The organism is uncultured Pedobacter sp. (assembly GCF_913776295.1).
Taxonomy (GTDB): Bacteria; Bacteroidota; Bacteroidia; order Sphingobacteriales; family Sphingobacteriaceae; genus Pedobacter.
Genome location: NZ_CAJYOJ010000061.1, coordinates 1 through 55,206, shown reverse-complemented (window position 1 = coordinate 55,206; position 55,206 = coordinate 1). Strand labels below are relative to the sequence as shown.

The following is a 55,206-nucleotide window of genomic DNA, read 5'->3' as shown; positions in this document are numbered from 1 at the left end:
AAATTTGTTAGGCCGGACTTAAGTAGAACGGGGGCACAGTGCGAAGGCCTTGTTAGACGGAAATGCATTGTGCACAAGTGTCTAACTATCAAATGATAACAAAATAACGTCAATGGTAGGTACGAAGCATCTTTTCTTTAGGCGGAAGATGCTGCGCCATTATGAGGCTAGCAAATTCCTGTAACGCTAAAATCTGCTTTAATAGATCTCTCTCCACTTGTACGGGCAGGCCTGTCCGCACAGGCGGGCATTTCGCTGCACTACAGTCGATGACGTATTTAGTGATTGGAAAAATTAATTTTTAATATGATTCACTTTCTTTGGAAAAACCAGCGAAGCCACAATACTGATCACCAGAATACTTAAAATCACAATTAGAGAATGCTCCGTAGTGAAACCCCATTTCTCCAGATAGGTATGCGCTAACATTTTTACACCGATAAAAGCCAGCAGGAAAGCCAAACCCGTTTTTAGATAATGGAATTTATGAATAATATTGACCAATAAGAAGAACATAGACCGCAAGCCCATGATGGCAAAAATATTAGAAAAAAATACGATATAGGGATCTTTGGTTACCGCAAAAATTGCCGGAATAGAATCAACCGCAAATAAAAGATCAGTAAATTCCACAATCAGCAACACCAAAAACAATGGTGTAACCATCCTTTTATGGTTGATTTTAACAAAGAAATTTTTACCCTCATATTTGGGATGAATGGAAAATATTTTTGAAGCCCATTTTACCACAGGGTGGTTTTCGGGATCAATTTTATCATCTTCTTCTTTGCTGAAAAACATTTTCACCCCGGTAAATACCAAAAAGGCCCCAAAAACATAAAGGATCCAAGCAAATTTCGTAATCAGCGCCGCCCCCACAAAAATGAAGATGAAACGCATAATAATGGCGCCTAATATGCCCCAGAACAATACCCTGTGATAATATTTCTCCTCAACCGCAAATGCCGAGAAGATGAGGACGATTACAAAGATATTATCTACCGAAAGTGCATATTCAATAACATAGCCCGTTAAAAATTCGAGCCCCAGGTTTTGCTTATAAATTGCCAGACTACCTTCGAAATCATTTGGGATTAATTTGATATGGTGCTGGTGCAGGGTTACAATTTCCTGCAGGTGGGCAAAATCTTTTATTCCATGTAGCTGATGTCCCTCAACCATTAGGATAAAATAAAATCCTATGGCCAGGGCTACCATAATCACGCTCATGATCCCGGCTTGTTTTAAGCTCACCACATGCTCTTTCCTGCTAAAAAGACCAAGGTCTAAAGCCAGGATAAGTACAATAAAAAGCAAAAAGCCTAAGCTGAAAAGTAATTCGTTACCCATTATTTTTTACGTTCAGTGGTATACAATACAAGTTGTTCTAAACCAGTTCTGGCTTCGCCCACATCAAAGCTATGCAGAATCGCAAAGGCTTCGTTTTGGTAATCCAGCATTTTCTGGTTTGCGTAGTAAACGCCTTCATGGGTATTTACAAAATCGATGATCTGTTGTATTTTAACCGGATCGTCCTGATGATTTTTCACCAGATTGATTATTTTTTTACGTTCTGCTTTTTCCGCTTTATTTAAGGCATAAATCAATGGCAGGGTTACTTTCTTTTCTTTAATATCAATGCCCAAAGGTTTGCCTACATCATCTGTCCCAAAATCGAAAGTGTCATCTTTAATCTGGAAAGCTATGCCAACTTTTTCACCAAACAGGCGCATTTTTTCAATCGTTTCATCATCAGCACCTGCCGATGCTGCACCCGCAGCACAACACGAAGCAATTAAAGAAGCTGTTTTCTGGCGAATCACATCAAAATATAAATCTTCCGAAATGTCCATTCTCCGTACTTTCTCCACCTGCAGCAACTCGCCCTCACTCATCTGTTTTACCGCTTCTGATACAATCTGTAACAAACGGTGTTCATTATTGTTTACCGAAAGTAATAATCCCTTGGCCAGCAGATAATCGCCAACCAAAACCGCAATCTTATTTTTCCATAAAGCGTTGATAGAGAAAAAGCCACGGCGTTCATAAGCATTATCTACCACATCATCGTGCACCAAAGTGGCCGTATGTAAAAGCTCAACCAAAGCCGCCCCGCGGTGGGTCGATTCGGTAATTCCGCCGCACAGTTTAGCTGCAAAAAACACGAACATCGGCCGCATCTGCTTGCCTTTTTGCTTTACAATATAATGGGTAATCCTATCCAGCAACGGTGCGTCGCTATGCATGGAGTCCTTAAAGGTTTTTTCAAACGCTTTAATATCAGCAGCTATAGGTGTTTTTATCTGTTCGATTCCCGGCATTAAGTCGAAAAATTTTGATTGCAAACTTAAGCTAATTTCCCATAAAAAGGTAATCTGCACGCTTATTATTAAGGATTTGGGAACAAGGGCCGGTAATCTTTAACATCTTCAGTCCTGCTATTGCCCATAGTTCCCACCCCGATGCTTCAGGCGCTGCGCTATTTGGCGCTATCAGGTTTACGCCGAAAGGGCTGTGCCATCCAGGTTCCCCTCATTGCGCACAATAAATCTCAGAAATATTGGCATTATTTAATTTCAAACTTTACATTTAAGCTTTTCTAAGGCTGGCATCAATGAAAAAACGCTACAAAATTATTCTTGGGCTATCTGTACTTGTGGTTGCTACTTATTTATTGGGCCCAAAGCCCAAAAAGCCATTATTTAGTAAAGTATTGACGAAAGTACCCGATCTTGCTGATCTGGACAGCTATGTAACCAGTATCGAATCCATGCACAACATAAAACCCGGTAACGAAGCTGAAATTGTTTGGGCCGATAGCCTTCACCAGCAAACCGAATATGCCGTGGTGTATTTACATGGATTTTCAGCTTCAAAAACAGAAGGTAACCCGGTACATTTAAATTTAGCTAAAGCGTTGCATGCCAACCTATACCTAGCCCGCCTGGCCGATCACGGTATCGATACCCTGGCACCCATGCAATATTTTACGGCCGACCGCCTTTGGGAAACCAGCAAACAGGCTTATGCCATCGGCAAAAAATTAGGCAAAAAAGTAATTCTGTTGGGGACGTCTACCGGTGCCACCGTGGCGTTAAAATTAGCAGCAACTTATCCTGAAATTAACAGTTTGATTTTAATGTCGCCAAACGTGGCCATCAATGATAAAAACGCGTGGCTTTTGAACAATCCCTGGGGCTTACAGATTGCCAGAAGGGTTGTTGGAGGTGATGAACGTAAGGTAGACGACCGCACCGATGAATACAAGAAATACTGGTACACCAATTACAGGCTGGAATCGTTGGTAGAACTGGAAGAATTTATTGAAAGCACTATGTTTAAAAAAACTTTCCAAAAGATAAAGCAACCGGTGTTAATGCTTTATTACTATAAAAATGAAGTCGAGCAGGATCCCGTTGTTCGTGTAGACGCGATGCTGAAAATGTTTAATGAACTGGGTACACCGGCTTACTTAAAAAGAAAAGTAGCGCTACCAAATGTTGGAAACCATGTGATGGGATCGTATATCACTTCGAAAGATTTGCCGGGTGTGGAAAAGGCGATTGTAAGTTTTGTTACGAGTACGCTAAAGGCCCCGCTCAATGAAAACGTCATCTCGACTGAAACGCAGTGAATTGGAGAGATCTACTAGAAAGATTTCTCGACTGCGTTGCACTCCGCTCGAAATGACAACCCATCGCTAGGCAACTTAATCTAAGCTTAAAGGAAATCCTCTATAACCCACAATATTCTTCACAATCATTTCGGCATGCACCCTGGAGTTTTCGATAAACAGTTTGTGGGTATCTAAACCTCCGCAAACTACCCCAGCAAGGTATAAGCCTTTCACGTTGGTTTCCATGGTTTCTTCGTTGTAAGCCGGGCAAAGAGTTTCTGGTAATTCAATGCCAAAATTCCTCAACATCGAAAAATCGGGCTGATAGCCTGTCATCGCAATTACAAAATCATTTGGGATGGTCTTAATCCCTTCCGGCGTTTTAATATCCACTTCACCTTCTCTTATTTCAACCAGTTCTGAATGGAAATGAGCAGTGATTTCTCCCTCTTTAATCCTGTTCTGTATATCGGGGCGAACCCAGTATTTAACATGCGGACCAAGTTCACCACTCCTCACCACCATAGTTACATTTGCACCTTTGCGGTAGGTTTCTAAGGCAGCATCAACCCCAGAGTTATTGGCCCCGACCACCACTACATTCTGGAAGGCATATAAATGCGGATCTTTATAATAATGTGTTACTTTTGGTAAATCCTCTCCAGGAACATTCATCAATAAAGGTACGTCGTAAAAACCTGTGGCAACAATTACATTCTTTGCAGTATAACCTGTTTTAGAAGTCTTGATTTCAAAAACATCAGATTCGTTTTTAATCACCTGTTGCACCCGTTCAAAAAGATTGATCTTTAAATCGAATTTTTCGGCTACACGGCGATAATACTCTACGGCTTCGTTACGATTTGGCTTGGGGCTGATGGTTACAAAAGGCACGCCCCCTATTTCTAACTTTTGCGAAGTAGAAAAGAACGTCATAAATACCGGGTAGTTGAACAAACTGTTCACCAAAGCACCTTTTTCTATAATTACATAGCTTAAATTCGCTTTTTGGGCTTCGATTGCACAAGCCATACCTATCGGGCCAGCACCTATAATTATTATATCGTAATGATTTTGATTTGCCAATTGACTATTTATTAAAATTTTAAGGTTTAAAACAATATAAATGCCGGGGTATTTTAACCTTTTATACCGGCCATATAAGAAATGTAAGGGGCATATGAGCTTATATCTTCTTAAATCACTTCAATGGTTAAAACTTAAAAAGCTTTTTTATATCAATTATACTTTCATTACTTTGCTCGGACAGGCAAAATCCGTTCTTTTTAAGCCTGTATTCTTTATTGCGCCATAACCACCCGCTACGTCAATCACATGTTCTACCCCACGCGATTTCAAAATAGAAGCGGCAATCATCGAGCGGTAACCACCTGCACAGTGAATGTAATAAGTAGCTTTCGGATTGATCTCTCCAGTCCAGTCGTTAATAAAATCCAATGGACGGCTAAGCGTAAATTCCAGATGTTCCGCCTCATATTCACCCGGCTTACGCACATCAAGCGCCGTAATTTCTCCGTTAGAGGCAGCCTCTTCAAAAGCTTCTGCAGAAATCGTTTCAATGGTATCAATTTCTTTTCCGGCATCTGTCCATCTTTCAAACCCACCATCCAAATAACCGATGGTGTTATCATAACCCACGCGGGTTAAACGGGTGATGGTTTCTTCTTCTTTCCCCTGGTCGGTAATCAATAAAATCGGTTGTTGTAAATCGCTAATCAAAGCACCAACCCAAGGCGCAAACTGTCCGTTTAAACCGATATTGATCGCGTTAGGGATAAAACCCTTTGCAAAAACCTGCGGATCGCGGGTATCGAGCATGATGGCACCCGTTTGGTTGGCCAAATCCTCAAATTGTTGCGGCGTTAAGGCATTTAGTCCTTTTTCGTAAACGTCATCAATACTTTCTACTCCGCCTTTATTAATGGCCGCATTTTTAGCAAAATATTGTGGAGGAGGCATAATACCATCCGTAACTTCGGCAATAAATTGTTCTTTGGTTTCAGCCTTTAAAGCATAATTAACCTGTTTTTGATGCCCTAAGGTATCAAAAGTTTCTTTACTCATGCTTTTACCACAGGCCGAACCAGCGCCATGAGCCGGATAAACAATTACATCATCAGCTAAAGGTTTTATTTTTTCATTTAACGAATCGTAAAGCATTCCGGCTAAATCATCTATGGTTAAATTACCTTTTTGTGCCAAATCAGGCCGGCCAACATCACCGATGAACAAAGTATCGCCACTAAAAATGCAATGATCTTTTCCATTTTCGTCGGTCAACAAGTAAGTAGTCGATTCTAAGGTATGCCCTGGTGTGTGTAGCGCGGTTATAGTTAGCTTACCGATTTTAAATTGCTCGCCGTCTTTAGCAACATGCGATTTAAATTCAGTTTTGGCAGTTGGTCCGTAAATAATCTCAGCACCCGATTTTTCGGCTAAATCAACGTGACCAGAAACAAAATCGGCATGAAAATGCGTTTCGAAAATATATTTAATGGTGGCGCCGGCCTTTTCTGCCTTCTTTAAATAGGTTGCAACTTCTCTTAAAGGGTCTATAATGGCAGCTTCGCCATCACTCTCAATGTAATAAGCGGCTTCAGCCAGGCAACCTGTATATATCTGTTCTATTTTCATTCTTTAGATTTGAGTATTGAGATGTTAGAAGTGAGTATCAAGGCATAAGCACAAACAAACCTTACGCCTTAAACCTTTCGCCTTATACCTTTCTCGTAACAAAAATAGGGCTAAATACCGATAACCGAAATGATGCTGCTCATAATTGCAGAAGTTTTACTTACTACAATGCTAACTGCTAACTGAAAATTGTTATTTACTATCGATTTGGGCGTTCCACCAAGCTGCGCAAGGAGCGGGCTTTTCAGGGCTGCGCTGCGCTCCGGTACCGATGAAGGATCGGCACTGAACCCTTACAATCCCTAACGCAAAATCCACCCAGCACTTTACATGTCAAAGAATTAAATCAATAGACGGGATTACAAATCCCAACCAACGTTTATACTTTATCCAGATCCTTAGACAGGCTACCATTGACAGAATGTTCTAGTCCGGTGTCATCTCGACCGGAGCAACGCGCAGTGGAGAGATCTTTGGACTAAGCTATTGAAATCAGATTTAAAAGATTTCTCCCAGTCTGTATGGGCAGGCACTGCAGTCGAAAATGACGATACTTTTAGACCATTCAGCTTCTTTACTATCTGTTGTTCCTATTGATTTTATACAATAACTTATCCCTCAAGATAACAACTCTAGCACATTTCCTTAAATGCTAATCTTTGGTCAATTCGCCTCTTAATGATTCGTCCATCAATTTACGGCTTTCTTCTACCGATAAACCCAAGCCCATCACAAACATCAGTTTGGTTACGGTGGCTTCAAAAGTTAAATCATAACCGCTTACAATCCCCATTTTTAATAATTCCCTGCTGGTTTCGTAGCGGCCTAACTGCACAGAGCCTTTTTTGCATTGAGAAATATCGATAATGATTTTCCCGTTTAAAATGGCCTGCCTCAAACTATCTAAAAACCATCGCGCAGTGGAAGTATTGCCTGAACCAAAAGTTTCTAAAATAACGGCATCAACTTTAGAATCGGTAATAGCCTGAACCGCTTGCGGCGTAATTCCAGGATATAATTTGAGTACACCAATGTTCGAATTAAAATTGGTATGCAATTTTAACTTGCCACCGGTAGCTTTCAAAATATAATTTCTGTGAAACTGTAAATGTACACCAGCTTCTGCAAGTACGGGGTAATTTGGCGATCGGAAAGCCTCAAACTTTTCACTGTTATATTTTATAGAGCGGTTGCCTCTGAATAGTTGTGCATCAAAATAAATACAAACCTCAGGAAAAAGTGCCTTACCGTCTTCTTTTGTTGCTGCAATCTCTAAAGCAGTAATCAGATTTTCTTTCGCATCAGTCCTGATTTCGCCTATTGGAAGTTGCGACCCGGTTAAAACGACTGGTTTATCTAAATTTTCGAGCATAAAACTCAGTGCCGAAGCGGTGAAGGCCATGGTATCTGATCCGTGCAGGATCACAAAGCCATCATACTGATCATATTTGTGGTAAATGAGTTCTGCGAGTGTTTTCCATATTTCGGGATCCATGTTTGAAGAATCCAAAACCGGATTAAAAGAATGTACATCTAAATGATAATCTAAACGGCCCAGTTCCGGAACGTTTTCTTTAATCTGCTCGAAATCAAACGGAACCAACATTCCGTTTGTAGGGTCGTTAACCATACCGATAGTGCCACCAGTATAGATAATAAGTATTTTGGTCATTTGGTTTAGTGAAGGTTGCTCAGCGCAAAGAAACTAAAAATTTGTAAATGATCGGGCGATATTTTGAAATTGGCAACAAATAGTGGTATTATACAAATAAAACTATCAATTTGATAATTAAAAAAGCAAATATTTATATAATTAACAATTACCTATTCTGGAGTAAAGAGATAATCTTGAGGACAGATTTCTCCATTACGCTGCGCTTCAGTCGAAATGACGACCGACCTAAATCCTACACCCCAAAAATCTTTTTTGAATTTTCCGTGGTTACATCGGCGATCTCTTCGATGGAAACGCCATAAATATCAGCGAGTTTTTGCGCAATATAAATCAGGTAACTGCTTTCATTGGGTTTACCGCGGAAAGGAACCGGTGCCAGATAAGGCGAGTCGGTTTCAAGAACCAGATCAGCTAACGGGATACCGGCAAGTACGACATCCAAACCTGCTTTTTTATAAGTAACCACACCTCCAATACCCAGGTAAAAATTTAAGTCAATAGCCTGTTGTGCCTGTGCCAAATTCCCGGTGAAACAATGGAATATACCGCGTAATTTTTCATCTTTTTCACTTTCCAACACTTCAAAAACTTCATCAAAAGCTTCTCTGCAATGGATCACAATGGGCAATCCTAAATCTTTAGCCCAGCTAATCTGTTTACGAAAGGCATCCTGCTGAATAGCTAAAGTGGTTTTATCCCAGTATAGATCAATCCCGATCTCGCCAATGGCATAAATTTTCCTCCCGGCCATACTGTTGTGAATTTCCTCCAGCAGGGTCAGGTAATCTTCCTTTACATCACATGGATGCAAACCAGCCATTGCAAAGCAGTTAGATGGATATTTTGCCACCAGGTCATCAATCATCGAAATTGATTTAACATCAACATTTGGCAGAAACAAACGGCTTACATTGTTTTCAATACAACGCTCCATTAACTGAGCCTGTTTCTCAGCATCCTGCTCGTAATATAAATGGGTATGGGTATCAGTGAAAAGCATTTTTTATATAGTATCAAGTATTTAGAATTAAGTATCAGGATGGACTACCGCTCCTGATACTTTGATCAGGATTTCTATTTCTTTCCGCCCTTACTTTTTTTTGGTGCTTTGGCTGTAGACTCAGGACTTCCGACTTGGGACTGGGGATTATACTCCATCTCCTTTTTCAAAAATTTACCTGTCAAACTGATCGGATTTTGGATCAAACCTTCCGGTGTACCTTCGAATAAAATCCTTCCGCCACCAGCACCGCCTTCTTCACCCAGATCGATCACCCAATCGGCAACTTTAACCACATCTAAATTATGTTCGATCACCAAAATGGTATTTCCTTTATCAACCAGTTCCTGTAGCACACCTAAAAGCACATTAATATCTTCGAAATGGAGACCTGTAGTGGGTTCATCTAAAATGTAGAAAGTTTTTCCGGTATCTTTTTTTGAAAGTTCAGTGGCGAGTTTTACCCGTTGCGCCTCCCCTCCCGATAGCGTAACCGACGATTGCCCTAAAGTGATATACCCCAAACCAACATCTTTTAAGGTTTTGATCTTTCTATAGATAACGGGAATATTTTCAAAAAAAGTACAAGCGTCTTCGATACTCATATCCAATACATCACTGATCGATTTTCCACGGAAACGCACTTCTAAGGTTTCCCTGTTGTATCTTCTTCCGCCACACTCTTCGCAGGGCACCTGCACATCAGGGAGAAAGTTCATTTCGATTACCTTTAAACCCGCGCCCTGACAGGTTTCGCAACGGCCACCCTTTACGTTGAAAGAAAAACGGCCGGGTTTGTAACCACGGATTTTCGCTTCGGGCAATTGAACAAACAAATTCCTGATATCAGAGAAAACCCCGGTATAGGTAGATGGATTTGAGCGTGGCGTTCTGCCAATGGGCGCCTGATCGATCTCAATTACCTTATCGATTTCTTTTAAGCCATTGATCTTTTCGTAAGGCAAAGGTGTTTTCTTGGCTCTGAAGAAATGATGGTTTAAAATGGGATATAAAGTTTCGGTAATTAAACTCGATTTGCCACTGCCCGAAACGCCGGTTACGGCAATAAATTTACCCAAAGGGAAATCGACAGAAACCTTTTTTAAATTATGACCTGTGGCTTTAACTAGTGATAACTTATGCCCATTGCCTTTTCTGCGGACTTTTGGTGTTTCAATACTTCTTTTACCATTCAGGTAATCAGCGGTTAAAGTATCAGATTTCAGGATCTGTGCAGCGGTTCCTTCTGCAACAACGGTTCCACCATGAATACCTGCTCCAGGCCCCACATCAATTACCCAATCGGCCTCCAGAATCATATCCTTATCATGCTCCACCACCAGAACCGTATTTCCGAGATCACGCAGATTTTTCAGGGCATTAATTAACCGCTCATTATCACGCTGGTGCAGACCAATACTAGGCTCATCAAGGATATACATGACGTTCATCAATTGCGAGCCGATCTGTGTGGCCAAACGGATACGTTGCGCCTCACCACCAGATAGTGTACGCGCCGTACGGTCTAAGGTTAAATAGGTTAACCCTACATCAGTTAAAAAACCAATCCTGGCTTTAATTTCCTTTAAAATTTCTTTGGCAATAATGTTCTGACGGTCGGACAGGCGCTCCTCAACTTTTTCGAACCATTGATGAAGGTTATTAATATCCATCGACGAAAGCTCGAAAATGTTTTTGCCATCAACTTTAAAATGCAGGCTCTCTTTTTTCAAACGGGCCCCATGGCATTCCGGACAGGTTTTCAGCTTCCTGAATTCGTCCATATCATCAGCTGCAGATTCGCTTCTTTTTTCGTTCTGCTCTTCGAGCATTTTAATTATTCCATCAAAAGTGATGTTATAATTCTGAACGTTCCATTTATTATACTCTACCTCAACTTTGATCAGGTCAGGTGAACCATTTAAAATGATATTGATGACCTCATCGCTTAACTTTTCGATTGGAGTAGAAAGTGAGAAACTATATTTTTTAGCTAATGCCTTTAGTACCTGGAACATCCAAATGTCGCGGTATTCACCCAACGGGGCCAGGCCACCGTTCAAAATACTCAACTTTGGATTCGGCATAACCGATTCTTTATCCACCACGAAAATATAGCCCAAACCGTCACAACGCTCACAAGCCCCATAAGGCGAATTGAACGAAAAACTATTGGGTTGAGGTTCATCATAAGAGATACCCGTGGTTGGACACATCAAAAACTTACTAAAATGCGCTACATTATTATCTTTATCGCTGATTTTAATGACCCCTTTACCCATTTTCATTGCGGTTTGCAAAGAATCAAGCAGGCGCTTTTTATCTTTTCCATCTACAATTAAACGGTCGATTACCACCTCAATATCGTGGATTTTATACCGATCCACCTGCATTTTAGCCGTAATATCCTTGATCTCCCCATCTACACGCACTTTCACATAACCCTGTTTGCGGATTTGCTCAAAAAGCTCCCGGTAATGTCCTTTTCTACCCTTAACCACCGGCGCAAGGATATTTACCGCCAAACCATCAAATTTATTGAAGATATTCTGGAGGATCTGGTCTTCACTCATGCGTTCCATTTTCTCACCCGTATTGTACGAATACGCATCAGCCACACGTGCATAAAGCAAACGCATAAAATCGTAAATTTCGGTGATGGTACCTACAGTAGAGCGTGGGTTCTTGCTGGTGGTTTTTTGCTCAATGGCAATAACCGGACTTAAACCCGAAACCTTATCTACATCCGGACGCTCCATGCCTCCCATGAACTGGCGGCTATAGGCACTGAAAGTTTCCATGTACCGGCGCTGACCTTCAGCGTAAATGGTATCAAAGGCCAGGGAAGATTTACCGCTGCCACTTAAGCCTGTAATCACCACAAGTTCGTTTCGCGGAAAGCTAACGTCTATATTCTTTAAATTATGTACCCTCGCACCATATACTTCTACATCTTTTTGCTCGCCGAGGTCGACAGATTTATTGCTCATATTTTATTTAAAGTTGGGGCCAAAATCCATGCTTAAAATAGGCCGGATTTTAATCTGCAAAAATGCTAAAAATTTTATCAAAAAGAAAGTTTAAGCCAAGCTGTATTAAGGATTAATTGTCATAATATGTGAACTGTACTTTCACATAACACCATTACTCTTTTCTCAACAATAAACGCTTCTTAACCGGTGATGGTTTTGTGTTTCTTTGAGAAATCATCTGTAAAGATCTCTCGGCTATGCTCGAGACGATTCAACGATAAATGGCACCAAGACCAATATTTGCACCCACATATGGCCGATAAACAAATGAACGATTGAACCAATGACAAATGATCTATCTACCACTCAATCGTCGTGCCGTTCTCCGTAGGGTGGCCGGTACAAACCAAAACCCGGCCCCTTTCCAACTCATCATCGGTAAGCACTTCGTTATAATCCATCCTTACCCCGCCTTTGGTACAATTGGCCACACAGGTACTGCATACACCCCCACGACAGCTGTAAGGTAATTTAATCTTATTTTCAAGTGCAACATCCAGAATTCTTTTTGGCCATGGCACAGCAAGATTGTACGTTTTGCCTTCAAAATTTAAAATAACGGAGTAGGTATTTTTATCGACTATTTTTTCAGAGCTGTCATCTTCATCAACTTCATCCTCTGGCAATACGAAAGTTTCTCTTTTAATCTGTTTAATATCGAAGCCCATCCCCAATAAGGTAATCCGGCATAAATCCATATAGATAATAGGCCCGCAACTGTAAAACAGTGCTTGATCCCGTTCGAAATGTAAATGTTCTCTAACCAGTTTTTCGATATAAAATTTGTTTAGCCTGGCCGTCATTAAGTTTTTGCTGTTGCTAAAAACCCACACTATTTTCAATCTATCAGGATATTTCTCTTGCCATTCAATCAATTCGTCATAAAATAACGTGTCTTCTTTCGATCGATTACTATATATTAAAGTAATCAACGATTTTTTCTCACGCACCAGTGCTGTTTTCAAAATCGAGAATAGCGGTGTAATCCCAACGCCTGCAGCAAAAAGAAAAAGATCTCTTTCCAGATTTTCATCTGGAATGTAACTGAACAATCCCTGTGGTTCCTGTGCCAAAAGAATATCATCTACCGAAGTTTTATGATGCAAAAACCTGGAGATCTCCCCATTTTCTACCCGCTTTACCGTGATGGCCAAAGGCTCATCCACATCAGGCGAACTGTTAAATGAATAGGATCTTCTGATCTCCTGATGTTTACCCTGAAAAACCAACGAAACAAACTGACCAGCAAGATAGTCCGGGTATTTCTGATCCATCTCTTCTAACTGAAATGTAAGGTTATCTCCAGGTTGGCTGATTATTTTATTGATGCGCAGTTTGAACATAATACAAAGAAAGGAAATTATTAGTTTATTAGTCCATTGGTCTAGTTCATTGGTGAATGCAAATCCTAAACTGTTAATTGGTTCATTAGCCATTTGTTCATTGATAACTGCAAACCGCCAAATGGAAACTTTTAGGGTTTAGGGTTTAGGGTTTAGGGTTTAGGGTTTAGGGTTTAGGAAAAACACCGATCAGAGAAACCTGTGTTTTGTATAATAGAAATTTATAATAATGATCAAATATATTTAGATATACATACGCTAAATGACCTTACATTTCTTATATGGTAAAACCATTCCGTGTTAATCCGTGCTGCCGTGGCTAAAAAGCGCATTGGTTCATTTGTCACTTGTTCATTGGTCGGCATGATGCAAAACGAATCGGTGGAATCCAATAATCTGTGAAATCACCTTTAAATAAAAAGCGTCCCGATATTGAAACCGGGACGCCTTACCAAATGCTTGTCTTTATCTTAATGATATTATCCGCCATTATAAGCCAATAATACCCTCGGTTTTTTGTAACCGTAACGTTTCGGGTGTTCCATAATCTGCTTCATGGAAATTACCTTGTAAACGTAGCCACCGGTTTCGCGGTTTAACCTCATTTTGTAGTAATTGTCCTGATTCTGATTATTGATCTGCTTGCGCAAACGCCCATCGCCAACATTGTAGGCCGCAGCCACCAATGTCCAGCTTTCTAAACCCTTATACATTTCTTTAATGTATTTACAGGCTGCAATTGTAGATTTGCGCAGGTTATAACGCTCATCAACATTCCCGTTTACTTTTAATCCATAATTACGGGCAGTACCCGGCATAAACTGCCAGATTCCGGCTGCACCTTTAGGCGAAGTCCCTTCAGTCATTCCAGATTCGACCAAAGCCAAATACTTAAAATCGTTTGGGATACCGTAAGCGGCAAGTATGGGTTCAATAATCGGGAACCATTTTGCTGCTTTTTGATGCAAAAGATTGGTTTGTGTGTTCTTGTAACTGTGTGCGGCCAAAATTTTCTTCATTTTTCTTTCCACCCTTTTATCGCCCAAAGGCAGGGTTTCATCCGCGAAATTTAACTGGGCCATTAAAGAAAGAGGTTTCACAACGTCTTCAACTTTTATGCTATCAGTTTTTGTTATTGTAGAGCTTAATTTTTCTTCCTTAAAAAGACTTTTTTTTGTTAAGGGCATTTGGTAAGTGAACACTTTTGCCAGAATAAATAGTGTTGCCACTACTGAAAATGGTACGATGTGTTTCTTTAACATTCTCCTCCTTTTTTTGGTGAAACTTAATAAAAACGCTGGCAAAGCTAAAAAATAATAAGCACACTATCAAATAGTTACGTAATTAAGTGCAAAAAACAGCCTTTAAACCACTTTAAACGCGGATTTTAAATTTTGATTTTTAAACGATTTTTCCTATTTTAGAGGCTATTTTTTATCTACTTTTTCCGCTCGGATAATTGTTATATTCACCAACTTTTCATAAATTTGCAACCCGCATTTTTAATGCGTTAAAAGCGTATCATGATAAATAAAAACAACAGGAACAGTCGGGATGACAAGTCCAAAACAGGCGGTCGGAAAACAGAAGGCAGAAGCAATTCGGCCGGATCTGACAGAAGAAGGTCAGACGATAAAGACAGCAAATTCAAAAGATCATCCGATCCAAAAGACGGCTTTAAATCCAGAAGTACAGAAGGTAAAGATTTCAAATCAAAATCTTTCGGAAACCAAAAAGATTTCAAACCCAGATCAGGAGGACGTGATTTCAAATCGAAAGATTCGGAACCACAGAGTTTCAAGTTCGGCGATCGTGAGTTCAGGTCTAAAGATTCAAATGCTGAAGATCGCGGTTCCAAATCAAGAGATTACAAACCCAGAACGGGCGACCGTGATTTCAAATCGAGAGACTACAAACCAAGGACAGGAGAAAGAGATTTTAAAACAAGAGAAGGTGGTGCAAGAGATTATAAGCCAAGAACAGGAGAACGTGATTTCAGATCTAAGGATGGAGATTCGCGCGATTTTAAACCGAGAGAAGGCGGCTATAAAGATTACAAGTCAAGGGGCAAATCTGACTTCAAACCAAGTGCAGGAAGTTCAAGAGATGTAAAACCCAGAGAGCCAAGGGAAGGCGATACCCGCCCGTTTAGAAAACGCGAAGAGGCGCAGCCAAGGGATACGGAATTTAACCGCCCGCAACGCACCGTAATTGCCCCTAGCCGTAAAACAAATGAAGATAAAGGCTTAATTCGCCTGAACAGATATATTTCTAATGCAGGCATTTGCTCTCGTCGTAAAGCCGACGAACTGATCATTGCCGGTATTATTACCGTTAATGGCGAAGCTATTACCGAACTGGGACACAAAGTAGACCCGGCAAAAGATTTAGTTCGCTACAATGGAGAGTTATTAAAACGTGAGAAAAAAGTTTACGTGTTATTGAATAAACCAAAAGATTACATTACCACCACCGACGATCCTCAGGAACGCCGTACCGTAATGCAACTGGTTGACAAAGCGAGCCGTGAACGTATTTATCCGGTTGGCCGTTTAGACCGCAATACCACAGGCTTGTTGTTAATGACCAATGATGGCGATTTAGCCGATAAATTATCGCACCCTAAAAACGGTATTACTAAAATTTATAACGTTGAATTGGATAAATCTTTATCACAGGGCGATTTAAACAAAATAGCTTTTGGTTTAGAGCTTGAAGATGGCTTGATTAAGCCCGACAATATTTCTTATGTTGCAGGTGGAACCAAAAAAGAAATCGGTATTCAGATCCATAGTGGAAAAAACAGGATTGTTCGCCGTATTTTTGAACATTTAGGTTATAACGTAGAAAAATTAGATCGTGTGGTTTATGGTAATTTAACCAAGAAAGATTTACCTCGCGGCAGATGGCGTTATCTTGAAGAACATGAATTGATCCAGATTAAACATTTAATTAAATAGCAAAAGGCAGCCGGTTGGCTGCCTTTTTTAGTTTATTGTTTTTTTTAAACAAAGCATATCGGGAATCGCATCAACCTGTTTTGTAAAGAAGAAGGATAAACATTACATCTATACATATCCGATAGCGATAAAATCGCCATTCTCATGCATCCCGATTGCAAATCGGGACGATAAAACACGAAGCATCTTACGTGTTTTCTATGACTCCGTTACCAACTTTCTTTATATTTGTTAAAATCAACATCATCTTTTCATGAAAAAATTTAGTTCATTGCTTACACTCACTATACTATCTACCTTAACATTTGCCCAAAAAAGCAATTATAACCTAATTGTTGGTACTTACACCGCACCCGGAAAAAGTGAAGGGATTTACATCTATAATTTTAATGCTAAAACCGCTGCGACAGCTATCAAAAGTATTACAAAAGGCACTTTAAACCCAAGCTATTTAGCTGTTTCACCAGATCATCAATTTGTTTATGCCGTTAATGAAACCGGGGCAACCAGTACAATTAGCGCATTTAAATATGATGCAGCAAGCGGAAACCTGACTTTTCTGAACAAGGTTGATAGTCATGGTGCAGATCCATGTTACCTAACCGTTGACGACAAAAATGTAATTGTAGCTAATTATAGCGGCGGCAGTTTAGCGGTATTTTCAAGAAAAGCAGATGGTTCTTTAACCGAAGCTTTACAGATCATTAAACATACAGGTAAAAGCATTGATCCGAAGGGCAGGCAGGAAAGTGCCCATGTACACATGGTTAAATTTACACCAGATCATCGATACCTGATCGTGAATGATCTTGGTGAAGATCAGACTTACATTTACAGTTATACCCCAACTGCAAAAGAAAAACTGTTGACCGTAAAATCGGTTCTTAAAACCAATGCCGGCACAGGCCCGCGGCACATTACTTTTAGCCCAAATGGGAAATTTGCCTATCTGGCACATGAATTTAACGGCAGCATAACTGTTTTCGCTTACGCAAATGGAAATTTAACCAAAATCCAGGAAATTGGCACTACCCCAAAAGATTTTACCGGAAAAATTGATGGGGCGGACATCCACGTTTCTGCTGATGGAAAATTTCTTTATGAAACCAACCGGGGAGATGCCAATAGCATTTCTGCCTTTTCAATCCTGCCGGATGGTAAACTAAAATTTATTGAAACCGTAAGCACCTTAGGTAAAGGGCCAAGAAATTTCACCATCGATCCGACCGGAAAATTTCTTTTGATCGGACATCAGTACACCAATAACATTGTTATTTTTGACCGAAATAAAAACACCGGGAAATTAACCGATAGCGGCAAAAGAATCGACGTTGGCGCTCCGGTATGTTTAGCTTTTGATTAAAAAGTCAACTTTATTCATGGAAAATTTCGATTGGACAAAATTTACGCTCAGGATTGCCATAAAAGCTAAACTTGCGGACATCTACCATGCATGGACAAAAGCCGGCGAAATTGAAAAATGGTTTTTAAGTGATGCCTCATTTACCGATGAAAATGAGGTTTTGCTTGATAAAAATCAGCAGGCCCTTAAAGGTGATCGGTACAGATGGGTCTGGTATCTGTATGACGATATCGAAACTGGAAAAATAACAGAAGCGAATGGCAATGACTATTTTCAATTCACCTTTGCCGGAGCATGTTTAGTGGATCTTAAACTCCGTGAAGAGTTTGAATATACGATAGTTGAACTTACCCAAAAAAACATTCCGGCAGATGACCATTCAAAAAGAAATATCCGCCTGGGCTGCCATAACGGCTGGAGTTTTTACCTCATCAACTTAAAATCAGTTTACGAAGGCGGTCTGGATTTAAGGAATAAGGATAACCGCTTTAAACCGATGTTGAATAATTGAAGTGATGGATTTTGCGGTACAGAAACGAGAAATTCACGAAGCAGGATTTTCCGTAATAGATAATATATATACAGATCAGGAAGTTGAAAATATCTTAGAGGCCATTAGCAAGACAGATTCTGCCAAAGAAACCTTTAGAAAATCAGACGATCTTTTTGCGATACGCCAGTTTTTAAAAGAGGTACCTGGTACCATTGATCTTATATTCAATCAAAAACTAAAAGCCATTGTAGGAGTTCTTTTTGGAAAAGATTATTTTGTGGTTAAATCAATCTACTTTGACAAACCCGAAACGTCAAATTGGTTTGTTTCCTACCATCAGGATTTAACCATTTCAGTTGATCAAAAGACTGAAGTAGCAGGCTTTGGTCCTTATACAAAAAAACACAATCAATTTGCTGTACAACCGCCACTTAATATCCTTGAAGGCAATTTTACTATCCGCATCCATCTTGATGATACTACCGAACGGAATGGGGCATTAAAAGTAATCCCCGGTTCTCACAGCAAAGGTATTTACCGACCTCAAACAATTGACTGGAGTATAGAAAATGAAGTAAGCTGTAATGTGGCCAAGGGCAGCATCATGATTATGAAACCTTTGCTTCTTCATAGTTCGAGCAGAACAAGCAATCATAAAAGAAGAAGGGTAATTCATTTAGAGTTTAGCAATCAGATACTACCTAAAGAATTAAGCTGGTCAGAATATCTTGAGTTAGAATAATACTGTGATTAAATATTTCAGAATCTTATAACATGATAAATACTGAACTATAGCTGTAAACGAAACAAAAAAGGCCCCGATTTTCATTGGAGCCTTTAAAATAACATATGATCGCTTATTATGCCGGTTCTGCAACCCTGGCCACATTACGATATGGAAATTCATTAAAAATATGTCTGCGGGCAAAACGACCCGGCGAATCAGCATTAACCAATTTCACGTAGATTGCTTTCGGCACATCGAAATATTCGTAAACACTTCCATCAAAAAACTGGATATTTAAAACCTGTTGTTTGTATTCGAAATCCTGAATATTCGACAGGGTAGTCGTTTGTGTGTAGATTTCGATATGCTGTTCACGTGTTTCTGGCGCAATGCTCACCAGGAAATGATAAGCTTCTATAATCTCTTTACTTCTTGCTTCTGCATCCAACTTCTCTTCTTCCTGCTGAAATTTATCGGGGTGACAATCTTTCATCAATGTACGATACACAGATTTAAGCTCTTTTAATTCAGCATTTTTATCTACGTTCAAAAGCTTTCTGTAGTCAACTATTTTCTTCATTTGGGATAACCTCTTTTATTTTTGTCAAAATGATTCAGGATTTTTTTAATCACCAAACCGTTTCAAGATGCAAAGATACAATTTATAATCATTTGATTTTGAGAAAGTTTAATTTGTTAATATTGCCGACACGAATGATCAGCCAGAGGATTTCCTATGTGATAATTAAGTTTTAAAATACAAGCATGCAGATCAGTACGGATAAGATCTGTAGACATCTCTTTTGGCCATAATTAAAATACAGGGAAGATTCAGGTAATTAATATTTCACCTGCAAAGAGTTTTCAATTACTTCTTTATAATAGCTAACATAAACTGGCAGAATCTTTTTCAGATCAAAATCCTGCGCCCTTTTAAACGCATTTTCTTTAAAACGGTTAAGCGTTTCGTCATCTTTTAAAATTTCAATGGCATGGGCAGCCATCGCCTCAACATCACCGACATTGCTCATGTAACCGCAAAATCCATCCACATTAAGCTCTGGCAAACCACCGGCATTCGTGGTAATAGCAGGCACTTTACAAGCCATTGCTTCTAATGCAGCCAAACCAAAACTTTCAGATTCCGAAGGCATCAGAAAAAGATCCGAAACCGATAAGATTTCTTCTACCGCATCCTGCTTGCCTAAAAACCTTACATTTTCACAAATATTCAAAGATCGGCATAACTGCTCATCGTAAGCACGTTCAGGTCCATCCCCTACCATTAATAATTTCGATGGAATAACAGCCTGTACTTTTTCAAAAATCCTGATCACATCAGCTGTACGCTTCACTTTTCTGAAATTACTGGTATGGATTAAAATGCGTTCATTATTTGGCGCAATTGCTTTTTTAAAATGCCCTTTGGCCTGTAAACTGAACCGCGAAAAATCTATAAAATTCGGTATTACCTTAATTTCTTTTGTAATCTCGAAGTGGTTATAGGTATCTTCTTTTAAATCTTCCGACACGGTAGTTACCCCATCGCTTTGATTAATAGAAAAAGTAACCACAGGTTTGTAGGTTGGATCTTTACCCACTAAAGTAATATCGGTACCATGTAAAGTAGTAACCACGGGGATATGAAGGCCATAACTTGCCAAAATCTGCTTCGCCATAAAAGCAGCAGAGGCGTGTGGAATGGCATAATGAACATGTAGTACATCCAACTGCTCAAACCGTACAACATCTACCAGTTTGCTGGCCAAAGCCGATTCATATGGGGCGTAATCGAAAAGTGGATAATCCCGTACCGATACCTCATGATAGAACAGATTGGAAGAAAAGAAATCGAGCCTGGCAGGCTGGCTGTAAGTAATAAAGTGAACCTGGTGACCTTCATTAGCCAGCGCTTTACCTAGTTCTGTTGCAACTACTCCACTACCACCAAAAGTGGGGTAGCAAACAATTCCTATCTTCATTGTAAATGTATTGTTGTTACCGCAAATGTAGCCGATTTTAATCTATAATGCGTGTCGGTTTATTGCAATAAAAACGGGGGGCTTTATTGGCTTATGCTTTTCGGAAATGTTAATAGTGCCGTTAAAGAAATTATAGGATGATTATCTATCGTTTAAAATAGCTCATGTCTTTATTTTGGAGCGCAGGGCTTTTCGGGCTTATTAAAGCTAGTTCCTGCTTTACGCTATAGCCCTCGTACCTCGGGGCTGTCGCTGCAATCAGGGCTAAAACTTAAGGCGGTAGCAGAGAAAACAGACCTAGTAGCACAAACCCAACAAACCTAAACCCGACCAAACGAATGCTCGCCGTTCTTTCCAACGGCACCAGCAGCGATAGCGGGACAGGATTGCCCCGTAATCTATTGCAACTGCTTCCCAAAAGATTTGCAGCATCCGGATTGTCTTTACAACGAACGTTTTTTCGATCTTAAAATCAGCCTATCTTCAAAGCTATTTCAGATTTCTCATTTCTTCTTTTAGAACCAGGAAAAGTTCATTAGGCCTTTGGGTACCAATAAAATATTCCAGGCCATCGCGATCGGTTAACACCACCGCATCCTTACCGGATGAATAAAAGCGGATGGTACCTTTTGTGTGCAGGTTGTAAACCGGATTATTAAAAAAATAACGGCTATAGGTAGCCTTACGTACATCTACAATACTATTCAGGTCGATTTTAACGCGTTTAGTCGTCCAAAGGCCATCCAGGATGATACTCCCATTATCGACCACAATTTTGTACTGGATCAGGAAAAGCAAAAGCATAGAAACACCTATGATTCCGAAACCCACAACCAGGAACAGGTCTTGCGTATTGTCACGATCGCGCTCGTAAACATAAGCGGCGAAACAGAACGCAGCCATAATCAGTCTGATGAAAATACGAACATAATCACGGCCGATGTATTGTTTTTCGATATAGGCGTATTTGCTTTCCACTTATTTAATTTTGAGTTCGAATATAGCAACTTTTTTTGTTGCCGTAGTTAATTTGTATCGGTTATCCTGCCGCATACCAGCAATCCAGATCATTTCACCGTTCCCATTAACCAGAATCGGCGTAACGCTTTTCAAATGCAAGGGAACTTTCTCATCAATAAAATAATCACTTACCTTTTTAGGTTTACGCATACCCAATGGAATAAATTTATCGCCATTTTGCCAGTTCCGCAGTACTAATGGAAAAATTAATTTGTCTGCATCCACAAAAGCTTTGTTCAGATTCACTTCATATTTTACTTCACTGGTAAACATTAAGGAGATTTCTGCGTTGCCAAATACAATGTTTTCTGTTGTGGAATGGATAAATTGATTAGCTGTAAACAATGCATGCTTTTCTACGATAACCATATCGTTTCTATTAATAATGGCCTGGTGTGTGGTGCTAAAAAAATGTGTACCGCTCAAAGCATTTAAATTGTCTATAATCTCATACACTACATTCTCACCAAAATTAAACGGCTTAAGCAACTCATAAAGCAGTAACTTTTGTGGATTTAATCTGGAAATTTCAGCTAAAGAAATATAAATACCATCATTCCTTTTATCCAGAATCTCCTGAGCAAGTTTCTGCACCTGAATATTCAAAAAAGTTTCTAATTCAGAAAAGCGAGCAATATTTTGGGCGAATGTTTTTTCGAGGTTAGGGTTAATCTCCTGCAAATACGGTACCACCTGCAGCCTGATTTTGTTCCGGGTGTATTTTGTACTTGCATTTGAACTATCTTCAACGAAGTCTATATTATTAGCTTTTACGGTTTCATCAATCTGCTGTCGGTTTAAAAAAAGTAAAGGCCTGATCAGCAAATCACGTTTAGGAAAAATGCCATGCAATCCACTGATGCCTGTGCCACGGGTAAGGTTGATGAGTACCGTTTCTACCGCATCGTTCTGGTGTTGTGCCAGCGCAATGTAATCGTATCCTTCTCTACGCCTGATTTCTTCAAACCAGTTATAACGCAAATCGCGTGCTGCCATCTGGGTAGAAATTTTATTATCAGCCGCATATTTTTTAGTGTCAAAATGCGTTACATAAAAAGGTAACTCAAAATTTCTGGCCAACAAGGCAACAAAACTTTCATCTCGCTGTGCTTCATCGGTACGCAAATTAAAATTACAATGTGCCACACCAACATCAACACCTATTGCTTTAAACAGATGCAACATTAATACCGAATCTTTTCCCCCACTTACCGCCAAAAGAATGCGATTGCCCTGAACAAACAATTTTTGCTGTTCAATAAAATCCTGAAATTGACTAAGGGGTAACATCCATCAAAAATATTTAATTTTAACTGGTATTCCGAACGTTCGGAACAAAAAACTAACTTTGTAGTGTGCAAAAACTATTTGTCTTTTTATTCCTTTTAATCAGTCCGGTCTTTTTATTCGGCCAGCAAACTGCTTCGAAAATTAAAATTGTTTCTTATCAGCATATCTCTGGCGATATAAAAAAGAAAGCAACCTATCTCAATTTCGTAGTTTTTCAACAAGATAATGCGACACTTGCTTGCGATAGTGCTGTTTTTTATAGCGAGCGTAACTATTTCGAAGCTTTTAAAAACGTTCATATCAACCAGCTTACCACCGATATCTATTCCGATCAGCTAGAATATGATGGGAATAAGAAACATGCACATTTAACCGGTAACGTCAGAATGGTTGACCCTACTTCAGTGTTAACCACTAATATTCTGGATTATAACACACTCACCAAAATCGGAACTTATACCAGTGGTGGTAAAATTGTAAATAAGGATGTAACCCTAACCAGTAAAAATGGATATTATTTTAGTCAGAGAAATGTAGCCTATTTTAAATATGATGTGGTGGTGGTTACGCCTCAATCGACCATTAAATCCGATACCATGAGTTACAATACCCAGGATAAATGGACCTATTTTTACGGACCAACCAATATTAAGGGCAAAGATGATAACCTGTATACCGAAAATGGCCAATACAACACTTTAACAGAAGACGCTTTTTTTGGAAAGAAAAATCTTTACACACAAGGTACACGATCTTTAAAAGGTGATAGTTTATATTATTATGGCAAACAAGGTGTGGGTAAGGCGGTTAAAAACATCGTTTTCTCTGATACGAAAGATAAAATGAAAATGTTTGGCGATTTAGGCTACTATTATAAACTGGATCAACGGACTTTGGTTACCCGAAATGCTTATCTGGGAATAGGTACCGACGATTCGGTAATGGTAAAGAATAAAAAAAGGCCCGATAGTTTATGGATGGGTGCAGATACGCTGGAAACAAAAATGGTATTGCAAAAAACCTTAAAATTAGTACCAAAAATTTCGATTAAAGCTGACAACCAGGTTGGAGAAGATGATGAAGACGGAGGCAAGAAAGAAAAAGGAGAACCCAAATATAAACCAGAAGCGGATTTAGGCCAAAAAGAGGATAGGAATAAGCGTAATACCAAAACCGAAAATAAGAAAAAGAACAAAGGCGGTACCGACACTGACCTGCTTAATCTGAAAGATAAAAATATTGATAGCCTGAAGTCTAAAACAGACTCAGTTGGTAAAGGGCTGCCAAAATTTAATTTGGACAGTCTGCAAACAAACAACATTTTAAAAGGAAAAACCGATTCAACTGGTAAAAACCTGCTTAAGTTAAAAAGTGATAGTCTCAAAGAACTTGCTGGCAAAACTAACCCGGCCATAAAGAACTCATCGATAAGCAAAATCGATAGTTTACAAAAAAAGATGATTAAACCCGGCACTAAGGATAGTTTAACTAAGGTTCTTGGAAATTTAAAAGCGGGAGCATTAAAAACCGATACGACCAAATTTAATCCGGCTGATACCGTCCAGACGCGTATTATTAAGGCTTATCATGGTGTAAAGATCTTTAAAACAAATATCCAGGCCAAAACCGACAGCCTGTTTTACACCAGTGCCGATTCTACCCTACGTTGCTACAACAACCCAATCATCTGGTCGGAAGGTTCGCAACAGGTTGGCGACACTATATTTGTTCAGTTTAAGAATAAAAAACTGAATAATTTACAGGCTTTTAGGAACGCATTTCTGGTGAATACGCCAAAAGATTCGTTAAGATTTAACCAGATCAAAGGCAGGTTGATGACGGGGTTCTTTACCAATGGAAAATTCAAAACCTTATATGTGGATGGCAATGCCGAAAGTATTTATTATACCCAGGATGACAGTACAAAGGTATATAAAGAGATGAACCAAACGCTCAGTAGCAGGATAAAGTTCATCTTTAAGGATAAGGAAAATGCGATTGAGGAAATTGTGTACATTAAAGGGATAGAGGGAGCTTTGAATCCTGAAAATACCATCGCCAAAGACCATGTATTAAAAGGTTTTTCTTGGAAACCTACCGAACGTCCGAAGTCAAAGAAAGACGCTATTGGTTCAGCCGGGAAACCTAAAACGAAAGCAAAGGCTAAAACCACTGCGGGCAAAACGGTAAAAAGTGCAAAACCATTACCAACCGCCACAAGCAAACCCTCAATAACGGTACCTGCCGTTAATCCCAAAATTACCTCAGGGAAAGATAGTTTAAAAGTTGATCAGAAATTGCCTCAAACAAAACCAACAGATACGACCAATTTTGGCATTAAACCCATCTTACCGAAAAAAGACTCGATTCAGTCGAAAAAGTCAGTTGGTAAAATGTGATCGTCATTTCGACTGGAGCGCAGCGGAATGCCCGCCTGTTCGGACAGGCCTGCCCGAACAGACGGGGAGAAATCTCTGAATCATGTTACAAGATTTTTCCACTTCGGTCGAAATGACGACCTATCGAAATTTATTAATCTATTTAACGATAACTCAAATTTCCTTCAAAAAATCCAACATCTTTTTTAGCGCAATAGCCCTGTGACTAATTTTATTCTTATGTGCCAAATCCATTTCGGCAAAAGTAATCTCATAACCATCTGGCTGAAAAATCGGATCATACCCGAAACCCTTTGAACCCGACAAAGCTGTTCTGATTGTTCCATCTATTATCCCTTCAAAAATATGGTTTTTACCATCCTGCATCAAAGAAATCACCGTTTTAAACTTCGCTTTTCTATTTGGATTCCCCTCAAGCTTTGCCAAAACCATGTGAATATTATCCAGGCTATCCCTGCTACCGGAATATCGGGCAGAATAAACACCAGGTTCGTTATTTAAGGCTTCTACTTCCAAACCGCTATCATCAGCGAAACAGTCCAAGCTAAAATGTTCAAATACATAGCTGCTTTTTAAAGTTGCATTGCCCTCAAAAGTATCAGCAGTCTCAGGAATATCAACCAAACAACCAATGTCTGCCAGATTCAACACTTCATATTTACCTTCAAGAGCAGCACGTATTTCTTCAGTTTTATGTTGGTTATTGGTGGCAAAAACAATTTTTTTCATTGGTAAAGGTTGAAAGGTAAAAACTGGAATATGGAAAGGTTTAGGTTTATATATTGAGGTAAGTGTCACATCTTCATTCTCGATACTTTATACTAATTACTTAATACTAATTACTTAATACTAATTACTCGATACCGCATAAGCTATTTAATTTTCTGAAGGTGCCCCCACAATATTTTTTTTGCATTTAAATCGCTATCCAAATGATGGAGATGTGGCGCATAGATGATCCTGGTAGTTTCATGAACAATGATTTCATTCTGCCAGGTAAAATTCAATCTCAAATCAGCAAAAGCTACACCAAAAGATAACATAATGGCGGGTTTGAAAAAGCGGTGCAATTCCACAAAATCTGTTCCTTTGTAATTTGAGTAATTTAGGAGCGCAAAATCGGGCGTCCCCAAATCTACAGCTTTTACAATTTTCCGCAACAGCTCCCTACCCTGCTCGGTACTTACTTCATGCTCACTATCATTAACTAAAATGAGTACAGATTTTTTATTCCCGCCTAAAAATTTAAATGTTTTTTCAGGGACAGATTCTGCCACATGGTGCGGAATTTCAGGAGTTTGGGGATAAACTTTATGGGAATTTGTAGGATTAATCTCCGGAATCTGTGCTATTTCTGACTTTAAACCAGGCACTTCCGCGGGGTTAACGGAAGCATTTTCGATAGCAGAAACCGGCTCAGCATTACGTAAGGGCATAATTTCTACGCTTTCATCCTTTAGGATAAAAACTTCGTCGGTAAAAAATAAACGTAAAGCATTCGCATTGTTGGTAACCTGGTTTTCCATTCGTATTTTTGTCCGATAATAATTTCTGTTAAAATTAGTTAAATATCTTATAATAGCCCCGCTAATTGTTACTTTTATCCCTTAAAACTTATAGAGTATTCTGTGTGAAGAAAGCTTACTCCTTATTTTTTTTCTGCTTAATGTATAGCATTTCGTTTGCACAAAACGTTGCTGTGGTAAACGGAAAATCGATAAGTGCTAAAGAATTAATGTGGGCATACAAAAAAAGCCATAATGGAAATGTTAATGTACCGTACGATACTTTACAGGCCTATTTAAACCTTTACATAAATTTTAAGCTGAAGGTTTTAGATGCCCGCGAAATGGGATTGGACAAAAGCGCAGATTACCAGGAAGAAATCAGAACATATGAGGATGCATTGGCGACACATAAAAAAGCTGGAGTTAACTACAAAGACAATGACTTCTTACTGAATGAATATCGGGAAGGTGTTTTAATGTTCAATGTTTCAGAAAAAAAAATATGGAATAAGGTACAGGAAGATGAGCAAGCCGTAAATGAATTTTATGTCCAAAACCAAAAAAATTATAATAAACCTTTAGGCGAAGTAAGAGCGATGGTAATTGCTGATTACCAGCAAAGTTTAGAAGAAAAATGGCTAAAAAGCCTGAAACAGAAATATCAGATCAAAATCAATGAAAACGAGCTGAAGAAACTTGCCAGGTTATAACTGCTCTTATTTTTTGATGATAAATATTAAATTTGAAAATATAATAAATAGAATGAAGAAAGTTTTTTTAGTAGCAATCGCTTTAATTTGCCTGTTTTTAAACAGTTTTGCTCAAAAACACACCGTAGATAAAGTTGCTGCCGTTGTAGGGAATAATATTATCCTGCTATCTGACTTAAACCAGCAATACACTCAATATCTTTATCAGGGAAACCAGCCAAACAATGATATTAAATGTAAGATATTGCAACAAACACTTACACAGAAGTTACTGAAACAACAGGCGGAAATCGATTCTGTAATGGTTGAAGACGGTGCTGTTGATGATGAAGTGAATAAGCGTATGCGTTATAGCATGCAACGTGCCGGTGGACAAGAGCGATTAGAGCAGTTCTTAAACAAATCGGTATTGCAGTATAAAGATGAAATCAGGCCATCAATAAAGGATGAATTGATCGCACATAAAATGCAACAAAAAATCACCGAAAACATTAACGTTACGCCAATGGAAGTGGAAAAATATTTCAAATCGTTGGGCGATAGCCTTCCGGAATTTAATACGGAAGTTGAGGTTGGTGAAATTATTTTAAATCCAAAGTTAACCAGAGCAGAAAAACAAAAATTCCGAGATAAAATTGAAGCACTTCGTTTAAGGGTTAAAAGCGGTGAGGATATGGGGGTTTTAGCCAAAACCTATTCCGAAGATCCGGGCTCTGCTTCAGATGGTGGTGATTACGGTTTTATTGATAGGAACACCATGGTTAAAGAATTTACAGCCTGGGCATTTAAATTAAAAGCCGGAGAAATTTCGCCGGTGTTCGAAACAGATTATGGTTTTCACTTTTTACAGGTTTTAGAGCGCCGGGGTGAGCAGGTACATGTCAGACATATTTTAATCATGCCTAAAACTACACCAGAAAGTTTAACGCGTTTAAAATTACATGCAGATAGTATTTACAACAACCTTATGGCCAAAAAATTAAGCTTTGCAGCCGCAGCAAACCTTTATTCTGATAATAAAGACAGTAAATACAATGGTGGCATGATGATGAATGCCGAGGATGTACAGGCAAGGAGTACCTTTATTCCTGTTGATAAACTGGATCCTTCTGTATTTCTGGTCATCGATAGTATGAAAGTGGGCGGTATTTCTAAACCTGATTTATTTACTGCAGCTGACGGGAAACAAGGCTACCGAATTCTTTATCTAAAATCTAAAATTCCACCTCACAAGGCCAACTTAGCGCAAGATTTCCCAAAAATCAGAGATGCTGCACAAAGTGATAAAATTAATCGTACTTTAAGCGAATGGTTTCAGAAACGTCGTGAAAGTACATACATTAAAATCGACGACGAATTTAATACCTGCGACGAATTAAAAATCTGGACTAAAACCACCACAGCCGCAAAATAACGCCAATGCAGTATAAAAACGAAGTAGAAGCTGTTGATGCACTTCATCAATCTTTCAACAACATTAAAGCCGAGATAAGCAAAATCGTAGTTGGACAGGATGACATCATAAAATCTGTTTTAATTGCCATTTTCAGCAACGGACATTGTTTGTTGGTAGGCGTACCCGGATTGGCTAAAACTTTACTTGTACAAACCGTGGCGTCTGTTCTCGATCTGGATTTCAACAGGATCCAGTTTACACCAGATTTGATGCCAAGCGACATTATCGGTGCAGAAATTTTAGGGGAAGACAGGCACTTTAAATTTATAAAAGGGCCTGTTTTTTCCAATATTATCCTTGCTGACGAAATTAACCGTACCCCTCCAAAAACACAGGCAGCTCTGTTAGAGGCCATGCAGGAAAAATCGGTAACAGCAGCGGGGCAAACACATGCCCTGCCGAAGCCATTTTTCGTTTTGGCAACGCAAAATCCTATTGAGCAGGAAGGAACATATCCACTACCCGAAGCGCAATTAGATCGCTTTATGTTCAATCTCCAATTAAACTATCCTGCTTTTGCAGATGAATTGAACATCGTAAAAAATACCACCAGTAATAAAACCACCCAACTGCAGAAAATTATCCATGCAGACGATATCCAATATTTCCAGAAACTGATCCGTGAGATTCCCGTAACAGACAATGTATTGGAATACGCTGTTAAACTTGTAGCGAAAACCCGTCCGAATACGGAATTTGCTACAGATGCAGTAAATAAATACATTAGCTGGGGTGCAGGTCCACGTGCTTCGCAGTTTTTGGTGCTTGGTGCCAAATGCCATGCAGCCGTAACCGGAAAATACTCACCCGATATTGAGGATGTAAAAGCGGTTGCCGAGCCTATTTTACGCCACCGCATTGTGCGTAATTACCGCGCAGAGGCTGAAGGTTTATCCATCGAAAAAATCATTAAGGATTTATTGTAACATTAGCTAGCTAGCCGGAATTGACAATCCGGATTGTGAATACTTATTTGCAGCTAGTTTAATCTCTCTGATCCTAGCTAGTCGGGATTTGTAATCCCGATTGTGAATATCTATTGAAGCTAATTTAATTTCGCTGATTATTAAGTGGTCGCGGAATGCACAATAATCAGAAATTTTCAGAGCGTTCATGAAAATAATTTGCAATTCGCTGAAAATAAATATCTTTGCATCAAAATTACAGAAATGCTACGTAAATTACATATCCAGCAGTTAAGCTTTAGCCCGTCTTGTGGCATAAAGGGCTTGGGTATTGCTTTAAGTTTCCTTCCCAACCCTTAGTCGGTTTTAAGTTTTCAACACTTTAAAATCCAATTTTAAAATCAATTTATTACACATTTGCTAAGCAATTACCGCTTATCAAAATTAATAATATCCGTTATGGACATTTATACTACTGTAGAAGAAAAATATCTACAGGCCATTGAAGAATTGCACTGGGGCGAACTACCGAGGGCGCTCCAGTATTTTAACGAAGTTATTGTTTTTGACCCTGACTATGCCAGGGCCTATTTTCAGCTGGGCAATTTTTATCAGAACCATTTTAAAGATTATAAAACAGCAGGCTACTATTACAAACGTTGCATCGAATTGGATCCTGATTTCCCCGAAGTATACAAACCCTACTTGAAACTTGTGATCACCCTTAAAATGCATAAACTGGTAAAACAGGTTGCGAATCAGGCTTTACTTGTACCTGGCGTTTGCGAATCGCATATTTACGAATGTTTAGGCTTACATGCAGAGCAGCAACAAAATTTTGCGGCAGCTGCAAACTATTTTAAGAAAGCCGAACTCTTTAATGCCGTTCAGGAAGAGCAAAATACATTACAAGAGCACCAAACCCGCGTTAGAAGCAAAATAAATAGCACTAAAGTGATGGTTTATGATTTACAGGGATAATTGGTATTGCCCCTTATCCTTGCTAAATAACAGGCTGACCTTAAAATACTATTCGCCAAATTACCCTTGTTATTTTAATTTTGTTGTTATCTTTACCGCACTATTACAAAGCATAAATTTTAAATCAAAAATATTCGATATGTCAGCTCACGATTCACATGCACCGGTTCAGCAAACAAAAGGCATTTGGGCATTGCCACTAACGGTATGGATAATTGTTTTAATCCTGCTTGTGGCCTTCACCAGACCAATTTTTCACCATGGAGAAGAAACTTCTTCAAATGAAAAAACTGAAGCACACCACACAGAAGCTCCTGAATCGCATCACTAGGCATTAGAAAGGATCTCATAAAAAGCGCTGCAAACCAGCGCTTTTTTTTACTGGGTGCTATTACACCAACCAGCTAAACTTTTATACCGGCCAGACAGACACCAACAGATAAACTTTGGTTAGTTATCCAATTGCCCCATGATATTAGGGTAATCGGTAATAATTCCGTCAACACCCAAACTTTTGAAATATTTTACCTCCTTTGCTGTATTCACGGTCCAGGGGATAATCTTAATCCCCATATCATGGCAGCGGTCTACCAGGCCCTTACCAACCAATACCGAATAAGGACTATAAATAGTTGGTTTGAAACCTAATTTCTCAATATAATCTTCAAAAGGCTCTTTTTCATCAATTAATAAAGAGGTTTGTATTTTCGGATATTTCTCATGCAGATATTGCAGTGTACGCATATCAAATGATTCGATAATTACTCTTTTTGAAATTTTCTTTGCTTGAATCACATCCATAATCAGTTCTACAAATTCTGCAGGCTCCGGATGAAATTCATTGTCGCCATTTTTAATCGTTTTTGTTTCAATACTGTAAACTGGTTTGGCGAGCCTATGCGCTTTAACATAAGCCTCCACGGCATCTATGGTTTCGGAAAGTAAAGGCTTGTAAGCTTTAAACTTCATTTGTCCGGGGAAGCGACTGTGATTTTTACTGCCCACATCAAACTTTTTAATCTGCTCATAGTCCATTTGATACATATTGAATTTCTTTTGATCTTTCAACGTTATCGCTTTTCCATTGGGCTGTAGCGAAATTTCATTGTTAAAATAAGGTTCCTGCGAAAGAACCACCTGTTTGTCTTTAGAAATTACAGCGTCCATTTCTAAAGTGTTAACGCCTAAATCCATCGCTTTTAACATGCCTTCAATGGTATTTTCGGGCATAATACCACGTGCACCGGCTTTACCCTGTATATCGAATCTTTTCTTTTGGGCCGAAACATTAAAACAAAGTAAAAGGAGGACAGAGAAGATAAGTAAATTTTTATACATGATTTTTAAACGTAAAATAAACAATTTTATTGGCGATATTTTTCTTTCGTAGCGCAGTTACAGTGCTGTTTTTAACGGTTTTCCTGCTTTCTGTTATATCTTTCCGCTGCGCTACAAGGATGCCGCTTCATCCGATGGTTTTCGGATTAGGGCCACGCCTGAGCCAGTCAGCAAACCACGCAAATCCCTGAAAATAAAAAAAGGGCCTCTTTTTTACAGATAGCCCCTCTTTAATTCACATTTTTGGTATTTATCTTTCTGCTGGTACAAAAGCCTGTACAATTAAGTTCCAGCTGGCATCTGCCGCCTTTTCATAAACGAAAACATAATTAAAACTTTCCCGTAAATCGGCCTTGTAATCGATAGTGGCAACACCATAGGTATAAGCCAGATCACTACCAATTGCTTTATCAACACCAGTTGTTTTCAAGTTAATTTTACTGATCATGCTGTTATAAAAAGCAATAATTTTCCCTTTCCCTTCAATGGCTTCGTTACCAGGGAAAAGCAAACGTGCATCGTTGGTTAAAAAACCGCCAAATGCCGCAATTCCATGTGTTTTTAATAATGTATTTAACGTTTTTTCAGTGGTTAAGATAATTTCTTTCCCTGCCTTAATTTCCCTTTCATTCAAAAATCTCGGTGCCACATGATCTTTGGGCTCTACAAACGATGGCGTAACTTTGGCCAAAGGCTTATTGCTTTCCGTTCCCAAATCAATAGCTAGTTTCCATCTGCCATTTTCCGGTTTCCAGATTGATAAGTATTGCCCATATTTTTTTTCTGAAGTACCAATTTCGTAGGGCCCTGTGGTAAAACCTAAATCACCACTGCGCGATACTTTCGCCAGGTTTGGTGTCCATGTAACATCATTCTCTGCATTTGCCTTACCTGCATAAAAAGTTTTAGCATTTATCGGGTTTGGCCTGAACACCAAAGTACTGGTGGTTGAGTAGTCTATATAAGCTTCTTTATCCCCATTTTTGGCAATTGACTTAGCAAAATCCTTTTCAGCATTTATTAAAGATTTGGTTGTTCCATCGCTTTTTTGAGCAAAGGCGCCTAAAGCCAAAAGCGAAGCGATTGCAGTAGAAAATAAGTGTTTCATTATTAATTGATATAATATGTTTTGGCGAATATAAAATTTTCTTTAATGTGTGACCTTAAAAGTAATTAACAATTACACATTAAACCTGCCTAATTTCCTTGAAAATTAATTTGTCCCATTCAATGGGGTACAAGCATTTGATGAACTTAAATGGTTTAGAAATTATCTCGTATACAAACTTACCTCACTTCGAAATCATGGCCTGTCAGCATAAAACCGAGCTCTAATCTCTGCTTTCCGAATTTAAAACTTCCTAAGCCTTACTCCAGGTAGTCCCCTCTTTACCGTCTTTGAGCTGAATGCCCAGTTCCTGCAAACCAATACGGATCCGGTCAGATGTGGCATAATCTTTATTCGCTTTAGCCTCCGTTCTCAGATTGATGACCATCTCCAAAACGCCATTTAAATCGTTACTTCCGGCATCCTCATCTTTGAGGCCTAAAATATCGAATACGAAGTCGTTGATCAATTGTTTTAGTTTCGCTAAAGCTTCAGCAGAAATTTTTCCCTTACCATCGTAAACGGTATTGATTATCCTAACCGCCTCAAATAATTCGGCAACCAAAATCGGGCTGTTAAAGTCGTCGTTCATTGCATTAATGCATTTTTCTTTCAATGCATCAATATCAAAATCGGTCTGTTCAGATACTGGTAATTTATCTAACAAACCAATTGCCGACATTAAACGACGGAAACCTTTCTCAGAGGCATCCAATGCATCGTTAGAGAAATCCAAAGTACTTCGGTAATGCGCCTGTAACATAAAAAACTTCACCGTCATCGGGCTATAGCCTTTTTTTAGCAAAGGGTGGTCTCCCGTAAACAATTCTAAAGGAAGAAAACCATTACCAGCCGATTTAGACATGCGCGTACCGTTTACCGTAAGCATGTTGGTATGCATCCAATAGCGTGCAGGTTGTTTATGACTGCAAGCTTCAGATTGTGCAATTTCATTGGTATGGTGCGTTGCAGCTAAATCCATTCCACCACCATGAATATCAAATTCAGCTCCCAAATATTTAGCGCTCATGGCCGAACATTCGATATGCCAACCCGGAAAACCCATGCCCCATGGCGATTGCCACTGCATCAGGGTTTCTGGCTTTGCCTTTATCCATAAAGCAAAGTCTAACCTTCCGCGTTTCTCATCCTGCCCACCCAGTTCGCGGGTATTGTTCAGCATATCTTCAAGGTTGCGGTTGGTTAAAATCGTATAATTGTATTCCTTGCTATATTTTTCTACATCAAAATATACATTGCCATCCACTTCGTAACCATAACCATTAGCTATAATAATCTTAATCATTTCGATCTGCTCAATAATGTGTCCGGTAGCGGTGGGTTCGATACTTGGTGGCTGTGTATTAAACATGCGCAATACATCATGGAAGCCTATAGTATATTTCTGTACAATCTCCATCGGCTCAAGCTGTTCCAGTTTCGCACGTTTTGCGAACTTATCATCACCTTCATCCCTGTCACCCTCCAAATGGCCGGCATCGGTAATATTACGAACATAACGCACCTTGTAACCAGCATATTTAAGATACCTGAAAATTAAATCGAACGAGATAAATGTGCGACAATTGCCCAGATGCACATCGCTGTAAACAGTAGGCCCGCAAACATACATCCCAACATGGGGAGCATTTAAGGGTTGAAAAAGTTCTTTTTTGCGCGAAAGCGTATTGTAAAGCTGTAAGCCAGTATCCATATTGCAAATGTAAGATTTAGTTAGAAAGTTAAAACCTTTAAAATAGTATTGTTGGGTATATGATTTTTAGCTAACATTTAGCTACCCGGCAGAATGATTAAGATATGTTGTTTTCTTTGCTGGATGGTTAAATTGCTATATTGTGATCTGGAAAGGTGCTGTAGTGCTTATCGGCAACGGAAGTCCCTCTTTCCGCTATAGTCCCGATGGAAAAATCGGGAGCTGCCGCTTCAATAGGGTTTACGTGGCAGGGATTAGCGCTTTTGGGATAGTAAACTTACGAAGCTTATATTTCCCTACCCGAAAAGTGGTTGGCTGGATTCATGGTTTTCATACCTAAAAAATGGCGTCAGATCCTTTTGTAGAAATTGCAGGATTGATTGTTGGTTCTGCTTACCACAATCTAAAAATCGGAAAACAGTTAACAGACCGCATAAAACTTTGCGCAGAGCGGCATCAGGTTAAAAAATTAAAGGTTAGGTACAATATCAAACGAACGGAAAGTCATCAGTTTTACGAACGGATTGGTTTTAAAGCGCATAAATGTCTGATTAAGTTTGAAATAGAACTGAATATTTTCTTAGTGTCAGATAGAAATGTTTGACACCACTATTGACGCCACTATGAAATTAGGCTCTTATACTTCAGTTAACCGATTTATACAATTAACCAGTTAAACTAAACCAGTTAGCGAACTTTATTACAACCCTCAAACATTTCAACATTGCAACAATTCAATCCTATTCGTTAACTTTGCACCATGATTGATTTACCAGTAGTACCTGCTGTGACTGAAGTAAAGCGTAAACCAGATTGGTTACGTGTAAAATTACCCGTTGGTAAAGAATATGCCCAGGTTCGCAGCTTGGTAGACACACACAAGCTCCATACCATCTGCGAAAGTGGCAATTGCCCCAATATGGGCGAATGTTGGGGGGCAGGTACGGCAACATTCATGATTTTAGGGAATATCTGTACCCGCAGTTGTTCGTTCTGTGCTGTTGCAACTGGCCGTCCTTTGGCTGTTGATGTTGATGAGCCTAACCGCATTGCCGATTCGGTAAAATTAATGGGTGTTAAACATTGCGTAATTACTTCGGTAGATCGCGATGACTTAAAAGATGGTGGCTCCATTATCTGGGCAGAAACCTTACAAGCCATCCGTAGAGAAAGTCCAATTACGACATTAGAAACTTTAATTCCCGACTTTAAGGGCCAATGGGATAATTTATACCGCGTTTTGGAAGAACGCCCGGAAGTGGTTTCGCACAATATGGAAACGGTTAGGCGTTTAACAAAACAAGTGCGTATCCAGGCTAAATATGATAGAAGTTTAGAAGCCCTAAAGAGAATTTCGGAATTTGGGTTAAGAACCAAAACCGGCATTATGCTGGGTTTGGGCGAAACAGAAGAAGATATTTTCGAAGCCATGGACGATTTAGTGGCCAATGGTGTGCACATCCTAACCCTGGGCCAGTATTTACAACCAACCCGCAATCACCATCCTGTGGTCGACTGGATCCATCCGGATACCTTTGCCATGTATAAGGAAGCTGGTTTGGCAAAAGGCTTGAAGTATGTAGAGAGTGGCCCGCTGGTGCGTTCATCTTACCATGCCGAAAAACACCTCTTTCCAATTGAAGGGATAGCATAGTCCACTTCCTCAATTACCAATATAAAGTTTTATAATCGTATTCCTGAGCGGAATGTGTTTATAAAACTTTTTTTTGCTTTTGCTGTTGTGTATTGTATCTTAGTAACCATAGTGACTGCATTTAAAAAATTAACCCTAACTGAGCCAGAACTTGTGCTAGCACTGCAATCGAAAGATCCTGCGGTACTAAAAACGCTATACAGTATGTATTCATCAGCACTTTATGGCGTTATTTCACGGATTATTACCCACACCGAGCTTGCTGAAGACGTACTACAAGAAACTTTTGTAAAAATCTGGCAATCTGCTGCACACTATGATCATACCAAAGGACGTTTATTCACGTGGATGATGAACATTGCACGCAATTTATCGATTGACAAATTACGTTCTAAAGATTTTAAGAATTCACTCAAAAACCAAGATATAGAAAATAACGTAAGTTTTGTTGATGAGCAAAACAAGGTTACGTTTAACCCCGATGTTCTTGGTGTTAAGCAACTTGTAAATAACCTTAAACCGGATTTACAAGCAGTTCTTGATTTAGTTTATTACAAGGGTTTCACCCATGTGGAAGCCGCAGAAAAGTTAGATCTGCCATTAGGTACGGTGAAAACCCGGATCCGACTGGCTATTATTGAATTGAGAAGGAGTTTTAATTGAGCGTGGAAAATTTAAAAGCATATATCGAATCTGGAGTACTTGAACTGTATGTTCTGGGTGATTTATCACCGGAAGAAACATCGCGGGTGGAGGAAATAGCATCACAATACCCCGAGGTAAGAGATGAAATAGCCGCCATTGAGCAAGCTATGGAACAATATGCTATGCAAAACGCCGTGCAACCATCTGCAGATATAGAAACCAGATTATTTGAAAAACTGGGATTAAATAAAGTTGAAGAGCAGGTAGATGTTCCATCACAACCAATTTATACAGAAGAAGCCAGAATTGTACGTTTAGATGGGAGTGATGGCAAATTGAGAACCTTACGTTATGCTTTAGTTGCCTGCGTAGCTTTGTTGATAGTAAGTACAGTAGCATTGTTTATCACTTACAATAAGTTGAATGCTGCGCATGATCAGATTGCCAGCTTAAACCTGGATAAACAGAAATTTGCCGGTGTAGTAAGCAAACTTGAATTTGAAAACCAGGGCTTAGGTAATATGGCCGCAATGGCCGATAGCAAAGAATGGGCAACCATCCGTATGGCAGGGCAGGCTTTTAGCCCAAATTCTAAAATGAAGGTTTACTGGAACAAAAAAGATAAAAGTGTATTGATTAATTATGTGGCAATGGATCTTCCAAAAACAGATTCCGAACATGAATATCAGCTATGGGCGATGGTAAATGGTAAACCGGTAAGTTTAGGTGTTTTCGGGAAAGTAGATTCCACCCAAAATGAAGCGCTGGTAAAAATGCAAGCTATCCAGGAGGCACAGGCTTTTGCCGTAACCTTAGAGCCTATGGGCGGAAGCGTTAATCCGACAATGGATAAACTAACCGTTATGGGTGGTGTATAACTGTTGTAATTAAATAATTGATTATAAAATCCCGGCACCGAAAAAATGCCGGGATTTTTATTTAACGATCGTCACCCTGACCTATAGCGCAGAAGAAAGCTACGTAGTAAACCGAGCCTTAAGCTGGCTCACCGAAAGTAATTTATTTCCGGGTTGTAACTGAAGTAAAGATGCTGAACACGTAGTCGCTACAAAACAAGTGAAAATACTACCTTTATTTTTCAAATAAATCTGATAACTAGCTATCGGACAGCATGACGACCTACATATTTCACTGATGCCAAATAGCATATCCGCTAACCAAACATTACGATGATTTCGCTGCATACATTACTCCCTTTTATGCTGCTCAAATACCCACCGCCTCTTGCAAATAAAACGATAGCCTTAACGCATAGATTTGGGTTTCAATCCCTGATCGCCATGGTTCGTGTCTCCACGAACCAAAAATATTTAAGACTTCGCAGCGTACTTCACTTCTTCGTAAGGCTGTACCAATACCCATCCTTCGCCAAAAAACTCCAACTGAAAAGACTCGCCACTTCCCCTACCGATAAAAGAACCAAAAGTTAAATTGGTTTTAATGTTCGGCGTTAGATTTTCCGACCAGGCCACCGTAGCATTCGGATCAGTATACACCGGTTGGTTAGCCGTTACCCTTAATAAAATGGGTTCGCCATGTGTGGTGATGGCAATATAACCGCTGCCAGATAGTTTGACCTGAAATAAACCACCACTCATCATTCCAGCAATGCTTTTTAACATCTTTATTTCATTTTTAATATTCTCTTCTAACGCTAAAACATCATTACCATTTACAAAAACGGCTTCGTTTTGCAGCTTGATGATTTTTACCTTCTTCCCCTCATCTGCCAGATATAATTTGCCGGTTCCTGCGGCATGCATGAGTGAGGTACCTTCGCCAGATATCGCTTTTTTCAATAATCCACCCAAACCTTTACTCAATAGGCCCTCTCTTTTGAAATCGATATTTCCGATGTACGCTACCATTGAACCTGCCTTTGCGAGGATTTTTTGATTTTTCAGATTTACCTCCAGCATGGCCGGCTTCTCCAATTCAAAAAAGTCATTTTCATTTGGATTCTCTGCCGATTCTTGGATCAGTTCGTTCAGCGTGTATTCTCTTTGTGCCATAATAATTTGTTTTCCGTGTTTATGATATCTGCTATTTTATATTCCCGTAAGCTATAAATTATAAATGAGAAGCATAGTAAATTAATATTTTTCACAATGCTGACCAGACTACTGAGATATGAGGGCTCTAATTTCTTTTGATATAGCAGCAGCAAGATGTGATGCAGGAATCACAAATTGTTCCTCCGCTAAATGATCCCCTGCTTTTCCATGAATATAGCAGGCCAAAATAGCAGCATCCGTTGCCGAGTATTGCTGTGCTTTAAAACCTGTAATGATGCCGGTAAGCACATCGCCCATTCCACCTTGTGCCATTGCCGGATTACCTGTAGGATTGATCAGTACCTTACCGGTTGGCAAACAGATAAAAGTGTACTGATTTTTGAGCACGATAACGATTCCTTGTTTCCTGGCTTGTAATCTGGCCGTTTGCACCCTGTCCCACCAGCTATCATGTTCTCCAAATAACCGATCAAATTCTTTCAGATGCGGGGTGATAATGGTATCTGCAACAAGTTTATCCAACAGATCGAACCTTTCACTTAAAATATTCAGCGCATCTGCGTCAATAACCATTGGGTATTTTGCCATAATTAAACTTTCCAATAGTTTTTCAGGATCAGTTTCGGTACCTAAGCCAGGGCCAATAGCAATTGCCTGATATTTTTTAGGGTCTTCTATCCTGGTGTATTCATCCCTGGTCAAAGCCATTACCTCGGGCAATGAAGCATTTAAGGCGGTCAATCCAGCCTGTGGAATACATGCCGTAGTTAACCCTGCTCCGGTATGTAAACAGGCCATAGCAGAAAGTAAGGCTGCGCCCATGGTATAACTATTCCCTGCTATAATTAATGCGTGACCATAAGTACCTTTATGACTGAACAATTTTCGGGGCTGCAAAATCTTTTCGATATCATGCGCTTCCAAGAAATAGAAATCTGCCTCTTGCTTTTGGATAAAAGTTTCGTCCAGGCCAATATCAACCACTTCATATTTTTCAGTTGCCATGGCCGATTCAGGAAAGAAAAAATTAATCTTCGGCCGTTGAAAACAAATGGTTTTATAGGCTTTTATGCCCTTATAATCTTTAGGCAGTTTACCTTCGGCAAAAAAGCCTGTAGGCACGTCAACCGCATATACTTTTTTATTCAGCTTGTTTATGGTCTGCGCAAGCGCTTCAAATTCTCCGCTTAGCGGTTTATTTAAGCCAGAACCTAAAATGGCATCAATAATGATATCGGCCTTTAAACTTTTTAAATCTGAAGCCTGATTGATGATTGTTTTCTTACAGCGCATTTCCTCCATCCGCTGCAGGTTGATCGCGAAATCGCTGCTTTGTTTTTCGCTAAAATTAACCACATAAACTTTTAAATTTTCATACCCGTTAGCAATAAGCAAATGCGCGATAGCCAGTCCGTCGCCTCCATTATTTCCCTTCCCACAAAATATAGCGACGCTCTTGCTGGTATTGAACTCATCTCTTAAAAAGCATTGCACAAAGGCCCTGGCGGCTTTTTCCATCAAATCAATGGATGCAATGGGCTTGTTGGCAATGGTAAACTGATCAGCACTGCGCATTTGTGCAGAAGTAAGCAATGTTCGCATATGACTAAAATAAGAGTATACAGCTATAATGCATAAGATTGAATTTTGTTTGATTTTTGCCTCTGATGATAACAGATTTTAAAACAATTATAGCAATTGCTTTTAATTTTATACCTTTTACCCACCGTTAGCGTTGTCTATCGAATTAAATTAAATCTCAAAATATGAATCAAAAACCATCGAATGCTTTTGTGGCAGCCTCCTGGATTGCACTGGGCACTGGAATGATTGGCTTTATTGTGGGCCTGTGGCGTTCTGACATGCTTCTTAATGAAAAAGGATATTATTTTACCGTATTGATGTTTGGCCTTTTCGCGGTTATCTCTTTGCAGAAAGCTGTTCGCGATAAACTGGAAGGCATCCCGGTAACAGAAATTTATTACGGCATCAGTTGGTTTTCTACATTATTAACCATTACGCTATTGGTAATCGGTTTGTGGAATGCCACTTTGTTACCCAGTGAAAAAGGATTTTACGCTTTTGCCTTTTTGCTTTCTCTTTTCGGCGCGATTGCGGTGCAGAAAAACACAAGGGACAACCAGATTGTGCATAAAAACAAAGATCAGGACAGTTAAATAACTACGTCCAAACTAAAGCAGGTATTATGAAATTACTTCATAAAACCTGCAATTTCTAATAGCAGAGCTAATTGATACCGTTCAAATGCGCATAGCATTGAAGTAAAGCTGATAAATCTCTAATAATTATAATATGGCTGATCAAATCATTATTGGTGTTACCGATTGTAGTAAATATGAAATTTACCGCGACTGGGTGTTATCTTACGATAAAGATGTATCCGTAATTCAACTTGGATATAAGCTGAATAACTTCGACGAGATCAAAAAATGTGATGGTATTGTTTTAACTGGTGGTGAAGATGTGCATCCACGTTTTTATAACCAACCGGAGTATTATCCTTACTGTTATGATGACGATATAGACGAAAAACGCGATGAATTCGAATTTAAGGTATTAACTTATACCGAAGCGCATTCTATTCCTGTTTTAGGTATTTGCAGGGGCATGCAGGTGGGAAATGTATTTTTTGGCGGCACATTAATCCCCGACATTCCAACATGGGGCAAATTCGATCATTCGAAAATGCACGATAAATCAGACCGCTATCATGAGCTTATCGTAAACCCCTCATCGTGGCTAAGCCAGATTGTGAATACCGATAAAGGATTGGTAAACAGCAATCACCACCAAAGTACAGATAAAACTGGAAAAGGACTTGTAGTGAGCGCCATTTCTCCTGATGGGGTTGCCGAGGCCATTGAACGGATTGAACCTAAAGGAAAACCCTTTTTGCTATTTGTACAATGGCATCCGGAGCGATTGAAAGATCAGCAAAGCCCATTTTGCAAAAACGTACATGAGGCCTTTGTTCATGCCATTAAGACTAAGCTTAAGAATGAAAGTAATTAGGTTCGAAATATTGTATTATATCAATATCAACGATTTAAATAAAGTGATTTAAGGAGGTAATGATATGAGAAGTGACAGCGACAACACATTGATAGAAGGCGAAATCGCCGATTACTTGTTAACGGACGAAGGCATATTGATTTCATATAGTAAAAGCATCTTGCGTACCGTTGAGAATATTAAGGCCAATATTGAGCTGGTGCAGAAAATCACCAATAACAAAAAAGTTCCCTTATTAATTTACTTAAAAAATTCTCCCGTACCGGACAAAGAAACCAGAAAATTTTCAGGTGAACAGTTGCCTCAAATTTATAAGGCCATGGCCATGGTTTCAAAACCTGGTTTGGCACAATTGATTGTGAAGATTTTGTTTAAGTTCCAAAATCCGCCTATTCCGATAAAGTCATTCACTGATGAGAAGAAAGCCATGGAATGGTTAAGGCATTTTTTGTAAGTTGAAATGGCTCAATATCTGGTCACACCAAATATTTTGCAGTCAAGTCATCGGCTCCGCTCAGACTTACAAATCACCAGCTGATCAGCCTCCGACTCTGCGCTCTTTGTGCCATTCTCTTTGACCTTTGTGGTTAAATTGCAAAAACAAATCTCTCCGATTAAAATCTTTTTTGATAAATTGCGGATTATACTTATCCGGTCAGTCCGCTGTAAATATTATCATGAAAAAATTATTCCTGATTATCTCCTGCTGTTTTTTCGCAGCTAACATCTCCGCTCAGAACATGGTTACCGAAACTGAAATTGGTGATACTGATAGTGAGATAACACAAACACCCGTTGCCATTATACCTGAGCCTGTATCATTGATAAAAAAGGCTGGTACATTTACTTTGCCTGAAAATGTAATTGTACAGGCGGTTAAAAGTGCAGAATTAAAACAATCCATTGTTTATTTATCTGACCGGATTACTAAGGCTACAGGTAAATTCGTGAGCTCGGTAAGCAATTCAACCCACCCTACCATTAAACTCATTTTAAACACGCAAGAAGATACACAATTAGGCAAGGAAGGCTACAAATTGAACGTTAATCCTACACAGGTTGTCATCACAGCTAATCAGCCGGCAGGTATTTTTTATGGCGTTCAATCGTTACTTCAGCTCTTCCCTGCCGAAATAGAAAGTACAGAGCTGGTAAATGGCATCAAATGGAAAGCACCTTGCGTAGATGTAATAGATTATCCGAAATTAGGCTGGAGAGGTTTAATGTTCGATGTTGCCCGTCATTTTTTTACCAAAGAGGAAGTAAAACAGTTTATTGATGGCATGGTGCGTTATAAATTCAACCTCTTACATTTACACCTTGCAGATGATGAAGGATGGAGGATTGAAATAAAAGGCTTACCAAAATTAACGGAAATCGGCGCCTGGAGCGTTAAAAAAACCGGAACTTTCGGTGATTTTACTCCACCTACGCCGGATGAGCCCCGAACATATGGCGGCTTTTATACTCAGGAAGACATTAAAGAACTCGTTCAGTATGCACAAGAACGTTTTGTAAACATATTACCGGAAATTGATGTTCCAGGGCATAGTTTAGCCATTATTGCCTCCTATCCGGAATTATCCTGCACCCCAGAGGCAGTAAACTATAAAGTCCGTTCAGGAGAGAAAATAATGGATTGGAGCCGTGGTGCGCCACCAACGGCTTTGATTGACAATACACTTTGCCCTGCCAATGAAAAGGTTTATGTATTTTTAGATTCGGTAATTACCCAGGTTGCTAAACTTTTTCCTTTCGAGTACATCCACATGGGTGGCGATGAAGCTCCGCATAATTTTTGGGAAAAGAACGATCAGATTAAAGCTTTAATGCTCCGCGAAGGTTTGAAAACCATGCCACAGGTACAGGCATATTTTGAAAAACGTGTAGAACAGATCGTGATTTCAAAAGGTAAAAAATTTATGGGCTGGGATGAGATTCTTGAGGGAGGCGTTTCCCCAACAGCTGCAGTAATGAGCTGGAGAGGCATGAAATATGGTATCCAGGCCGCTAACGATAAACATAACGTGGTGATGAGTCCGACTGATTTTGCCTATTTAGATTATATGCAGGCTGATGCCATTACGGAGCCGAAAGTGTATGCTTCGCTCAGGTTAAATAAAGCTTACCAGTTTAATCCCGTTCCTGCAGGCGTAAATGCAAATTACATTATTGGTGCACAGGCCAACCTTTGGACAGAGCAGATTTTTACCTTCCGTCAGGTTGAATACATGCTTTATCCACGTGCATTTGCCATTGCCGAATCCATTTGGAGTCCGATTGAAAAGAAAAACTGGACAAATTTTGTGGATCGTACACAACAGCATTTCAAGCGATTGGATTTAGCAGAGATTAAGTATTCACCTGCTATTTACGATCCTATTTTTACCATAAAACGAAGTGCTGATAAACAGCTGATGGTAGAACTAACTACAGAAATAGATGGTTTGGATATCTATTACAGCTTTGACAATTCTACGCCCGATCGCTTTTACCCAAAATACACCGCTGCGTTACAGGTACCTAAAGACGCCAGTATGTTACGCGTAATCACCTATCGCGGCAAACAGCCTATCGGAAGGTTGATCAGTATCCCTGTTGCAGATTTACAGAAAAGGGCAAGATAAAATGGGAAAAGAAATAGAGCGAAAATTTTTGATTCATCAACCAAACTGGGATAACCTGACTAAGCCTGAAGGAAAACTTTTAAGGCAGGGTTATCTGTTAACAGATAAAACCAAAACGATAAGAATAAGGGCAACAGAAAGCCAAGGTTTTTTAACCATAAAAGGTGAAACCATTGGCGCCACACGCTTGGAATATGAATATGAAATCCCTGTTGGTGAAGCCACCGAATTATTGGATAACTTCTCTGTCTCCGAACTTTCGAAAACCCGTTACGAAATTGGGTTTAACGGCAAACTTTGGGAAGTAGATGTATTTGCTGGCGACAACGAGGGTTTGATTGTGGCCGAAATTGAACTGGAAAGTGAAGATGAAACATTCGATCTGCCAGATTGGGTAGGTAAAGAAGTGACTAAAGAGGAAAAATATTATAACTCCAATTTAAGGGTTAGGCCTTTTAAGGATTGGGTTTAAAGTAAAAGACCTCGCAGCATTTAACCTGCTTTTGGAATATTTTCTTGAATGATCTCCTTAATTCACAAAAAAAGAAGTCAAGTTTCAAAAACTTGACTTCTTTAACCTATTAGATTTAATAAACTTATTTTGCTAATGGTGCAGCTGTATTTGGCTTAATTATACCTTTCAATTCTACATCAAATACCAAAGGTGTAAACGGATTGATCGGTCCGCCGCCATTTTCGCCAAAACCCAGCTTTGATGGCAAAATCATTTTAATCTTACCGCCAACTCCAATCATTTGAATACCCTGGATTACGCCTTGCGGCAATTGGCCCAATGGTAAGCCCCGTGGTACATATTGTACGTTTTCGGAGAAAATTCCTGCCTCTTTAGCAATTTTAGCATTTGAAGTATCAAAAACATTTAATGTTCCGTTTGATTTTTTATTGGTAAACTGGCCGGTATAATCCATTAAAACCGTATCAGTTAAAGTCGCTCTTTCTGAGTTGCCAGGGGCATAAATTACATACTGCAAGCCAGAAGGTGCGGTAGTTACCTTTAAGTTGTTTTCTTCAACATACTTAGCTATTTTGGCAGGTTCAACCTTTTTGTTTTTCTCGTTTAATGCTTTGTATTCAGATTCAAAAAAGAGCCTTTTCTTGGCCTCAAAAATAGAGTCAGGATCTTTTCCTTTGTGTAAAACCTTCTCAATTTTAATGGTGAATGATGCGATGTTTGATTTTAAACCTTTCGGTTTCGGCTGACCAGAATATTTCTCCATCGAATCCAGGTTTAATTTAAAAACGGCACTATCGCCTTCACCAAGCAGTTTTAATCCGGAAGCCAAATCGCCTTTAAACATCGATTTGCTAATAGCAAAGAATGCAGGACGTTCATTATCGTAAGTATTTACCATTACCGAATCGGGATTGGTATTAGTTTCTACGGTTTGAACACCATTTAACTTTACATAATCGCCTTCCTGAATTTTTGGCTTACCTTCACTTTGATAAATCTTGTAAGTCATATCTCCCTCACCCTTTTCGAACTTGTTACAGGCAGATAGTCCTAATGCTGCCAAGAAAATAATTATTCCTTTTTTCATTTAATATATTAATTAAAATTCACCTGAAATCCATTTTTGGATCGCAAGCTACTTTATCTGATCATACAAAGATAGGCTATAATAAGTCTTTGAGCATCTTTGTAAGATATTATTTCTTTGTTCAGCGTCATAAAAAAGGCAAAAAAAATCCTGCTTAAATGAATAAGCAGGATTTAAAATATAGTTGAGAAATTACTTTTTAACCGGAGCGGTCGTTCCTGTAGCTGAAGTAGCTGAGGCTGGTTTTCCTTTGATAATATCTTTAATTTCTAAATCGAAAGCAATTGGGCTAAAAGGCATGATACCTACTTGTGGTGCGCCCTGTTCGCCATAACCTAAGTTAGAAGGGATAATCACTTTAATTTTACCACCTTTGCCAATTAATTGTAAAGCTTCAGTAAATCCTGGAATTGTACCACCAACCGGCATTTTTTGCGGGCCGTAAGGTTTACCTGGTTTAAATTCGTTTTCTGCTTTAGCCAGTTTCTCATCACTGGTATCGAAGATTTTGTATTTACCGTCTTTTCCTTTTTTAGTTACCCTACCAGTATATTCAATTAATACAGTATCACCTAAAGCTGGTTTTTCTGCACTTCCCGGATTTTCGATAATATAGTGTAAACCGCTTGCAGTTGTTTTAGTAGCCAGTTTAGTATCTTCTAAGTAAGCTTTTAATTTAGCAGGCTCGGCAGCTTTCTTTTTTTCAGAAGTTGCTTTATAATCAGCCTGGAAAAATTCCTGAGCGCGTTTGTTAAAAGTAGAATCAGCTTCACCAGCTTTTTTCTTAAATACTTTTTCGATTTTTACGGTAAAAGTCCAGTATTTATCATTTTTGAACTGCTCTGGTTTAGGTTGTTTACTATGAAATGCCATAGTATCTAAATTTATTTTAAACGTTGCACTATCGCCTTCTCCAAATAATGTTAAAACGTCGTTCATATCGCCGGCGTACATTTTTTTCTGCGCAGGAAAAAGTGCAGGCGTTTCACTTTCGAAGCTATTTGCTAAAATCGAATCTTTATCATTTTTTTGAATAAAATTCATTTTAACGATATCGCCTTCCTTGATTTTTTCGTTACCTGCCGAGTGATGGATCGTATACAATAAGCCACCAGCTCCTTTTTTTTCTTGTTTACATGCTGCTAAACCTAAAGTGGCTGCCGCTAGAATAATAATTCCCTTTTTCATTTATTAATTTGACTTTTTAAAATTTCTATTGTTTTATTTCTTTGTTTCTAAGCTATCAGTTGTTCTTTGTATTCTGCTAATATCGATTTAAATTCGTTCACTACATCAGCTAAAGGTTTTTCAGATGCACCACCGGCCGCATTTCTATGCCCACCGCCATTAAAGTATTTCTTACAGATTTCATTGGCTGGGAAATCGCCTGTAGACCTTACCGATAATTTAACTTTATCAGTACGTTCTATGATTAAAGCGGCTAAACGGATGCCGTTAATGGACAGCGCATAGTTTACCACGCCTTCCGTATCGCCGGTAATGCTGTGGTATTGCGCCAATTCTTCTTTTGTAACCGAAATAATGGCGGTATTGTAATCTCTTAACACCTCCAGTTTATTAGATAGGCAGTAGCCCAAAAAACGTAATCTGTTTTCGCTGGAGTTATCGTATACCAATTCATGTATTTTCGATTGGTCGGCCCCCAGATCAATCAGATTTGCCGCAATGCGATATACTTCAGCTGTTGCTGATGAGAAGCGGAAAGATCCCGAATCGGTCATGATTCCTGTGTACAGACAAGAAGCTACATCTTTATTAATCAACTCGCCATCCTGTAACTGGTTCACAATAAAATCATAAACCAATTGTGCGGCAGCACAGGCATTGATATCCCAATGACGGTAATCGTCAAAATCTTCTGGTTCCAGATGATGATCGATCATAATTTTTTTAGCACCGGCAGCCCTAACTAATTCCCCTAATTCATTAATACGGCTTAAGGTATTAAAATCAAGGCAAAATATGAGTGAGGCTTCATCCACCAGTTGTGCAGCCTTTTCCTGTGCTTCTGTAAAAATAATTACATCGCTGTTATTTGGCATCCAATGCAAAAAAGTAGGATAATCCGTTGGGGTAATTACTTTAACATGGTGGCCTTTCTGAATTAAAAATCCATACAAACCCAGGGATGATCCCATCGCATCACCATCAGGCTTGTGATGCGTAGTGATCACAATACGTTGTGGCGTAGCCAATAATGTTTTTAATTCAGTTAGTGTAAGCATATATTTTTGCGCTGCAAAGCTAAGTAAATTTTGATTAGGATTTAAAGATTTTAGGGTGTGCCTGCCCGTATTTTAAAAGATATATAAATATTCGGAATAGTAAGCTGAGCGGTTTATTGATTATTCATCAATTAAAACGTAGTTTTGCAAAAAAAATTGATATCAAAACACGATGAGCACGAACAGAACTTTTACCATGATTAAGCCTGATGCAGTAGCAAATGGCCATATTGGATCAATCATTAACGACATTACTAATGCTGGTTTCAAAATCATTGCATTAAAATATACCAAACTTACAGCCGAAACTGCTGGTCAGTTCTATGCCGTTCATGCTGAGCGCCCGTTTTATAAAGATTTAGTAAGCTTTATGTCTTCAGGACCAATTGTTGCCGCTATTTTAGAAAAAGACAATGCAATCGAAGATTTCAGAAAACTGATCGGCGCTACGAACCCGGCTGAAGCTGCTGAAGGTACAATCCGTCAGAAATATGCAAAATCGATTGATGCAAACGCGGTTCACGGATCAGATTCTGATGAAAATGCAGAAATTGAAGGTAACTTCTTCTTCAAAGCAGACGAACGTTTCTAACTGCCAACACAAAAAATTTACAATAAAACCCCGAATATTCGGGGTTTTATTGTTTTATCTATTTTGTATCTTTCGGCCTTAAATATGATCCATCAGTTATAACTGCTGGAATTAATTACAACATAAAACAAACAATGAAACGAATTTTATTAGCGGTATGTTTATCTGGTATCGCTGGTGCATCTTATGCGCAAACCAAAACAGCAGCAAAAAAACCAGCTGTAAAAAAAACGACCGCAGTAACCAAAACATCAACTTTGAAAATGGGTGGCTTAAAATCGGCCTTAGACTCCACCAGTTACGCTTTTGGCACATCAATCGGAGCCAGTTTAAAAACAACCGGCCTTTCTACCTTAAATTACGATGTATTGTTAAAAGGCCTGAAAGATGCATTTACCGGCAATGAGGTTTTGTTAACGCAACAGCAGGCCCAACAATGTATAAGCGAAGCGATCACAAAGGCATCATCCATAAAAAACAAAGCTGAAGAAGCTGCAAACAAAATTAAATATGCACCAATTATGAAAGAAGGACAAGATTTCTTAGAACAGAACAAAAAACGTGCGGGTGTACAAACCACTGCGAGTGGCCTACAATATGAGGTTTTAACTGCCGGTACCGGCGTTAAACCACAGGCTACCGATTCGGTACTGGTACATTATAAAGGCACCTTATTAAATGGAAAACAATTTGACAGCTCTTACGACAGAGGCGAGCCGATTTCTTTCCCGCTAAACCGCGTGATTCCGGGATGGACAGAAGGTGTACAACTGATGCCGGCAGGTTCAAAATACAAATTCTTTATCCCGTACAACCTGGCCTATGGCGAACGTGGTGCAGGACAGGATATTCCGCCTTACAGCACTTTGATTTTTGAAGTAGAGCTGTTAAAAGTGAACGGAAAATAGATTAAAAGGAAGATGGAGCATGTAAAACGGAAAATGTAACGTGTGACATCTCAGCTAGATCACCAAAATCGTCATTCAGGAGCGCAAGCAGCAAGGGATGACGATTTTTTTTTAAGAATAATCCTTAGTCCGTCATTTCGAGCGGAGTGAAACGAAGTCGAGAAATCTACTGAATTAACCAAATGGAGGCATCGACACGACCAAAATCACAGTTACCTACAAAAACGACTTTACATCGTATCAGATGGTAACATCTGACACCACATTTAAAATCATCATTCAGGCAGCGCAAGCATCAAGGGATGACGATTTTTTTTTAGAATAATCCTTAGTCCGTCATTTCGAGCGGAGTAAAACGAAGTCGAGAAATCTACTGAATTAATCAAATGGAGGCATCCACACCACTAAAATCACAGTTACCTAAAAAACGACTTTACATCGTATCAGATGGTAACATCTGACACCACATTTAAAATCGTCATTCAGGAGCGCAAGCAGCAAGGCATGACGATTTTTTTTAGAATAATCCTTAGTCCGTCATTTCGAGCGGAGTGAAACGAAGTCGAGAAATCTACTGAATTAATCAAATGGAGGCATCGACACCAGTAAAATCACAGTTACCTAAAAAAACGACTTTACATCGTATCAGATGGTAACATCTGACACCACATTTAAAAACGGCCTTCTGATGTCAGGTGGAAACATCTGACATCACATTTAATGATGCTAAAACAAGTTTAGCAAGGCGAATCTGGGAATTTATTAAAACTTTCCTGAGTATTCAATGTTAGCTATTACAAATTAACATGAATATGAAAAAAGCATTCCCTTTAGTACTGATTGCATTTTTATGCACCACCTTAAGCAGTTGTGAACTGGTAGAAGGTATCTTTAAAGCCGGCGTTTGGGTAGGCGTAATTGTAGTGGTAGTGGTGGTTGCGCTGGTGATCTGGATTTTGGCCAAGATATTTGGCGGAGGCCGGGGTTAGTTTAGTCTTGAGTCCTAAGTCTATATTCCTTAGTCGGGAAGATCATCCCTATTGAATATAAAGGGCAGAAATTTTAAACTTTTGCCCTTTTATATGCCTTATAAAAACACCATTTCGGTAATTACCTCGCTTCCGGCGTGCTCATTCAACTTCTGAATGATTCCCTGTCTCACCATGATCAGTTCATTTTTGATTACGGATGATTCTATCCTCAAAAACAGTCTTCTATCGTGAATATAAATTTGCTTGGTTCTGTTGGCAATCGCAGTCCCCATAATTTCTGGCCAGATAGATAAAATTGAGGTTTCATCAAATTTACGGCGCAACCGATACACATCCAGCATTTTGCTGATCGCATCTTTTAAGGTAACATCATTGGGTTTACGCATTTTGTATGTTTCCGTTATCTACTTCGAACAAAGTTACATCAACTTCGATCTTTTCAAAAATTGATTTTACTCTTTCCTTTCCGGTATCGGTAATAAATATCTGTCCAAAATCATGATGTGAAACCATTTGCATGAGTTTTTGAACGCGGTTATCATCGAGCTTATCAAAAATATCATCCAACAAAAGCAAAGGTTTAAAACCTTTATTTTTAGCCAGATAGGCATATTGTGCTAATTTTAAGGCAATTAAAAAAGACTTTTGCTGCCCCTGAGAACCGAACTTTTTTAACGGCATACCGCTGATGACAAAAGCCAGTTCATCTTTATGGATACCAGTTGTGGTCCGCTCCAGTACGCGGTCTTTTTCTACCGATTTTTTCAACAATTCTTCAAAAGTTGCATCATTCAATCGCGATTGATAGTTCAGCTCTACAGTTTCCTTGTTTTCGGTAAGATAAGTATAGTATTGATTAAATAGCGGAATAAACTCATCCATAAAAGCTTTACGGACCGTAAATATCTTATTGCCGGCCATCACCAACTGTTCATCTAAAATTTCGAGCAGTGTAGGATCATATTTTCTGGTAATGGCAATCTGTTTAAGCAAAGCATTCCGGTTCAACAAAATACGGTTGTAGGTAATCAGCTGATCCAGGTAATGTGCATCGGTCTGCGAAATGACGTTATCGATAAACTTTCTCCGTTCTTCACTACCTTCCATAATCAGATTTACATCATAGGGAGAAACCATCACTACCGGAAAGAGGCCGATATGATCGGCCAGTTTTTCATATTCTTTCTTATTGCGCTTAAATTGTTTTTTCTGATTTCGCTTTACACCACAGGAAATTTTTTCGTTTTTTTCATTGCGGTCAAAATCGCCCTGAATCATAAAAACCTCTTCACTGGCTTTAATCTGCTGGCTATCGATGGGATTAAAGTAACTTTTACACAGGCACAGGTAGTGAATCGCATCAAGCATATTCGTTTTGCCGGCGCCATTATTACCTGTAAATACGTTTACAGTTTCCGAGAAATGGAGGTCTGCATCTGTATAGTTCTTAAAATTTAGAAGGGTAATATTTTTTAACCACATAAATATGTCACAAATTTACCCTTTTTTAGCTTCTTAAAACCCATTGTTTAAAATTAACGTTAATAACATTTAAAAAAATTGTACTTTCATCTCAACGAGAAAATAATGGTTGCACAAAAAATGTTAGAAGGAAATGTTCTATGGTCTTATGATCATGAACTAAACAACGATAAAAATTCGAGCTGGATTAAAAAAATCGCAGGTCTATTTTCATTTTTAAAGCCCGTTCACAATCACGAGGGTGAGATTTTATTAGCCTCTAATGGAATCTTTATTACCGGAGATGAACAATTGGAACTTCCGTTATCCCATATAGAAGAGGTTTATATGGGTTTCGACGATTTATTTCCGGCTTCATCAGCCAGAAACTTTGGTGCATTCTGGCAGCCGATCAGAATCAAATCCATTGTGAGCCGCTCTGAAAGCCAAACCGTATACCTGGTAATTAACCATACCGGTATTTTTAGCGATAACCAAACCTGGTTTAATACACTAATCAGCTTGTTACGTTAATGATCACGACAATTTTGCAATTATGGAACCCTAAACAACTAATGTTTAATTAAATACTTCAAAATAAAGGTTGATACTTTGATTGAAAAATGTATTTTTGCAATCTTAAATTTTTTAAACAAACATGTCTACAACAGATAACCAGACAATTCAACCAACTAAAAAAGGTTCATTTTTACAAGAGAATAATAAGAGCTTACTGTTTATCGCAGGTGCTGTAGTTTTATTAGTGTTAATATATCTTTGGTATCAAGGCGTGTATTTAAAAGGTCGTGCTGAGGAAGCCGCCAGCAAAATGTACAAAGCAGAACAATTTGTTGGAGTAGATTCATTATCGAACAGAGCAGTTAAAGGCGAAGGTGGCTACCCAGGCTTCGAGCAGATTGCAAAGGAATATGATAACACCAAGTCGGCAAACCTGGCTAACCTTTATTTAGGTGGCATCTACTTACGCAAAGGCGAATACAAACAAGCAATTGAGGCTTTGAGCAAATACAGCGCTACCGGAAGCCCGGTTGCAGACCCATTGGCTTTAGGCCTGTTAGGCGATGCCTACAGCGAATTGAAAGATTATAAACAAGCGTCTACCTATTATAAAAAAGCTGCCGATAAAGCAAGTAAATTTACTTCACCAATGTTCTTAAAAAAATTAGGATTGGTTAACGAAAGCCAAAATGATTATAAAGGTGCGGTTGAAGCTTATACCAAAGTAAAAACACAATATCCGGAGAGTGCAGAAGCACAATTAATTGATGCTTACATTGCAAGAGCACAGGAAAAAGTTAAATAAAAACCGACCAAACATATTTACAGGAAAGATCATTGAAAGATGATCTTTTTTTGTTTAAAGACATTTTTACTACCATTATCTCAGGCAGTTCGTCATAGGGCCATATTATCACTTGTACTTCATCTGTATTTTGTCACGTTGAGCCTGTCGAAACGCCCTAAAAGGCATTATCAAGGCCTTTCAACAAGTTCAGGATGACGATTTTTGTACTTATGACAGTCTCATCTTTTTGACAAAATAGTTCGTTAAATGAATTCAAGTAGCTACCGGGTCAGAACGACTTCTCAAACCCCTCTAACATCGCGACTCAGCATATTATTAAAAAACTGACTTCCTTTTTTGGAAATCAGATGCAGATGCGTTTAGGTTGCTGCAGTCCCGCTCTCCATTCCTTCTAATGTGGATTGATCCAATAACGGGTAAGTCACCGGTAAGCATCGGAACCACTTCGATCCGGGTTTAGGTGGCTAAGCCAGCAATACTATTCGGGGCTGTGTGATGGCGAAAAACACCTACATATTGACAGACTATGCTATTCACCCCTTTAATAACAGCAAAGATACTGCCATTTTAGACCTGATTGAAATGGAAAGCCCACAGCGCAGCCAGGACTTGAAATGGAAAGCAGGATGAACATTAGAAAGAGCTTCTGTAATTGCTCTTCAAATGACCTTTTTTGGGCTACACTCCTTTGAGATTTAAATTACAAAAGATCCTTCGCTGCGCTACCATTGACGTTATTTTGTAATTATTTGATAGTTAAATACTTATGAAATATGCATTTCCATCCAACAAGGCCTTCGCACTGGGTCTCCGTTCTACTTAAGTCCGGCCTAACAAATTTTTCGGAC

51 protein-coding genes are annotated in these 55,206 nt (G+C 39.1%); 26 read left to right on the top strand and 25 right to left on the bottom strand.

The window, feature by feature from the left end; translation table 11 throughout:
* Window positions 1–294: 294 nt before the first annotated feature.
* Together QZ738_RS13485 and QZ738_RS13480 are read right to left on the bottom strand one after the other, a co-directional pair.
* Window positions 295–1,350 carry a TerC family protein gene (locus tag QZ738_RS13485; protein WP_293788282.1) on the bottom strand — a complete coding sequence of 352 codons (1,056 nt, stop codon included), beginning with the start codon at window positions 1,348–1,350 and terminating at the stop codon, window positions 295–297.
* Window positions 1,350–2,321 carry a polyprenyl synthetase family protein gene (locus QZ738_RS13480; RefSeq protein ID WP_293788281.1) on the bottom strand — a complete coding sequence of 324 codons (972 nt, stop codon included), beginning with the start codon at window positions 2,319–2,321 and terminating at the stop codon, window positions 1,350–1,352. Before QZ738_RS13480 ends, QZ738_RS13485 begins: the two co-directional genes overlap by 1 nt.
* Window positions 2,322–2,614: 293 nt before the next feature.
* Here QZ738_RS13480 and QZ738_RS13475 point away from each other — a divergent pair, with 293 nt between their 5' ends.
* The gene (locus QZ738_RS13475) at window positions 2,615–3,634 is read left to right on the top strand and encodes an alpha/beta fold hydrolase (RefSeq protein ID WP_293788280.1); all 1,020 of its coding nucleotides are present in this window, start codon (window positions 2,615–2,617) and stop codon (window positions 3,632–3,634) included.
* Window positions 3,635–3,709: 75 nt separating this feature from the next.
* Here QZ738_RS13475 and QZ738_RS13470 read toward each other — a convergent pair whose 3' ends face one another.
* From QZ738_RS13470 to QZ738_RS13440, 7 genes are all read right to left on the bottom strand, one after another.
* Window positions 3,710–4,702 (bottom strand): YpdA family putative bacillithiol disulfide reductase, encoded by a 993-nt coding sequence (locus tag QZ738_RS13470; protein ID WP_293788279.1) that lies wholly within the window; start codon window positions 4,700–4,702, stop codon window positions 3,710–3,712.
* 156 nt (window positions 4,703–4,858) lie between these two features.
* The gene (locus QZ738_RS13465; protein WP_293788278.1) at window positions 4,859–6,271 is read right to left on the bottom strand and encodes a rhodanese-like domain-containing protein; all 1,413 of its coding nucleotides are present in this window, start codon (window positions 6,269–6,271) and stop codon (window positions 4,859–4,861) included.
* A gap of 652 nt (window positions 6,272–6,923) precedes the next feature.
* Complete coding sequence (locus QZ738_RS13460; RefSeq protein ID WP_293788277.1) at window positions 6,924–7,943, bottom strand: asparaginase; 1,020 nt, start codon at window positions 7,941–7,943, stop codon at window positions 6,924–6,926.
* A 235-nt stretch (window positions 7,944–8,178) separates the two neighbouring features.
* On the bottom strand, window positions 8,179–8,946 hold the full coding sequence (locus QZ738_RS13455) for a TatD family hydrolase (protein WP_293788276.1): 768 nt from the start codon (window positions 8,944–8,946) through the stop codon (window positions 8,179–8,181).
* A gap of 74 nt (window positions 8,947–9,020) precedes the next feature.
* The gene (uvrA, locus tag QZ738_RS13450) at window positions 9,021–11,936 is read right to left on the bottom strand and encodes an excinuclease ABC subunit UvrA (RefSeq protein WP_293788275.1); all 2,916 of its coding nucleotides are present in this window, start codon (window positions 11,934–11,936) and stop codon (window positions 9,021–9,023) included.
* 341 nt (window positions 11,937–12,277) lie between these two features.
* The gene (locus QZ738_RS13445) at window positions 12,278–13,321 is read right to left on the bottom strand and encodes a ferredoxin--NADP reductase (protein ID WP_293788274.1); all 1,044 of its coding nucleotides are present in this window, start codon (window positions 13,319–13,321) and stop codon (window positions 12,278–12,280) included.
* Between the two features lie 479 nt (window positions 13,322–13,800).
* Entirely contained in the window at window positions 13,801–14,583 is a 783-nt protein-coding gene (locus QZ738_RS13440) for a lytic transglycosylase domain-containing protein (RefSeq protein ID WP_293788273.1), read from the bottom strand.
* 261 nt (window positions 14,584–14,844) lie between these two features.
* On the opposite strand from QZ738_RS13440, the gene QZ738_RS13435 reads away from it, so the two are divergent.
* The 4 genes from QZ738_RS13435 to QZ738_RS13420 all read left to right on the top strand — a co-directional run bounded on the left by QZ738_RS13435 (window position 14,845) and on the right by QZ738_RS13420 (window position 18,879).
* Window positions 14,845–16,281, top strand: a complete 1,437-nt coding sequence (locus QZ738_RS13435; protein WP_293788272.1) for a pseudouridine synthase — start codon at window positions 14,845–14,847, stop codon at window positions 16,279–16,281.
* Window positions 16,282–16,534: 253 nt separating this feature from the next.
* Window positions 16,535–17,644 carry a lactonase family protein gene (locus QZ738_RS13430; protein ID WP_293788271.1) on the top strand — a complete coding sequence of 370 codons (1,110 nt, stop codon included), beginning with the start codon at window positions 16,535–16,537 and terminating at the stop codon, window positions 17,642–17,644.
* A 16-nt stretch (window positions 17,645–17,660) separates the two neighbouring features.
* Window positions 17,661–18,155 (top strand): SRPBCC domain-containing protein, encoded by a 495-nt coding sequence (locus tag QZ738_RS13425; protein ID WP_293788270.1) that lies wholly within the window; start codon window positions 17,661–17,663, stop codon window positions 18,153–18,155.
* 4 nt (window positions 18,156–18,159) lie between these two features.
* Window positions 18,160–18,879, top strand: coding sequence for a phytanoyl-CoA dioxygenase family protein (locus QZ738_RS13420; RefSeq protein ID WP_293788269.1), 720 nt, complete (start codon window positions 18,160–18,162; stop codon window positions 18,877–18,879).
* Between the two features lie 118 nt (window positions 18,880–18,997).
* On the opposite strand, the gene QZ738_RS13415 is transcribed toward QZ738_RS13420, so the two are convergent.
* The 4 genes from QZ738_RS13415 to tilS all read right to left on the bottom strand — a co-directional run bounded on the left by QZ738_RS13415 (window position 18,998) and on the right by tilS (window position 23,156).
* Window positions 18,998–19,444 (bottom strand): KTSC domain-containing protein, encoded by a 447-nt coding sequence (locus QZ738_RS13415; protein WP_293788268.1) that lies wholly within the window; start codon window positions 19,442–19,444, stop codon window positions 18,998–19,000.
* Window positions 19,445–19,703: 259 nt separating this feature from the next.
* Window positions 19,704–20,846 (bottom strand): N-acetyl-alpha-D-glucosaminyl L-malate synthase BshA, encoded by a 1,143-nt coding sequence (gene bshA / locus QZ738_RS13410; protein ID WP_293788267.1) that lies wholly within the window; start codon window positions 20,844–20,846, stop codon window positions 19,704–19,706.
* A gap of 489 nt (window positions 20,847–21,335) precedes the next feature.
* Complete coding sequence (locus tag QZ738_RS13405) at window positions 21,336–21,824, bottom strand: hypothetical protein (RefSeq protein WP_293788266.1); 489 nt, start codon at window positions 21,822–21,824, stop codon at window positions 21,336–21,338.
* On the bottom strand, window positions 21,825–23,156 hold the full coding sequence (gene tilS, locus QZ738_RS13400; protein WP_293788265.1) for a tRNA lysidine(34) synthetase TilS: 1,332 nt from the start codon (window positions 23,154–23,156) through the stop codon (window positions 21,825–21,827).
* 65 nt (window positions 23,157–23,221) lie between these two features.
* Between tilS and QZ738_RS13395 the strand changes: the two genes are divergently transcribed.
* Window positions 23,222–25,555, top strand: a complete 2,334-nt coding sequence (locus QZ738_RS13395) for an OstA-like protein (protein WP_293788264.1) — start codon at window positions 23,222–23,224, stop codon at window positions 25,553–25,555.
* A gap of 153 nt (window positions 25,556–25,708) precedes the next feature.
* Here QZ738_RS13395 and QZ738_RS13390 read toward each other — a convergent pair whose 3' ends face one another.
* Entirely contained in the window at window positions 25,709–26,284 is a 576-nt protein-coding gene (locus tag QZ738_RS13390) for a non-canonical purine NTP diphosphatase (RefSeq protein ID WP_293788263.1), read from the bottom strand.
* Between the two features lie 143 nt (window positions 26,285–26,427).
* Window positions 26,428–27,081, bottom strand: a complete 654-nt coding sequence (locus QZ738_RS13385) for a hypothetical protein (RefSeq protein WP_293788262.1) — start codon at window positions 27,079–27,081, stop codon at window positions 26,428–26,430.
* A 140-nt stretch (window positions 27,082–27,221) separates the two neighbouring features.
* On the opposite strand from QZ738_RS13385, the gene QZ738_RS13380 reads away from it, so the two are divergent.
* The 5 genes from QZ738_RS13380 (at window position 27,222) to QZ738_RS13360 (ending at window position 31,446) form a co-directional block, all read left to right on the top strand.
* The gene (locus tag QZ738_RS13380; protein ID WP_293788261.1) at window positions 27,222–27,773 is read left to right on the top strand and encodes a hypothetical protein; all 552 of its coding nucleotides are present in this window, start codon (window positions 27,222–27,224) and stop codon (window positions 27,771–27,773) included.
* A 52-nt stretch (window positions 27,774–27,825) separates the two neighbouring features.
* A complete protein-coding gene (locus tag QZ738_RS13375; RefSeq protein ID WP_293788260.1) occupies window positions 27,826–29,187 on the top strand; it encodes a peptidylprolyl isomerase in 1,362 nt (453 codons plus the stop codon).
* Window positions 29,188–29,192: 5 nt separating this feature from the next.
* Window positions 29,193–30,155 (top strand): AAA family ATPase, encoded by a 963-nt coding sequence (locus QZ738_RS13370; RefSeq protein WP_293788259.1) that lies wholly within the window; start codon window positions 29,193–29,195, stop codon window positions 30,153–30,155.
* 438 nt (window positions 30,156–30,593) lie between these two features.
* On the top strand, window positions 30,594–31,115 hold the full coding sequence (locus QZ738_RS13365) for a hypothetical protein (protein ID WP_293788258.1): 522 nt from the start codon (window positions 30,594–30,596) through the stop codon (window positions 31,113–31,115).
* A gap of 139 nt (window positions 31,116–31,254) precedes the next feature.
* Window positions 31,255–31,446 carry a hypothetical protein gene (locus QZ738_RS13360; protein WP_293788257.1) on the top strand — a complete coding sequence of 64 codons (192 nt, stop codon included), beginning with the start codon at window positions 31,255–31,257 and terminating at the stop codon, window positions 31,444–31,446.
* Window positions 31,447–31,565: 119 nt separating this feature from the next.
* Here QZ738_RS13360 and QZ738_RS13355 read toward each other — a convergent pair whose 3' ends face one another.
* The 3 genes from QZ738_RS13355 to cysS all read right to left on the bottom strand — a co-directional run bounded on the left by QZ738_RS13355 (window position 31,566) and on the right by cysS (window position 35,275).
* Window positions 31,566–32,453 carry a glycerophosphodiester phosphodiesterase family protein gene (locus tag QZ738_RS13355; protein ID WP_293788256.1) on the bottom strand — a complete coding sequence of 296 codons (888 nt, stop codon included), beginning with the start codon at window positions 32,451–32,453 and terminating at the stop codon, window positions 31,566–31,568.
* A 250-nt stretch (window positions 32,454–32,703) separates the two neighbouring features.
* Window positions 32,704–33,561, bottom strand: a complete 858-nt coding sequence (locus tag QZ738_RS13350; protein ID WP_293788255.1) for a nuclear transport factor 2 family protein — start codon at window positions 33,559–33,561, stop codon at window positions 32,704–32,706.
* Between the two features lie 253 nt (window positions 33,562–33,814).
* Complete coding sequence (gene cysS, locus QZ738_RS13345) at window positions 33,815–35,275, bottom strand: cysteine--tRNA ligase (RefSeq protein ID WP_293788254.1); 1,461 nt, start codon at window positions 35,273–35,275, stop codon at window positions 33,815–33,817.
* A 343-nt stretch (window positions 35,276–35,618) separates the two neighbouring features.
* On the opposite strand from cysS, the gene QZ738_RS13340 reads away from it, so the two are divergent.
* The 4 genes from QZ738_RS13340 to QZ738_RS13325 all read left to right on the top strand — a co-directional run bounded on the left by QZ738_RS13340 (window position 35,619) and on the right by QZ738_RS13325 (window position 38,452).
* Window positions 35,619–35,879: a GNAT family N-acetyltransferase gene (locus QZ738_RS13340; protein WP_293788253.1), complete on the top strand. Its 261-nt coding sequence runs from the start codon at window positions 35,619–35,621 to the stop codon at window positions 35,877–35,879.
* 156 nt (window positions 35,880–36,035) lie between these two features.
* Window positions 36,036–36,929, top strand: coding sequence for a lipoyl synthase (gene lipA / locus QZ738_RS13335; protein ID WP_293788252.1), 894 nt, complete (start codon window positions 36,036–36,038; stop codon window positions 36,927–36,929).
* A 111-nt stretch (window positions 36,930–37,040) separates the two neighbouring features.
* Window positions 37,041–37,592 (top strand): sigma-70 family RNA polymerase sigma factor, encoded by a 552-nt coding sequence (locus QZ738_RS13330; protein ID WP_134204195.1) that lies wholly within the window; start codon window positions 37,041–37,043, stop codon window positions 37,590–37,592.
* Window positions 37,593–37,594: 2 nt separating this feature from the next.
* Window positions 37,595–38,452: an anti-sigma factor gene (locus QZ738_RS13325; RefSeq protein ID WP_293788251.1), complete on the top strand. Its 858-nt coding sequence runs from the start codon at window positions 37,595–37,597 to the stop codon at window positions 38,450–38,452.
* A 453-nt stretch (window positions 38,453–38,905) separates the two neighbouring features.
* Here the strand turns inward: QZ738_RS13325 and QZ738_RS13320 are convergent, their stop codons facing one another.
* Together QZ738_RS13320 and QZ738_RS13315 are read right to left on the bottom strand one after the other, a co-directional pair.
* Entirely contained in the window at window positions 38,906–39,607 is a 702-nt protein-coding gene (locus QZ738_RS13320) for an AIM24 family protein (protein WP_293788250.1), read from the bottom strand.
* A 108-nt stretch (window positions 39,608–39,715) separates the two neighbouring features.
* A complete protein-coding gene (locus QZ738_RS13315) occupies window positions 39,716–41,212 on the bottom strand; it encodes an NAD(P)H-hydrate dehydratase (RefSeq protein ID WP_293788249.1) in 1,497 nt (498 codons plus the stop codon).
* Between the two features lie 164 nt (window positions 41,213–41,376).
* Between QZ738_RS13315 and yiaA the strand changes: the two genes are divergently transcribed.
* The 5 genes from yiaA (at window position 41,377) to QZ738_RS13290 (ending at window position 45,742) form a co-directional block, all read left to right on the top strand.
* Window positions 41,377–41,787: an inner membrane protein YiaA gene (gene yiaA, locus QZ738_RS13310; RefSeq protein ID WP_293788248.1), complete on the top strand. Its 411-nt coding sequence runs from the start codon at window positions 41,377–41,379 to the stop codon at window positions 41,785–41,787.
* Between the two features lie 136 nt (window positions 41,788–41,923).
* Window positions 41,924–42,643, top strand: coding sequence for a gamma-glutamyl-gamma-aminobutyrate hydrolase family protein (locus tag QZ738_RS13305; RefSeq protein ID WP_293788247.1), 720 nt, complete (start codon window positions 41,924–41,926; stop codon window positions 42,641–42,643).
* 64 nt (window positions 42,644–42,707) lie between these two features.
* The gene (locus QZ738_RS13300; RefSeq protein WP_293788246.1) at window positions 42,708–43,097 is read left to right on the top strand and encodes an STAS/SEC14 domain-containing protein; all 390 of its coding nucleotides are present in this window, start codon (window positions 42,708–42,710) and stop codon (window positions 43,095–43,097) included.
* A 223-nt stretch (window positions 43,098–43,320) separates the two neighbouring features.
* Window positions 43,321–45,270, top strand: a complete 1,950-nt coding sequence (locus QZ738_RS13295; RefSeq protein ID WP_293788245.1) for a family 20 glycosylhydrolase — start codon at window positions 43,321–43,323, stop codon at window positions 45,268–45,270.
* 1 nt (window position 45,271) lies between these two features.
* Complete coding sequence (locus QZ738_RS13290) at window positions 45,272–45,742, top strand: CYTH domain-containing protein (protein ID WP_293788244.1); 471 nt, start codon at window positions 45,272–45,274, stop codon at window positions 45,740–45,742.
* A gap of 124 nt (window positions 45,743–45,866) precedes the next feature.
* On the opposite strand, the gene QZ738_RS13285 is transcribed toward QZ738_RS13290, so the two are convergent.
* From QZ738_RS13285 to QZ738_RS13275, 3 genes are all read right to left on the bottom strand, one after another.
* The gene (locus tag QZ738_RS13285) at window positions 45,867–46,832 is read right to left on the bottom strand and encodes an FKBP-type peptidyl-prolyl cis-trans isomerase (RefSeq protein WP_293788243.1); all 966 of its coding nucleotides are present in this window, start codon (window positions 46,830–46,832) and stop codon (window positions 45,867–45,869) included.
* A 192-nt stretch (window positions 46,833–47,024) separates the two neighbouring features.
* Window positions 47,025–48,020, bottom strand: a complete 996-nt coding sequence (locus tag QZ738_RS13280; RefSeq protein ID WP_293788242.1) for an FKBP-type peptidyl-prolyl cis-trans isomerase — start codon at window positions 48,018–48,020, stop codon at window positions 47,025–47,027.
* Window positions 48,021–48,067: 47 nt separating this feature from the next.
* Window positions 48,068–49,078 carry a DHH family phosphoesterase gene (locus tag QZ738_RS13275; RefSeq protein WP_293788241.1) on the bottom strand — a complete coding sequence of 337 codons (1,011 nt, stop codon included), beginning with the start codon at window positions 49,076–49,078 and terminating at the stop codon, window positions 48,068–48,070.
* Between the two features lie 172 nt (window positions 49,079–49,250).
* Here QZ738_RS13275 and QZ738_RS13270 point away from each other — a divergent pair, with 172 nt between their 5' ends.
* From QZ738_RS13270 to QZ738_RS13260, 3 genes are all read left to right on the top strand, one after another.
* Window positions 49,251–49,670, top strand: a complete 420-nt coding sequence (locus QZ738_RS13270) for a nucleoside-diphosphate kinase (protein WP_116252393.1) — start codon at window positions 49,251–49,253, stop codon at window positions 49,668–49,670.
* A gap of 134 nt (window positions 49,671–49,804) precedes the next feature.
* Window positions 49,805–50,578 (top strand): FKBP-type peptidyl-prolyl cis-trans isomerase, encoded by a 774-nt coding sequence (locus QZ738_RS13265; protein ID WP_293788240.1) that lies wholly within the window; start codon window positions 49,805–49,807, stop codon window positions 50,576–50,578.
* Window positions 50,579–51,390: 812 nt separating this feature from the next.
* Window positions 51,391–51,567: a hypothetical protein gene (locus QZ738_RS13260; protein WP_293788239.1), complete on the top strand. Its 177-nt coding sequence runs from the start codon at window positions 51,391–51,393 to the stop codon at window positions 51,565–51,567.
* A gap of 98 nt (window positions 51,568–51,665) precedes the next feature.
* Here the strand turns inward: QZ738_RS13260 and QZ738_RS13255 are convergent, their stop codons facing one another.
* Together QZ738_RS13255 and QZ738_RS13250 are read right to left on the bottom strand one after the other, a co-directional pair.
* Window positions 51,666–51,956 (bottom strand): DUF721 domain-containing protein, encoded by a 291-nt coding sequence (locus QZ738_RS13255; protein ID WP_293788238.1) that lies wholly within the window; start codon window positions 51,954–51,956, stop codon window positions 51,666–51,668.
* Window positions 51,949–53,052 carry a DNA replication/repair protein RecF gene (locus QZ738_RS13250; protein WP_293788237.1) on the bottom strand — a complete coding sequence of 368 codons (1,104 nt, stop codon included), beginning with the start codon at window positions 53,050–53,052 and terminating at the stop codon, window positions 51,949–51,951. Before QZ738_RS13250 ends, QZ738_RS13255 begins: the two co-directional genes overlap by 8 nt.
* Before the next feature lie 105 nt (window positions 53,053–53,157).
* Between QZ738_RS13250 and QZ738_RS13245 the strand changes: the two genes are divergently transcribed.
* The 3 genes from QZ738_RS13245 to QZ738_RS13235 all read left to right on the top strand — a co-directional run bounded on the left by QZ738_RS13245 (window position 53,158) and on the right by QZ738_RS13235 (window position 54,988).
* Entirely contained in the window at window positions 53,158–53,565 is a 408-nt protein-coding gene (locus tag QZ738_RS13245) for a hypothetical protein (RefSeq protein WP_293788236.1), read from the top strand.
* A 124-nt stretch (window positions 53,566–53,689) separates the two neighbouring features.
* Window positions 53,690–54,355 carry a tetratricopeptide repeat protein gene (locus tag QZ738_RS13240; protein WP_293788235.1) on the top strand — a complete coding sequence of 222 codons (666 nt, stop codon included), beginning with the start codon at window positions 53,690–53,692 and terminating at the stop codon, window positions 54,353–54,355.
* 498 nt (window positions 54,356–54,853) lie between these two features.
* Window positions 54,854–54,988 (top strand): hypothetical protein, encoded by a 135-nt coding sequence (locus QZ738_RS13235; RefSeq protein WP_293788234.1) that lies wholly within the window; start codon window positions 54,854–54,856, stop codon window positions 54,986–54,988.
* The last annotated feature ends 218 nt before the right edge of the window (window positions 54,989–55,206 follow it).

What these genes read in the sequence shown, in the direction of transcription:
- QZ738_RS13485 (WP_293788282.1), bottom strand. Translation starts at nt 1,350, where the DNA reads ATGGGTAACGAATTACTTTTCAGCTTAGGCTTTTTGCTTTTTATTGTA.
- QZ738_RS13480 (WP_293788281.1), bottom strand. Translation starts at nt 2,321, where the DNA reads ATGCCGGGAATCGAACAGATAAAAACACCTATAGCTGCTGATATTAAA.
- QZ738_RS13475 (WP_293788280.1), top strand. Translation starts at nt 2,615, where the DNA reads ATGAAAAAACGCTACAAAATTATTCTTGGGCTATCTGTACTTGTGGTT.
- QZ738_RS13465 (WP_293788278.1), bottom strand. Translation starts at nt 6,271, where the DNA reads ATGAAAATAGAACAGATATATACAGGTTGCCTGGCTGAAGCCGCTTAT.
- QZ738_RS13460 (WP_293788277.1), bottom strand. Translation starts at nt 7,943, where the DNA reads ATGACCAAAATACTTATTATCTATACTGGTGGCACTATCGGTATGGTT.
- QZ738_RS13455 (WP_293788276.1), bottom strand. Translation starts at nt 8,946, where the DNA reads ATGCTTTTCACTGATACCCATACCCATTTATATTACGAGCAGGATGCT.
- uvrA (WP_293788275.1), bottom strand. Translation starts at nt 11,936, where the DNA reads ATGAGCAATAAATCTGTCGACCTCGGCGAGCAAAAAGATGTAGAAGTA.
- QZ738_RS13445 (WP_293788274.1), bottom strand. Translation starts at nt 13,321, where the DNA reads ATGTTCAAACTGCGCATCAATAAAATAATCAGCCAACCTGGAGATAAC.
- QZ738_RS13440 (WP_293788273.1), bottom strand. Translation starts at nt 14,583, where the DNA reads ATGTTAAAGAAACACATCGTACCATTTTCAGTAGTGGCAACACTATTT.
- QZ738_RS13435 (WP_293788272.1), top strand. Translation starts at nt 14,845, where the DNA reads ATGATAAATAAAAACAACAGGAACAGTCGGGATGACAAGTCCAAAACA.
- QZ738_RS13430 (WP_293788271.1), top strand. Translation starts at nt 16,535, where the DNA reads ATGAAAAAATTTAGTTCATTGCTTACACTCACTATACTATCTACCTTA.
- QZ738_RS13425 (WP_293788270.1), top strand. Translation starts at nt 17,661, where the DNA reads ATGGAAAATTTCGATTGGACAAAATTTACGCTCAGGATTGCCATAAAA.
- QZ738_RS13420 (WP_293788269.1), top strand. Translation starts at nt 18,160, where the DNA reads ATGGATTTTGCGGTACAGAAACGAGAAATTCACGAAGCAGGATTTTCC.
- QZ738_RS13415 (WP_293788268.1), bottom strand. Translation starts at nt 19,444, where the DNA reads ATGAAGAAAATAGTTGACTACAGAAAGCTTTTGAACGTAGATAAAAAT.
- bshA (WP_293788267.1), bottom strand. Translation starts at nt 20,846, where the DNA reads ATGAAGATAGGAATTGTTTGCTACCCCACTTTTGGTGGTAGTGGAGTA.
- tilS (WP_293788265.1), bottom strand. Translation starts at nt 23,156, where the DNA reads ATGTTACCCCTTAGTCAATTTCAGGATTTTATTGAACAGCAAAAATTG.
- QZ738_RS13390 (WP_293788263.1), bottom strand. Translation starts at nt 26,284, where the DNA reads ATGAAAAAAATTGTTTTTGCCACCAATAACCAACATAAAACTGAAGAA.
- QZ738_RS13385 (WP_293788262.1), bottom strand. Translation starts at nt 27,081, where the DNA reads ATGGAAAACCAGGTTACCAACAATGCGAATGCTTTACGTTTATTTTTT.
- QZ738_RS13380 (WP_293788261.1), top strand. Translation starts at nt 27,222, where the DNA reads ATGTATAGCATTTCGTTTGCACAAAACGTTGCTGTGGTAAACGGAAAA.
- QZ738_RS13375 (WP_293788260.1), top strand. Translation starts at nt 27,826, where the DNA reads ATGAAGAAAGTTTTTTTAGTAGCAATCGCTTTAATTTGCCTGTTTTTA.
- QZ738_RS13370 (WP_293788259.1), top strand. Translation starts at nt 29,193, where the DNA reads ATGCAGTATAAAAACGAAGTAGAAGCTGTTGATGCACTTCATCAATCT.
- QZ738_RS13365 (WP_293788258.1), top strand. Translation starts at nt 30,594, where the DNA reads ATGGACATTTATACTACTGTAGAAGAAAAATATCTACAGGCCATTGAA.
- QZ738_RS13360 (WP_293788257.1), top strand. Translation starts at nt 31,255, where the DNA reads ATGTCAGCTCACGATTCACATGCACCGGTTCAGCAAACAAAAGGCATT.
- QZ738_RS13355 (WP_293788256.1), bottom strand. Translation starts at nt 32,453, where the DNA reads ATGTATAAAAATTTACTTATCTTCTCTGTCCTCCTTTTACTTTGTTTT.
- QZ738_RS13350 (WP_293788255.1), bottom strand. Translation starts at nt 33,561, where the DNA reads ATGAAACACTTATTTTCTACTGCAATCGCTTCGCTTTTGGCTTTAGGC.
- cysS (WP_293788254.1), bottom strand. Translation starts at nt 35,275, where the DNA reads ATGGATACTGGCTTACAGCTTTACAATACGCTTTCGCGCAAAAAAGAA.
- QZ738_RS13340 (WP_293788253.1), top strand. Translation starts at nt 35,619, where the DNA reads ATGGCGTCAGATCCTTTTGTAGAAATTGCAGGATTGATTGTTGGTTCT.
- lipA (WP_293788252.1), top strand. Translation starts at nt 36,036, where the DNA reads ATGATTGATTTACCAGTAGTACCTGCTGTGACTGAAGTAAAGCGTAAA.
- QZ738_RS13320 (WP_293788250.1), bottom strand. Translation starts at nt 39,607, where the DNA reads ATGGCACAAAGAGAATACACGCTGAACGAACTGATCCAAGAATCGGCA.
- QZ738_RS13315 (WP_293788249.1), bottom strand. Translation starts at nt 41,212, where the DNA reads ATGCGAACATTGCTTACTTCTGCACAAATGCGCAGTGCTGATCAGTTT.
- yiaA (WP_293788248.1), top strand. Translation starts at nt 41,377, where the DNA reads ATGAATCAAAAACCATCGAATGCTTTTGTGGCAGCCTCCTGGATTGCA.
- QZ738_RS13305 (WP_293788247.1), top strand. Translation starts at nt 41,924, where the DNA reads ATGGCTGATCAAATCATTATTGGTGTTACCGATTGTAGTAAATATGAA.
- QZ738_RS13300 (WP_293788246.1), top strand. Translation starts at nt 42,708, where the DNA reads ATGAGAAGTGACAGCGACAACACATTGATAGAAGGCGAAATCGCCGAT.
- QZ738_RS13295 (WP_293788245.1), top strand. Translation starts at nt 43,321, where the DNA reads ATGAAAAAATTATTCCTGATTATCTCCTGCTGTTTTTTCGCAGCTAAC.
- QZ738_RS13290 (WP_293788244.1), top strand. Translation starts at nt 45,272, where the DNA reads ATGGGAAAAGAAATAGAGCGAAAATTTTTGATTCATCAACCAAACTGG.
- QZ738_RS13285 (WP_293788243.1), bottom strand. Translation starts at nt 46,832, where the DNA reads ATGAAAAAAGGAATAATTATTTTCTTGGCAGCATTAGGACTATCTGCC.
- QZ738_RS13280 (WP_293788242.1), bottom strand. Translation starts at nt 48,020, where the DNA reads ATGAAAAAGGGAATTATTATTCTAGCGGCAGCCACTTTAGGTTTAGCA.
- QZ738_RS13275 (WP_293788241.1), bottom strand. Translation starts at nt 49,078, where the DNA reads ATGCTTACACTAACTGAATTAAAAACATTATTGGCTACGCCACAACGT.
- QZ738_RS13270 (WP_116252393.1), top strand. Translation starts at nt 49,251, where the DNA reads ATGAGCACGAACAGAACTTTTACCATGATTAAGCCTGATGCAGTAGCA.
- QZ738_RS13265 (WP_293788240.1), top strand. Translation starts at nt 49,805, where the DNA reads ATGAAACGAATTTTATTAGCGGTATGTTTATCTGGTATCGCTGGTGCA.
- QZ738_RS13260 (WP_293788239.1), top strand. Translation starts at nt 51,391, where the DNA reads ATGAAAAAAGCATTCCCTTTAGTACTGATTGCATTTTTATGCACCACC.
- QZ738_RS13255 (WP_293788238.1), bottom strand. Translation starts at nt 51,956, where the DNA reads ATGCGTAAACCCAATGATGTTACCTTAAAAGATGCGATCAGCAAAATG.
- QZ738_RS13250 (WP_293788237.1), bottom strand. Translation starts at nt 53,052, where the DNA reads ATGTGGTTAAAAAATATTACCCTTCTAAATTTTAAGAACTATACAGAT.
- QZ738_RS13245 (WP_293788236.1), top strand. Translation starts at nt 53,158, where the DNA reads ATGGTTGCACAAAAAATGTTAGAAGGAAATGTTCTATGGTCTTATGAT.
- QZ738_RS13240 (WP_293788235.1), top strand. Translation starts at nt 53,690, where the DNA reads ATGTCTACAACAGATAACCAGACAATTCAACCAACTAAAAAAGGTTCA.
- QZ738_RS13235 (WP_293788234.1), top strand. Translation starts at nt 54,854, where the DNA reads ATGGCGAAAAACACCTACATATTGACAGACTATGCTATTCACCCCTTT.